General features: G+C 58.1%; 49 protein-coding genes (2 of these 49 cut by a window edge). 14 read left to right on the forward strand and 35 right to left on the reverse strand.

The genetic code is table 11. The features are described from left to right. On the reverse strand, positions 1-1,028 hold the 5' portion of the coding sequence (gene argH / locus AC1DWM_RS03575; protein WP_477794632.1) for an argininosuccinate lyase. Its footprint begins 400 nt before the window's first position; 1,028 of the gene's 1,428 nt are visible here — the first part of the coding sequence; the start codon lies at positions 1,026-1,028; the stop codon falls past the left edge of the window. A 308-nt stretch (positions 1,029-1,336) separates the two neighbouring features. Between argH and AC1DWM_RS03580 the strand changes: the two genes are divergently transcribed. Continuing rightward, positions 1,337-2,302 carry a LysR family transcriptional regulator gene (locus tag AC1DWM_RS03580; protein WP_477794633.1) on the forward strand — a complete coding sequence of 322 codons (966 nt, stop codon included), beginning with the start codon at positions 1,337-1,339 and terminating at the stop codon, positions 2,300-2,302. Between the two features lie 350 nt (positions 2,303-2,652). On the opposite strand, the gene AC1DWM_RS03585 is transcribed toward AC1DWM_RS03580, so the two are convergent. The 11 genes from AC1DWM_RS03585 to arnB all read right to left on the reverse strand — a co-directional run bounded on the left by AC1DWM_RS03585 (position 2,653) and on the right by arnB (position 14,366). Continuing rightward, positions 2,653-3,384: a DUF4225 domain-containing protein gene (locus AC1DWM_RS03585; RefSeq protein ID WP_477794634.1), complete on the reverse strand. Its 732-nt coding sequence runs from the start codon at positions 3,382-3,384 to the stop codon at positions 2,653-2,655. Next, a complete protein-coding gene (locus tag AC1DWM_RS03590) occupies positions 3,372-3,866 on the reverse strand; it encodes an Hcp family type VI secretion system effector (protein ID WP_223513655.1) in 495 nt (164 codons plus the stop codon). The genes AC1DWM_RS03585 and AC1DWM_RS03590 overlap by 13 nt, the downstream gene beginning before the upstream one ends. Before the next feature lie 116 nt (positions 3,867-3,982). Then, positions 3,983-5,518 carry an ArnT family glycosyltransferase gene (locus AC1DWM_RS03595; protein ID WP_477794653.1) on the reverse strand — a complete coding sequence of 512 codons (1,536 nt, stop codon included), beginning with the start codon at positions 5,516-5,518 and terminating at the stop codon, positions 3,983-3,985. A 53-nt stretch (positions 5,519-5,571) separates the two neighbouring features. Then, entirely contained in the window at positions 5,572-6,951 is a 1,380-nt protein-coding gene (locus AC1DWM_RS03600; protein WP_411741837.1) for a UDP-glucose dehydrogenase family protein, read from the reverse strand. Next, positions 6,948-7,349, reverse strand: coding sequence for a 4-amino-4-deoxy-L-arabinose-phosphoundecaprenol flippase subunit ArnF (arnF, locus tag AC1DWM_RS03605; RefSeq protein WP_223513658.1), 402 nt, complete (start codon positions 7,347-7,349; stop codon positions 6,948-6,950). Before arnF ends, AC1DWM_RS03600 begins: the two co-directional genes overlap by 4 nt. Further along, the gene (gene arnE / locus AC1DWM_RS03610) at positions 7,346-7,690 is read right to left on the reverse strand and encodes a 4-amino-4-deoxy-L-arabinose-phosphoundecaprenol flippase subunit ArnE (RefSeq protein ID WP_223513661.1); all 345 of its coding nucleotides are present in this window, start codon (positions 7,688-7,690) and stop codon (positions 7,346-7,348) included. Before arnE ends, arnF begins: the two co-directional genes overlap by 4 nt. After that, a complete protein-coding gene (arnT, locus tag AC1DWM_RS03615; RefSeq protein ID WP_223513664.1) occupies positions 7,687-9,333 on the reverse strand; it encodes a lipid IV(A) 4-amino-4-deoxy-L-arabinosyltransferase in 1,647 nt (548 codons plus the stop codon). The genes arnE and arnT (AC1DWM_RS03615) overlap by 4 nt, the downstream gene beginning before the upstream one ends. Beyond that, complete coding sequence (arnD, locus tag AC1DWM_RS03620) at positions 9,330-10,214, reverse strand: 4-deoxy-4-formamido-L-arabinose-phosphoundecaprenol deformylase (RefSeq protein ID WP_223513667.1); 885 nt, start codon at positions 10,212-10,214, stop codon at positions 9,330-9,332. The genes arnT (AC1DWM_RS03615) and arnD overlap by 4 nt, the downstream gene beginning before the upstream one ends. Next, on the reverse strand, positions 10,214-12,205 hold the full coding sequence (arnA, locus tag AC1DWM_RS03625; RefSeq protein WP_477794635.1) for a bifunctional UDP-4-amino-4-deoxy-L-arabinose formyltransferase/UDP-glucuronic acid oxidase ArnA: 1,992 nt from the start codon (positions 12,203-12,205) through the stop codon (positions 10,214-10,216). The genes arnD and arnA overlap by 1 nt, the downstream gene beginning before the upstream one ends. Further along, a complete protein-coding gene (arnC, locus tag AC1DWM_RS03630; protein WP_477794636.1) occupies positions 12,202-13,221 on the reverse strand; it encodes an undecaprenyl-phosphate 4-deoxy-4-formamido-L-arabinose transferase in 1,020 nt (339 codons plus the stop codon). Before arnC ends, arnA begins: the two co-directional genes overlap by 4 nt. Continuing rightward, complete coding sequence (gene arnB, locus AC1DWM_RS03635) at positions 13,218-14,366, reverse strand: UDP-4-amino-4-deoxy-L-arabinose aminotransferase (RefSeq protein WP_477794637.1); 1,149 nt, start codon at positions 14,364-14,366, stop codon at positions 13,218-13,220. Before arnB ends, arnC begins: the two co-directional genes overlap by 4 nt. Positions 14,367-14,751: 385 nt before the next feature. Here arnB and AC1DWM_RS03640 point away from each other — a divergent pair, with 385 nt between their 5' ends. Then, a complete protein-coding gene (locus AC1DWM_RS03640; RefSeq protein WP_317849360.1) occupies positions 14,752-15,690 on the forward strand; it encodes a site-specific integrase in 939 nt (312 codons plus the stop codon). Between the two features lie 2 nt (positions 15,691-15,692). Here AC1DWM_RS03640 and AC1DWM_RS03645 read toward each other — a convergent pair whose 3' ends face one another. From AC1DWM_RS03645 to AC1DWM_RS03690, 10 genes are all read right to left on the reverse strand, one after another. Beyond that, positions 15,693-16,763: an ABC transporter ATP-binding protein gene (locus AC1DWM_RS03645; protein ID WP_223513675.1), complete on the reverse strand. Its 1,071-nt coding sequence runs from the start codon at positions 16,761-16,763 to the stop codon at positions 15,693-15,695. Then, positions 16,760-18,358, reverse strand: coding sequence for an ABC transporter permease (locus AC1DWM_RS03650; RefSeq protein WP_223513677.1), 1,599 nt, complete (start codon positions 18,356-18,358; stop codon positions 16,760-16,762). The genes AC1DWM_RS03645 and AC1DWM_RS03650 overlap by 4 nt, the downstream gene beginning before the upstream one ends. A 3-nt stretch (positions 18,359-18,361) precedes the next feature. Continuing rightward, positions 18,362-19,375 (reverse strand): iron ABC transporter substrate-binding protein, encoded by a 1,014-nt coding sequence (locus tag AC1DWM_RS03655; protein ID WP_477794638.1) that lies wholly within the window; start codon positions 19,373-19,375, stop codon positions 18,362-18,364. A 385-nt stretch (positions 19,376-19,760) separates the two neighbouring features. Then, positions 19,761-21,302, reverse strand: a complete 1,542-nt coding sequence (locus AC1DWM_RS03660) for an ArnT family glycosyltransferase (RefSeq protein ID WP_477794639.1) — start codon at positions 21,300-21,302, stop codon at positions 19,761-19,763. Beyond that, positions 21,299-23,047: a lipid IV(A) 4-amino-4-deoxy-L-arabinosyltransferase gene (gene arnT, locus AC1DWM_RS03665; RefSeq protein WP_477794640.1), complete on the reverse strand. Its 1,749-nt coding sequence runs from the start codon at positions 23,045-23,047 to the stop codon at positions 21,299-21,301. The genes AC1DWM_RS03660 and arnT (AC1DWM_RS03665) overlap by 4 nt, the downstream gene beginning before the upstream one ends. A 117-nt stretch (positions 23,048-23,164) precedes the next feature. After that, positions 23,165-23,788 carry a lipopolysaccharide core heptose(II)-phosphate phosphatase PmrG gene (pmrG, locus tag AC1DWM_RS03670; protein WP_223513902.1) on the reverse strand — a complete coding sequence of 208 codons (624 nt, stop codon included), beginning with the start codon at positions 23,786-23,788 and terminating at the stop codon, positions 23,165-23,167. A gap of 247 nt (positions 23,789-24,035) precedes the next feature. Next, positions 24,036-24,596 carry a PqiC family protein gene (locus AC1DWM_RS03675; protein WP_477794654.1) on the reverse strand — a complete coding sequence of 187 codons (561 nt, stop codon included), beginning with the start codon at positions 24,594-24,596 and terminating at the stop codon, positions 24,036-24,038. 29 nt (positions 24,597-24,625) lie between these two features. Further along, a complete protein-coding gene (locus AC1DWM_RS03680; protein WP_223513686.1) occupies positions 24,626-26,287 on the reverse strand; it encodes a PqiB family protein in 1,662 nt (553 codons plus the stop codon). Beyond that, positions 26,268-26,924: a paraquat-inducible protein A gene (locus AC1DWM_RS03685; protein WP_223513689.1), complete on the reverse strand. Its 657-nt coding sequence runs from the start codon at positions 26,922-26,924 to the stop codon at positions 26,268-26,270. The genes AC1DWM_RS03680 and AC1DWM_RS03685 overlap by 20 nt, the downstream gene beginning before the upstream one ends. Continuing rightward, positions 26,921-27,517, reverse strand: coding sequence for a paraquat-inducible protein A (locus AC1DWM_RS03690; RefSeq protein ID WP_223513692.1), 597 nt, complete (start codon positions 27,515-27,517; stop codon positions 26,921-26,923). Before AC1DWM_RS03690 ends, AC1DWM_RS03685 begins: the two co-directional genes overlap by 4 nt. A 243-nt stretch (positions 27,518-27,760) precedes the next feature. Between AC1DWM_RS03690 and AC1DWM_RS03695 the strand changes: the two genes are divergently transcribed. The 5 genes from AC1DWM_RS03695 (at position 27,761) to AC1DWM_RS03715 (ending at position 33,379) form a co-directional block, all read left to right on the forward strand. After that, a complete protein-coding gene (locus tag AC1DWM_RS03695) occupies positions 27,761-28,042 on the forward strand; it encodes a YtcA family lipoprotein (RefSeq protein ID WP_223513694.1) in 282 nt (93 codons plus the stop codon). A 16-nt stretch (positions 28,043-28,058) separates the two neighbouring features. Then, positions 28,059-29,111 (forward strand): multidrug transporter subunit MdtN, encoded by a 1,053-nt coding sequence (gene mdtN, locus AC1DWM_RS03700; RefSeq protein WP_223513697.1) that lies wholly within the window; start codon positions 28,059-28,061, stop codon positions 29,109-29,111. Continuing rightward, positions 29,108-31,153, forward strand: coding sequence for an FUSC family protein (locus tag AC1DWM_RS03705; RefSeq protein WP_477794641.1), 2,046 nt, complete (start codon positions 29,108-29,110; stop codon positions 31,151-31,153). Before mdtN ends, AC1DWM_RS03705 begins: the two co-directional genes overlap by 4 nt. Beyond that, positions 31,150-32,619, forward strand: a complete 1,470-nt coding sequence (locus AC1DWM_RS03710; protein ID WP_477794642.1) for an efflux transporter outer membrane subunit — start codon at positions 31,150-31,152, stop codon at positions 32,617-32,619. The genes AC1DWM_RS03705 and AC1DWM_RS03710 overlap by 4 nt, the downstream gene beginning before the upstream one ends. Before the next feature lie 142 nt (positions 32,620-32,761). After that, positions 32,762-33,379 (forward strand): dihydrofolate reductase family protein, encoded by a 618-nt coding sequence (locus AC1DWM_RS03715; RefSeq protein WP_477794643.1) that lies wholly within the window; start codon positions 32,762-32,764, stop codon positions 33,377-33,379. 3 nt (positions 33,380-33,382) lie between these two features. On the opposite strand, the gene AC1DWM_RS03720 is transcribed toward AC1DWM_RS03715, so the two are convergent. From AC1DWM_RS03720 to AC1DWM_RS03735, 4 genes are all read right to left on the reverse strand, one after another. Next, on the reverse strand, positions 33,383-34,738 hold the full coding sequence (locus AC1DWM_RS03720) for an ATP-binding protein (RefSeq protein WP_477794644.1): 1,356 nt from the start codon (positions 34,736-34,738) through the stop codon (positions 33,383-33,385). Further along, positions 34,714-35,379, reverse strand: a complete 666-nt coding sequence (locus AC1DWM_RS03725; RefSeq protein WP_223513709.1) for a response regulator — start codon at positions 35,377-35,379, stop codon at positions 34,714-34,716. Before AC1DWM_RS03725 ends, AC1DWM_RS03720 begins: the two co-directional genes overlap by 25 nt. 107 nt (positions 35,380-35,486) lie before the next feature. After that, positions 35,487-35,924 (reverse strand): hypothetical protein, encoded by a 438-nt coding sequence (locus tag AC1DWM_RS03730; RefSeq protein ID WP_223513711.1) that lies wholly within the window; start codon positions 35,922-35,924, stop codon positions 35,487-35,489. 27 nt (positions 35,925-35,951) lie between these two features. Then, positions 35,952-36,716, reverse strand: coding sequence for a COG4705 family protein (locus tag AC1DWM_RS03735; protein WP_223513714.1), 765 nt, complete (start codon positions 36,714-36,716; stop codon positions 35,952-35,954). Between the two features lie 336 nt (positions 36,717-37,052). On the opposite strand from AC1DWM_RS03735, the gene AC1DWM_RS03740 reads away from it, so the two are divergent. Next, entirely contained in the window at positions 37,053-38,606 is a 1,554-nt protein-coding gene (locus tag AC1DWM_RS03740) for a phospholipase D-like domain-containing protein (protein ID WP_411741838.1), read from the forward strand. Positions 38,607-38,621: 15 nt separating this feature from the next. Here AC1DWM_RS03740 and AC1DWM_RS03745 read toward each other — a convergent pair whose 3' ends face one another. Both AC1DWM_RS03745 and AC1DWM_RS03750 read right to left on the reverse strand, forming a co-directional pair. After that, complete coding sequence (locus AC1DWM_RS03745) at positions 38,622-39,293, reverse strand: class I SAM-dependent methyltransferase (RefSeq protein WP_223513912.1); 672 nt, start codon at positions 39,291-39,293, stop codon at positions 38,622-38,624. A gap of 35 nt (positions 39,294-39,328) precedes the next feature. Beyond that, positions 39,329-40,501: a DUF2252 domain-containing protein gene (locus AC1DWM_RS03750; RefSeq protein WP_317849367.1), complete on the reverse strand. Its 1,173-nt coding sequence runs from the start codon at positions 40,499-40,501 to the stop codon at positions 39,329-39,331. A 736-nt stretch (positions 40,502-41,237) separates the two neighbouring features. On the opposite strand from AC1DWM_RS03750, the gene AC1DWM_RS03755 reads away from it, so the two are divergent. Both AC1DWM_RS03755 and AC1DWM_RS03760 read left to right on the forward strand, forming a co-directional pair. Next, entirely contained in the window at positions 41,238-41,627 is a 390-nt protein-coding gene (locus tag AC1DWM_RS03755; RefSeq protein WP_411741839.1) for a hypothetical protein, read from the forward strand. 652 nt (positions 41,628-42,279) lie between these two features. Next, entirely contained in the window at positions 42,280-43,671 is a 1,392-nt protein-coding gene (locus AC1DWM_RS03760; protein ID WP_223513723.1) for an MFS transporter, read from the forward strand. Positions 43,672-43,825: 154 nt separating this feature from the next. On the opposite strand, the gene AC1DWM_RS03765 is transcribed toward AC1DWM_RS03760, so the two are convergent. Further along, on the reverse strand, positions 43,826-44,260 hold the full coding sequence (locus tag AC1DWM_RS03765) for a VOC family protein (protein WP_223513726.1): 435 nt from the start codon (positions 44,258-44,260) through the stop codon (positions 43,826-43,828). Positions 44,261-44,309: 49 nt separating this feature from the next. Next, a complete protein-coding gene (locus AC1DWM_RS03770) occupies positions 44,310-45,125 on the reverse strand; it encodes a helix-turn-helix transcriptional regulator (RefSeq protein WP_477794655.1) in 816 nt (271 codons plus the stop codon). Positions 45,126-45,221: 96 nt separating this feature from the next. Here AC1DWM_RS03770 and AC1DWM_RS03775 point away from each other — a divergent pair, with 96 nt between their 5' ends. Then, positions 45,222-46,178 (forward strand): threonine dehydratase, encoded by a 957-nt coding sequence (locus AC1DWM_RS03775; protein ID WP_223513729.1) that lies wholly within the window; start codon positions 45,222-45,224, stop codon positions 46,176-46,178. 17 nt (positions 46,179-46,195) lie between these two features. Here AC1DWM_RS03775 and AC1DWM_RS03780 read toward each other — a convergent pair whose 3' ends face one another. Together AC1DWM_RS03780 and gltS are read right to left on the reverse strand one after the other, a co-directional pair. Then, entirely contained in the window at positions 46,196-46,654 is a 459-nt protein-coding gene (locus AC1DWM_RS03780) for a response regulator (protein ID WP_477794645.1), read from the reverse strand. A 194-nt stretch (positions 46,655-46,848) separates the two neighbouring features. Beyond that, positions 46,849-48,063 (reverse strand): sodium/glutamate symporter, encoded by a 1,215-nt coding sequence (gene gltS / locus AC1DWM_RS03785; protein ID WP_477794646.1) that lies wholly within the window; start codon positions 48,061-48,063, stop codon positions 46,849-46,851. A gap of 265 nt (positions 48,064-48,328) precedes the next feature. Here gltS and nspC point away from each other — a divergent pair, with 265 nt between their 5' ends. The 3 genes from nspC (at position 48,329) to AC1DWM_RS03800 (ending at position 53,804) form a co-directional block, all read left to right on the forward strand. Next, positions 48,329-49,426, forward strand: a complete 1,098-nt coding sequence (nspC, locus tag AC1DWM_RS03790) for a carboxynorspermidine decarboxylase (protein ID WP_223513738.1) — start codon at positions 48,329-48,331, stop codon at positions 49,424-49,426. A gap of 26 nt (positions 49,427-49,452) precedes the next feature. Then, entirely contained in the window at positions 49,453-50,697 is a 1,245-nt protein-coding gene (locus tag AC1DWM_RS03795) for a saccharopine dehydrogenase family protein (protein WP_223513740.1), read from the forward strand. A gap of 200 nt (positions 50,698-50,897) precedes the next feature. Continuing rightward, positions 50,898-53,804 (forward strand): sensor domain-containing phosphodiesterase, encoded by a 2,907-nt coding sequence (locus AC1DWM_RS03800; RefSeq protein ID WP_477794647.1) that lies wholly within the window; start codon positions 50,898-50,900, stop codon positions 53,802-53,804. 36 nt (positions 53,805-53,840) lie between these two features. Here AC1DWM_RS03800 and AC1DWM_RS03805 read toward each other — a convergent pair whose 3' ends face one another. From AC1DWM_RS03805 to AC1DWM_RS03815, 3 genes are all read right to left on the reverse strand, one after another. After that, on the reverse strand, positions 53,841-55,406 hold the full coding sequence (locus AC1DWM_RS03805; RefSeq protein WP_223513746.1) for a methyl-accepting chemotaxis protein: 1,566 nt from the start codon (positions 55,404-55,406) through the stop codon (positions 53,841-53,843). Between the two features lie 370 nt (positions 55,407-55,776). Further along, positions 55,777-57,078, reverse strand: coding sequence for an NAD(P)/FAD-dependent oxidoreductase (locus tag AC1DWM_RS03810; RefSeq protein ID WP_223513748.1), 1,302 nt, complete (start codon positions 57,076-57,078; stop codon positions 55,777-55,779). Beyond that, on the reverse strand, positions 57,075-57,671 hold the 3' portion of the coding sequence (locus AC1DWM_RS03815) for a polyamine ABC transporter substrate-binding protein (RefSeq protein WP_223513750.1). Its footprint extends 492 nt past the window's final position; 597 of the gene's 1,089 nt are visible here — the last part of the coding sequence; the start codon falls outside the window, past its right edge; it ends in the stop codon at positions 57,075-57,077. Before AC1DWM_RS03815 ends, AC1DWM_RS03810 begins: the two co-directional genes overlap by 4 nt.

Genomic DNA, 57,671 nt, shown 5'->3' on the forward strand with positions numbered 1-57,671 from the left:
AATACCAGCAACAATGTGTCGACGCTGTCGAGCACGCCGTTTTTGTCTTCGCTCAAGTCGCGGTTGTATGACAGCGGCAACGATTTCAGCGTGGAGAGCAGGCCGGTCAGGTTACCGATCAAACGCCCTGCCTTGCCCCGGGCCAGTTCGGCGATGTCCGGGTTTTTCTTCTGCGGCATGATCGAACTGCCGGTGGCATAGGCATCGTCCAGGGCGACCCAGCGGAATTGCCGCGATGACCACAGGCAGAATTCTTCGGCGAGGCGGGAAATGTTGATCCCGAGCATGCTCGCAATAAACAGGAACTCGGCAACGTGATCGCGGCTGGCGACGGCGTCGATGGAGTTTTCGCAGACGCCGCTGTAGCCCATTTCCCTGGCCGACTGCTGCGGCAGCCGAGCGATGGCGGAACCGGCCATGGCGGCGGCGCCGAGTGGCGACAGTGAGGTGCGCACGTCCCAATCCACCAGGCGTTGCACGTCACGCAGCATCGATTGGGCGTGGGCCAGCAAGTGGTGAGCGAAGACGATCGGCTGCGCTTGTTGCAGGTGAGTGAAACCAGGGCAGATGCTTTCAATGTGTTGCTCGGCCTGATCGACCAGTGCCTGTTGCAGGGCCAGCACTTCAACGGCCAGGGTGCGGACGTGATCACGCAGGAACAGGCGCAGGTCGTTGGCGGTCTGGTCGTTGCGCGAGCGGCCGGCGCGCAGCTTGCCACCCAAGGCACCGAGGCGTTCGGTCAGCAGACGCTCGATGAAGGTGTGGACGTCTTCATCGTCTAGCGTCGGTGCAATGCGGCCGGCGCGGAAGTCATCACCGATGCGCTCCAGCGCTTCGAGCATGGTGAGGGTTTCTTGCTCGTCCAGCAGCCCGGCACGTTGCAGTTCACGGGCATGCGCCTTGGAACCGGCGAGGTCGTAAGGGGTGAGGCGAAAGTAGCGCTCAGGGCAACGGGACAGGGCCGCGAGGGCTTCGGACGGGCCGCTTTTGAAGCGAGCACCCCAGAGACGGTCGGTGGTTTGGGACATTGTTGTTTTCCTCGTCGGTAAAGCGAACTGAAATCGGTATGCCGGGCCCGGAACACGCGTCGAAAATCATTCGGGCGAGGTTCGGCCTAATCAATAATTCAAGGGCAGGGGATAAGCGCAGTTGCGAAGTCACGAGAGCTGATCGAAGTGTCAGCTTTTAGTCGTTGGACATCAGTGCGTTGGCACTGAAGTACGGAATTTATTGGCGGTTGCCAAGCCTGGTTTTCTGTGGTCATTATTATTTACCGGCACTATTTTTGTTGTTGGACACAGATTGTTGAATACGGCGCCAGAGGTAAATAAGCATTATGGAAACCCCACTTTCCAATTCCGGAAACCCGCCGCCAAAACCGCTGCAACGGGCGCCGCTGGCCCTAAGTGGGCTGGATTTCAAACTGCTTAAAGTATTCAAGGCGGTGGTCGAGGCCGGGGGCTTTAGTGCGGCGCAAAACGAGCTGAATGTGGGGCTGGCGGCCATCAGCAAACAGATCTCCGACCTGGAAATCCGTATCGGCATGCGCCTGTGTACCCGGGGTCGAGAAGGCTTTCATCTGACCGAAGAAGGCAGTTTGGTGTATCAGGCGTCGATCGACTTGTTTGCCTCGGTCGACAACTTTCGAGATCGCCTTAGTTCAGCACAAAACGAACTAATCGGCGATCTGGGTGTGGGGGTTATTGATAATACGATTTCCGATGCTAATTCACCGTTAGTTGCAGCGCTTAGACGAATTAACGAAGAGTCACCGAAAGTAAGGTTTCAACTTCAGGCTTCTCAACTGGATGAGGTGGAAAGGGGTGTAGTAGAGGGGCGATTAGTGGCGGGCATCGTGCCGGTGTATCAAAAAAGAGAGGAATTTGATTACTACGCGCTGTATGAAGAACGCTCGGAAGTTTATTGCGCCGTCGGTCACCCGTTGTTTTCGACACCGGAGGCCGAAATGGGCAACGATGTGCTCAGGCACCATGAGTGCATAAACCATCGTTACGCGATTCATCGGGACAAGCTGAACTTCGCTCACTACGACAGTTTCTCGGCGTCCGCCACCCAGGTGGAGGCCGTGGCGCTGTTGATCAAGACGGGGCGGTTCGTAGGTTTCCTTCCGCAGCATTTCGCCGCAGACATGGTCGCTAAAGGGCAATTTCGCGCCGTACGCCCGGACCTGATCAACATCGTTACGCCGTTCAATTTGATCCTGCGTCACAACACGGTACGTAGTCCGTTAGTTAAGGCGTTTGCGCAGGCGTTGGGTGTGGATTTGAAAGCGGCGGTTTGAAAGTCAAATATATCTAACGTGTAAATCAGGACAATTGTAGACAGCGCATCGGGGGCTGGAATGCCCAAGTAAGTTAAGTTTTCTTCGTTGAGTTAAGGCGGAGTGCCAACTGATTTTTTATTGTTATCATTTTCCTTGTAATGCTTCCCGAAGTTTTTTAGGGAAGGCTACTAAAAAATAAACTGATAAGCCGGAAAAACAAATGATGCCAGCCAGTCTGGAAATCATATAATTCATCTCTATAAAGTAAGTAATTATGGATAAAATAACCATGGTGTGGAAGCCGGCACAAGCAATGACCAATAGATAAATTCGAACGGAAAATATTATGCTTTGTATTTTTGCAATAATCATTGGTTAGCCCTGTCTTTGTTTTTCCATTCTTTATATATTCCTTGTGTGGTTATTGTGTCGGCAGTGCGTTCCAATAAAAGCACAGGGGTAGGTGTGTTTTTATATGCGCGAACATAATCTGTTCGTGCGTATCTAAATAGTCGCCATGCGTCAGGCTTCAATACGAGTCTTCCAGCGCCATATATAGACATCCCGACGTCGAGGGAGCCATAGGCGATGTTTCCTTCACGCTCCGTATATTTAAATGACTTGGCCACTGCTTGATATCCTTTTCTAATCGGTCCTTCAGTGTCGCCGCGGTTCTCTAGGAGATTTCTTCCGTTTTCATAAACATTGTTCGCGCCATGGACCATCATGGGCGTCCCAATAAAAAGACACAGTGTTCCCGCCGACCCATAACAAATTCCGGCACCCGTTGCGAATTGAAGTGTGCCTGCAATCACTCCGACCCCTTTCTGTGCAATCTCCGACGCCTGACTAAGCAAACTACTCTGTTCGCTCTTTATCTCCTCCAATCCCTGATCAGCGCTCTTCCGCCCCTGCGCCACATCATTAACAATTTCCCTCGCGTAGTAAGACACCTCGCGATTGAATTGCAGGCGCAGCGTCCCGTCATTTATATGACGGGCGCCCAGTGTGCATGCTTGTTGAGTCAAGTTTGCTGCGGCCTTACTGACTGCCCAGTAATCGCAACTACTTTCTTCGCAGCGCTCCCTCAACTGTCCCATTCACTGTTCCCCCACGACCCGTGCCCGCTGGTGCCCGCGAGATGGTGTCTCCAGGTAATTTCGCGGTAACGAATAGCCACGTGCTCTTGGGGCTCGACGTCGTTTTGTAAAACAACATGGGGCATATCGAGTGTCAGGTTGGCAATAATGCCGCCTTCGATTTCAATGCTGAAGAATTTCTCCTGAAGACCAAACGAAGAAATTCGATAGAAGTTTATTGCGCAGCTTATTTCTTCTCTGGTTGATAGCGCTTGAGCGAGTAGCGGAGAGGACTTGTCGACGTTCTTTGTGATGACGAGGGGGCTGTGTGTAGGCTTATTGATGTTGCCTATATTGGCCATGTTGTGGCTATAGGACAGCACCATGATTTCGTCTGTATGTCCTGTCTGACATTTATTGCCAATGGATGCTTGAGTGGAACAGCCCGCCGAGATCAGTCCTTGGGTATTGCCTGTGATGGTCATGTAGCCGTGATTGGCCATAGGGGTGCCGCTCCTTTTCGTCGGAGGGGCCCCTTATTGAAAATGTCTCGGGGGGGATGTAGGAGGTTTCCGAGTTTTCGGTGGGACGAGAGTGTTTTACGTAGGGCGTTGCCGCGTTACTGCACTAAGTGCAGCAACACGAAATCGTTCTTGTCGAAACGCCCGCTCAACACCGRCTGCAAGTTACCCAAGGGAGTACCCTGCAAGGCGTTGTAAGCGTTCAGGTCCATCATCAACCACGCAGGTCCGGAGAGACTTTGCAGTTCCGCAATTGAGTCGGTAAACAGCGGCTGCAAGTCATGCGGGATGTTGATCATGAACTTGATGGCCTTGGCGTCTTTGCCCATCCCGTGCAACACCAGCGGCGCCGGCGCTTCCTGAACCTGCTCATAGACGGCAAGGCTGAATGTGCGGGTGTCATAGAGCCGACGCTCAACCGGTTCGAACACGCTCATGTACACAGACCACACCGCCAGCACCGCGCAAAAAGCCAAGGTCTGTGCGCGCCAACGGGGCTTGAACAGCGTGGCAAGAGCGATGACTTGCAACGCACCGAGCAGGATCACGATCGAGCGGATCGACGTCAGTTGCTCGGGAAACCGGCGCTGAGCGACCACCAATCCAACGATCATGAGTATCGGGATCAGCAGCCATAACCCCTGCATCAACCCGCGTAACGCGGCAAACAACCGACCTTGCGCCACCTGGAACGGATACGCCGCGATGATTGCTGCCATCGGCAACATCGGCAGTAGATAGCGGGCCTTTTTCGCCTGTGGAATCGACAACCCGATCATCACAATCAACCCGGCCGCCACGCAGTACTGCAACAGGCGCCATGCCGGACCTGCCTGCCGCGGCTTTGTCAACGCGACCGCCGCCAACACCAGCAAGGCCAGCGGATAGGCGAGCGCATAGTTGCCCATCGAGCTGGTGAAGTAATACAGCACGTCACTGGCGCCTTCGCTACCGTCCATGCGGCCCATGAACTGCATGCGCACCACGTCCTGCATGAAGGCCGGGCCGCCATCGGTATCGGCCAGCCATAACAGTGCGCCGACACACAGCGCCAACAGCGCCGCTGCTGCCAGGCCGAAGCCGAACACGTGGCGCCATTGGCGATTAAGCAAGAAGTAGCTGCACAGGATGCCCGTGGGTACCACCAGCCCAATCGGTCCGCGAACCCCGAAGCCAAGGATCAACAGTGCAAAGATCAGCCACCAACGGCGTCGTGCCGCAAAATGGTCGGCGGCGTAACCCAGGTAAAACACCGAAAACGCGACCGCCGCGAGTATCAGGTCCTGGGACACGGCGCGGGCTTCGGTGATGAACGTGTTCGTCATCAGCATCAAGGCGATGCTGAGCAGCGCCCAGCGTTGCGAGTAGGGCGCCAGCAAGCGGTACATCAACGTGACAATCACCGCACCGGCCAGCGCGCTCGGCAACCAGGCACTGAGGGTGTTGACCTGCCCGAATGGCAGGGACAGCACCCAGATGAACAGTGTCGAGACCGCCGAATAGTCGGCGTAGGGCTGGCCATAGGTGGTTGGAAACACCGATGGCCCGTTACGCAGCATTTCCTGGGCGAACATCACGAATCGCGAGTCGAAACCGATGGCCGCCTGCTGGTAAACCCCGGCACTGAACAGAATCAGTGCCAGTAACCCGACGCCCAGGGAGTGCTGTCGGGTCGATGATGATGGGATCAAGCGACGACCGAATCAGCGGGCCATTGCTGATGCGGAATCGGCAGGTTGCGCGACTCACCACGGCCCATCGGGAAGTACTTGAAACCGCTGCGTTCAAGGCGTTCGGCGTCGTACAGGTTACGCCCGTCGAAAATCACCGGCGCGTTCAGACGCTGCTGGATCAGGTCGAAATCCGGCGCTTTGAACTGCTGCCACTCGGTGCAGACGATCAAGGCGTCGGCGCCCGACAAGACGGATTCCGGTGTGCCCATCAGCATCAGTTTCGACTCGTCAGGGTACAGGCGCTGGGTTTCCTGCATGGCTTCCGGATCGTACGCTCGCACGTTGGCCCCGGCAGCCCACAGCGACTCCAGCAGGACCCTGCTCGGCGCATCGCGCATGTCATCGGTATTGGGTTTGAACGCCAGGCCCCAGACGGCAAAGGTCTTGCCGCGCAGGTCGCCACGGTAGAACGCTTTGATCCGCTCGAACAGCTTGTGTTTCTGGCGCTCGTTGATTGCTTCCACTGCTTGCAGCAGGTCGCTGGAGCAGTGCGCTTCCTGGGCGCTGTGAATCAGTGCGCGCATGTCTTTGGGGAAACACGAGCCGCCATAACCGCAGCCGGGGTAGATGAAGTGGTAACCGATACGGGAGTCGGCGCCGATGCCCAGGCGTACCGATTCGATGTCGGCGCCCAAGTGCTCGGCCAGCTCGGCGATCTGGTTTATGAAGCTGATCTTGGTGGCCAGCATGCAGTTGGCGGCGTATTTGGTCAGCTCGGCGCTGCGCAGGTCCATGAACATCACGCGGTCGTGGTTGCGGTTGAACGGCGCATAGAGGTCGCGCATCACTTCGCGGACTTCGTCACGTTCACAGCCAATGATGATCCGGTCCGGGCGGCGGCAGTCGGCGACAGCCGAGCCTTCTTTCAGAAACTCGGGGTTGGAGACGATATCGAACTGCAGCACGCGGCCGGCCTTCGTCAGGCATTTGTCGATATGGGCGCGCAACGCGTCACCCGTACCCACCGGCACCGTGGATTTCTCCACCAGAATGACCGGTTGTTCACGATGGCGTGCCACGGCATCGCCGACCGACATCACGTAGCTCAGGTCCGCCGAGCCGTCGTCTCGGGAGGGGGTGCCCACTGCAATAAACAGGACCTGGCCATGCTGCACGGCCATTTTTTCGTCGCTGGTGAATTGCAGTCGTTTGGCTTCCAGGCTTTCGCGCACCAGGCTGGCAAGCCCCGGCTCGAAAATGCTGACGTGGCCTTGTTGCAGCAATTCGACTTTCTTCTCGTCAATATCCATGCAGATCACATCGTGACCGACTTCAGCCAGGACAGCTGCCTGGACCAGGCCCACATAACCGCTACCAAATACACTGATTTTCATGACGCATCCCTGAGTTCGGTCGCACGAACTGAACGAGAGTTGATGATGATGACCCCGAGCATGACCAACGCCACCCCGAGGGTTTTTGAAAGACTGAACGTTTCGTTAAACAGTGGCAGGCTGGCGGCCAGCAGGTACACCAGCGCGTAGCTGATGCTCAACAGCGAATAGGCCCGCCCCAGCGGCAGGTCGCGAAGGGCGGCCAGCCAGCAAAGCATCGAAAGGGCGTAGGCGATAATGGCGCTGAGCACGACCACTATCGCGACCGGGTCGATGCTGGCTGTTAACCAGTGGTCCGGTGAGGGCAGGCGCGTCATGCTCCAGCGCATGCCCAACTGTGCGGCGCTGACCAGCAGCACACTGCCCATGGCGAAGGTAATTCCGCGACGCAGGCTCATGCGTGTTGCCCCAGCAGAACCACGCCACCGATCACCAGTGCCACACCCAACCAGTGTTGGCGGTCGATCGTTTCATGGAAGACAAAACGGGCGACCAGTGTGACCAGCACAAAATTCAGACTCAGCATCGGGTAGGCAATGCCGACTTCAAGTCGCTGCAAGACCAGCAGCCAGACCAGCAAACCCGTTCCCAGCGCCGCAAGCGCCAGCCACAGCCAGGGCGAGCGCAGTTTTTCGGACCATCCCGAAGCCTGGTCGCGCCAGCTCTCTACGGCGAATTTCTGAGCGATCTGACCCAGGCACGTCAACAGACACGCGACCAGAACCAGTAGCAGGCTCATGGCGCCACCTGAGGGAAAATCAGAATCACCAGATTGCCCTGTTCATAGCGTTTACCGTCCTTGGGCAACCGATCGAGTTCCTGCAACTCTTGCTCACCCTTGACCCGCATGACCACACCGACGGAGCCATTGCGGCGGGCGTTTTGCATCCACAGCTCAACCTGGCCGACGGTGACTAGCTGCTGAGCCGAATCAGGATAGGCAAGACCGTATTTCAATTCGCCTACCGAGCTGTAAAGGAACACATCCGGGTGCTTCATGCGCCAGGCCAGAGCCGACGCGGCGCCGAGATCGTTGCTCAGCAGTTTGCCGGTTTGCGACAACTCATCCATGTGATGGAGGATGAATTGGTCGGGTGTCTTGTTGGCGACCACCGAATTGGGCAGGCCGGCGGGAATCAAACCGATCAGCAGCAGACTGCCGAACGCCGGGGCGGCCCAGCATTGCAACGGCCTGAAGGCTTGCAGCAGGTTGGCCATGATCCAGCCGATCAAGCCAATGAACACCAGCACCAGGTTGTGCAGTTCATGGTCGTACAGCGGTTTTTTCAGTTGCAGGTAGACCAGGGCAATCAGGACAACCAGGCCCAGCACCAGGTTGAGCAAACCGTTGATCCCCAGTACCCGGCCCTGTTCCAGCTTCAGTCGATCAGCCAGTGCATGACCCAAGAGCAAGGCCAATGGCAGCAGGCACGGCAGGATGTAACTCGGTAATTTGCCTTTGCTGATGCTGAAAAATACCAGTGGCATCACCATCCACAGCAGCAGGAAGCCGATACTGGCCTGGCGTCGGGTTTGCCAGGCTTGTTTCAGTGCCGACGGCAACAACGCCACCCACGGCATACTGAAAGCGACTAGCAGCGGCAGGTAGTACCACCACGGCTCTTCATGCTGAGCGTCGTCACCGGCAAAGCGGCGAATGTGCTCGTGCCAGAAGAAGAACCGCCAGTAATCGGGCTCTTGCGAGTGAACCGCCAACACCCACGGCAGGCTCACCGCGATGGCCACGACAATTGCCACGGGGCCGTAGATCAGCAGTTCTTTCCAGCGTTTTTGCCAGATCATGTAGGGCAGGGCGACCAGTACCGGCAGCAACCAGGCGAGAAAACCCTTGGTCATGAAGCCCATGCCGCAGGCCAGTCCCAGTACTGCCCAGCCGAAAAGGCGCTGACGACCGACGCTGTCCAGGGCAAACCACAAACCGACCACGCTCAGGTTGACCCAAAAGGTGAACTGCGGATCAAGGTTGGCATAACCGGCCTGTGCGGCGATGACGCTGAAACTCATGTAGAGCAGCGCGCAGGCAAAACTCTTGCGCGGGTCGTTCCACAACCGGCGGGCGATCAGGAAGCACAGCAATACACTCAGGCCCAGGCTCAGGGCCGAGGCAAACCGCACCCCAAACAAGTTCTGACCGAACACGGCCTGGCTTGCAGCGATCATCCAGTAACCTGCCGCCGGTTTTTCAAAGTAGCGCACGCTCATGAAGTGCGGCGACACCCAGTTGCCGCTCAGGAGCATGTGCTGACTGATCTGGGCGTAGCGGGTTTCGTCCGGAATCCACAAACCATGGGTGCCCAGCGGCAGCAGATAGGCGAGGACGAACAAGACCAGCAGGAGGGGTAGTGCCCAGCGTTTGCTCATGCTCCTTGCACTCCCAACCAGCCTTCGCGGCCTTCAAGCGCGCCGCGTACGACACGTCCTGAGGGCAAGGTGTTGGGGGCGTCGGGCAGCAGATCGCCCAAGGGCTGGAAATGAATGTCACGCTGGCGTGCATCGGCCAGCAGCTGACGGAAATCGTTGGCCATCAGAATCCCTTCTACTTCAGCATGAATGGTGTAGACGTTGAGTTTTTCGGGGGAAAAGCGCTCAAGAATGAACGCGTTGAAGTCCTCGGCTGCGACAGTTGGACCGACCACCTCATCGAAGGTCGGCAGATCCACCGGTATTTGTGGTGCACCTAAACCACCGCCTGCCAGAGTCGGTTGAAACAGGCTGCGCCCACGGCAATCGCTGTTGTAGCGAAAGCCGAACGCTTCTTTGGCTTCGATCACACGTTCGTCCGCGCGCCAACCGGCAGCGGCCGAACAGTCGACCTTTTGCCCGAGGATGTCGCTGAGCGTGTCGACGCCCTGGCGGATCTGCTCGATCAGCTGTGCGTCGCTCCAGCGTCCGGCGTTGGCCTGCCAGCCATGGTGATCCCAGGCGTGCAGACCGACCTCATGCCCCGCGGCCTGAGCCTGGCGCATCAAATGCCCCAGGTCCCGGCCAATCGGTTTGCCTGGCCAGGCGGTGCCGGCCAGCAAAATGTCCCAGCCGTACAGCCCGGCAGCGTTGGAACGGAGCATTTTCCAGAGAAACTGCGGGCGGATCAGGCGCCACAAGTGGCGCCCCATGTTGTCCGGCCCGACGCTGAAGAAGAACGTCGCCTTGACCTGCGCCTCGTCGAGGATTTCCAGCAGCCGAGGCACCCCCTCACGGGTGCCTCGGTAGGTGTCGACATCGATTCGAAGGCCTGCCTGCATCAACGCTTATCCGCGATTTCGAGCATGGCCTCGCGCAAGAAGAAATCCAGCGTGTTGCCAATGGTCTCGCTCATCTCCACGGTTGGCGTCCAGTCCAGCAGACGCTTGGCGTTGGCGATGCTTGGTTTGCGGTGGGACACGTCCTGGTAGCCGGTGCCGTAGAACGCTTTGCTTTCTACGTCGCGGAAACCGGCGAACGGTGGGAAGTTGTCGCGCAGCGGGTGAGCTTCGAACTGACGCAGCAGTTCTTCGCCCAACTGACGAATGCTCGCTTCGTTCTCCGGGTTGCCGATGTTGATAATCTGACCGTTGCAGGCGTCATTTTCGTTGTCGATGATTCGCGCCAGGGCTTCTACGCCGTCAGCAATGTCGGTAAAGCAGCGCTTTTGCTCGCCGCCATCGAACAGGCGAATCGGTGTGCCTTCCACCAGGTTCAGGATCAACTGGGTGATAGCCCGGGAGCTGCCGATACGCGCCGAGTCCAGACGGTCCAGGCGTGGGCCCATCCAGTTGAAAGGGCGGAACAGGGTGAAGTTCAGGCCTTTCTGGCCGTAGGCCCAGATGACCCGGTCGAGCAATTGCTTGGAGATCGAGTAGATCCAGCGTTGCTTGTTGATCGGGCCGACGACGAGGTTGGAGGTGTCTTCGTCGAAGTTCTGGTCCTGGCACATGCCATAGACTTCCGAGGTCGACGGGAAGATCACGCGCTTGTTGTATTTGACGCAGTAGCGAACCAGTTTCAGGTTTTCTTCGAAATCCAGCTCGAACACGCGCAGCGGGTTGCGCGTGTATTCAATCGGCGTGGCAATTGCCACCAGCGGCAGGACTACGTCGCACTTCTTGATGTGATATTCGATCCACTCGGAGTGAATGCTGATATCGCCTTCGACGAAATGGAAGTTCGGATGGCTGCGCAGGCGGTCGATGGCGTCCGAACCGATGTCCAGGCCGTAAACCTCATACTGGTCGTCGCGCAGCAGGCGCTCGGACAAGTGATTGCCGATGAAGCCGTTGACGCCGAGGATCAGTACACGGGTGCGGCGTGGCTTACGCCCGGATTCGGCGCCGCGCAGGACGGAACCGTCGACCAGGCCCAACTCGTTGGCCAGTTGCGGGCCGCTCAGGTACAGACCGTTGTCGTTACGCTGACCGGCGGTGATCACCAGCGAGTCTTCGCCGCAAGCGATGCGCAGTGGGTCGACGCTGATCACTCGGCCTGGTGCCAAGCCTTCATTGCCCTTGGCAACTTCGGCGCTCCAGACAATCAGCTTGTGCTCGCCCACATCGCAGAACGCGCCCGGATACGGCTGGGTCACGGCGCGGACCAGGTTGAACAGTTCTTCCGCTGACTTCTTCCAGAGCAGTTTGCCGTCGGCCGCAGTGCGGCGACCAAACACCGTGGCTTTGGATTCGTCCTGAGCCGTTTCGGTGACTTTGCCTTGCAGCAAGGCGGGCAGGGTGTCGCGCAACAGGTCGGAGGCGGCCACGCGCAGTTTGCCATGCAGGGTCACCGCGGTGTCGCTGCGCTCGATGGCAACCGCTTGCTGGGCGATGATCGCACCGGCGTCGGCACGCTTGACCATACGGTGCAGGGTCACGCCGCTTTCAGTTTCACCGTTCACCAGCACCCAATTGGCTGGCGCGCGGCCACGGTAGCGTGGCAGCAACGAGCCGTGCAGGTTGAACGCGCCGTTGCGGGCGGTGGCCAGCAGCGGTTCACTCAACAGGTGGCGGTAGTAGAACGAGAACAGGTAATCGGGGTTGAGTTTGGCGATGCGCTCGATCCACAGCGGATGGTTGGCATCTTCAGGAGCATGCACCGGGATGCCTTTTTGGGCACACAACTGCGCAACGGAACCGTAAAAGGTGTTTTCTTTCGGATCATCGGCATGCGTAAACACGGCGGCAATTTCAAAGCCGGACGCGAGCAGGGATTCGATACCGGCACAACCAATATCGTGGTAGGCGAAGACAACAGCTTTTACGCTCATGAGAGAACCTGATCGGAAGAAGTGGAAGTAAGGCCGTCAACGGTGACAACGGGAGCGGGCGCGGCGGGTTGGCTACGCAAAACTTTTTCGACAAAGAAGCGGGGACGGGCGCGGACGTCGCTGTACATGCGCCCCAGGTACTCGCCCAACAGACCCATGCCGATGAATTGCCCTCCGGTGAAGACGAACAGCACGGCGAACAGCACGAACGAACCGTCGCCGGCCCACTCAGCGCCGAACGCCAGGCGCAAGATAATCAACGCGAACGCGAACAGCACGCCCAGACCGGCCATGGCGAAACCGACGATGCTCAGCAGCCGCAAAGGCGTGGTGGTCATGCAGGTGATCAGGTCGAACATCAGGTTGACCAGGCGCATGGGGCTGTACTTGGATTCACCGTGTTCACGCTCGGCATGCAATACCGGGATTTCGGTGGTGTGCCGGGCAAAACTGTTGGCCAGGATCGGGATGAAGGTGCTGCGTTCGCGGCAGGCCAGCATCGCGTCGACGATGGTGCGGCGGTAAGCGCGCAACATGCAGCCGTAATCGCTCATGGCAACGCCCGTCGAGCGCTGAACGGCCAGGTTGATCAGCTTCGACGGCCAGCGACGCAGCGCGGAGTCCTGACGGTTGTTGCGCACCGTGGCGACCACGTCATAACCGAGTTCTGCCTGGGCAACCAGTCGCGGAATTTCTTCGGGCGGGTTTTGCAGGTCGGCATCGAGGGTGATGACGACATCACCTTTGCAGTGTTCGAAACCGGCCATGATTGCCGCGTGTTGGCCATAGTTGCGGTTGAGTATTACCGCGACCACCGGGCTGCCCTCGCGACTGGCGGCCTCTTCGAGGATTTGCGCCGAATTGTCTCGGCTGCCGTCGTCCACCAGGACGATTTCGTATTCATGGTGCAACTGCTGGCACGCCGCTTCGGTACGCCGAAGCAACTCGGGCAGGCTGTCTTGTTCGTTGTAGACCGGGATAACAACCGATACGCAACGGATTGGGTAAGGTTTCACTGAGATCTGTCCATAACATTTTCAATGGCATCGACCACACGATTGACATCATCGGTGGTCATGTCCGGGAACAAGGGAATCGAACACAGCCGTGCCGAATTCCATTCGGTGTTGGGCAGGTAAATGTTCGGGAAACGCTGACGATAATACGTGTGCAGGTGCGTGGCTATAAAGTGGATGCCGGTGCCGATGTTCTGTTCTTGCAAGCCCCTCATGAAGGCTTCACGGTCCAAGCCGCAGCGCTCGGCGTCGATGCGCAGGATGAACAGGTGCCAGGCGTGTTGTTGCGGATAGGTTGGCACCGCCAGCGGTTGCACGGCAGAGCCTTCCAGGCGTTGCAGGTACGTTCGCGCCAGCTCGGTGCGTTTGGCGTTGATGTCGTCCAGACGCTCCAGTTGCACCAGGGCGATGGCGGCATTGACGTCGGCCAGGTTGTATTTGAAACCCGGTTCCATCACTTGCGCCTGAGGCTTGCGGCCGTGGGTCATGCGGTCGTAGGCGTCGACGCCGAGGCCGTGAAACTTGAGCATGCGCACCCGGCTGGCCAGCGCTTCATCGTCGCTGACGAACATCGCGCCTTCGGCGCAGGTCATGTTTTTGATGGCGTGGAACGAGAAGATCGCCGTGCCTTTGTTGCCGACGTGACGACCTTTGTAGAAGGTGCCGGCGGCGTGGGCAGCGTCTTCGATCACAGGAATGCCGTGTTTGTCGGCGAGCGCATACAGCGGGTCGAGGTCGAAGGCGGCGCCGGCGTAGTGCACTGGAATGATGGCTTTGGTACGCGGGGTGATGGCCGCCTCGATGCTTGCGAGATCGCTCATCAGTGTGTCGCGGTCAACGTCGACGAACACCGGGGTGGCGCCCAGCAGGCAGATCATGTTGGCCGTGGACACCCACGTCTGCGAAGGGGTAATGACTTCGTCGCCCGGGCCAATGCCCAATGCCAGCAACGTAATATGCATACCACCGGTGGCCGAAGAAAGTGCAACGGCGTGCCGACACCCGACATAGTTGGCGAACTGCTCTTCCAGTTGCTGGTTTTTTGGCCCGGTGGTGATCCAGCCGGAGCGCAATACTTGCTCTACCGCTGCAATTTCTTCATCGCCGATACTGGGACGGGAGAAGGGGAGAAACGCCTGACTCATGGGCACCTCGGGCTGGAATTGAACGTACATTGTTACCGGATGTATTGGATCCAAGGCAAGCGTAGTCGATAAAAAATAAGCTGCTTCAATCGGTTACACAAAAAGTGTGACAAATCGCATCAATTGACTTTTTCTGTTCCGGTCGGCACGTTGGAGGCTTGTGAGGGACCGTCGCGGCTCATTGAGGGTAAGCTCTATTTCGTGAAAGGAACATGAAAAACCGGTCGGCAAATCGTTTATCCGAGGGTTATACAGGCGCTGTTCAGACTCTTGCCGCTCATCGCGACTTTATAAGAAAAGTCCTTCAGAAGTCTTCGCTTTACATGAGGGATGTTTTCAATCCTTAGTTGTATTACTGCAATGTTTTTACTCAAGGCCGTCTCGTTTGATTGACTTACCTGTTACCCATCCCGTTGCTTCAACGACCAATCCGTTGACTTTGTACCTGGCCCGGCTCGCACCTTCCAGTCAGCTGACCATGCGTTATGTTTTGCAGGATGCCGCGGACCGTTTGGGCTTCGACGACATGAATGTCGAGGAAATCCCTTGGCATCAACTTCAGCCAGAAAATGTCATTGCGCTGGTCGCAGCGTTACGCGAAGACGGCTACGCGCCCAACACCTCTTCGCTGTACGTGAATGCGGTACGCGGGGTGATGAATGAGGCGTGGCGCATGAGCTTGATCAGTCAGGATCATCTGCTGAAAATGCGCTCGGTCAAAGGGATTGCCGGCACCCGTTTGTCCCAGGGGCGTAACTTGCGGCGCACGCTAATTCAGGAGTTGATGGCGGTGTGTGCCGCCGATCCACGACCACAAGGATTACGCGACGCGGCGATCATCGGGATTTTGTACGGTTCGGGGATGCGCAAGTCCGAGTCGGTGAACCTGGACCTGTCACAGGTCGATTTTGCCGAGCGCAGTCTGCGGGTCACGGCCAAGGGCAACAAGCAATTGATCAAGTACGCGCCGGCCTGGGCCTTGGCCAAACTGGAGGCCTGGCTGGCGTTTCGTCGATCACAGCTCAAGGAAGGCGAGGTGGACGACCCGTTTCTGTTCAACCGCATCCGTCGTGGCAGCCATATCACCCGCGATCGAGTGACCAAACATGCGATCTATTACATTGCGCGCCAGCGCGGTGCCGAAGTCGGGGTGAAGATCATGCCGCACGATTTTCGCCGTTCGTTCATCACCCGCGTCATCGAAGAGCACGATTTGTCGATCGCGCAGAAACTGGCGCATCACAGCAATATTCAGACAACCGCCAATTACGATGTGCGCGATGACAATGAGCGGCGCCGCGCAGTGGACCGCTTTGACCTTTAACGTTATGACCCGCTGAACACGTGAGCATGGCCGATGGTTGAGACGTGGACCGCGCTGCCGGCAGGGGGCGCATACATGCCCGAACTGCGTACCGTTAATGACCGGCCGGACTGTTCGCCGCGAGTGGGTGCCTGTAATTCCACGGTCAATGTGCAGGTGTTGCCGCTGAAGTCGCGTTCAGTCACTACAGCGCGGCACCCGGACATTTCGGTGGGGCTCGGCTGGATGCTGACGAGTTGTAATTGCTCGGGGCGCAGCATGATCTGCGCCGAATGGTTGTTGCGGTGGTTGTTCACCGGTATCCGGCCGAGGTCGCAATGCGCCCAGCCAGCTTCGATTTTGGCGGGCATGACCACGGCATCCCCGAGAAACAGCGCGGTTTGTTCGTCGTCGGGGTAGCGGTACAGATCCAGTGGATGGCCTGACTGCACGAGCCGACCGCCGCGCATCACTGCCAGTTGATCGGCAAACGACAGGGCTTCGCTCTGATCATGGGTGACCAGGATGGTGGTGACACCCGCATCGGACAGCAGTCGGGCGACCATTTTGCGCATGGCGCCTCGAAGGCCGGTATCAAGGGCGGAAAACGGCTCGTCCAGCAGCATCAAGCGCGGCTGTTGCGCCAACGCCCGCGCCAGCGCCACCCGCTGTTGCTGGCCGCCGGAGAGTTCATGGGGCCAACGGTGGGCCATGCTTGCATCCAGGGCCACGCTGTCCATCAGCTCAGCGACACGATGGTTTTTTTCGCCGCCCTTGACCGAAAGTCCGAAACCGATATTGGCAGCCACGGTCATGTGCGGGAACAGGGCGCCGTCCTGGGGAACGTAGCCAATCAGGCGCTGATGCGCAGGCACCTCGTGAGTGGCGTCGACGAGCGTCTGGCCATTGAGTGAAAGACGGCCGGAGTCCGGGAATTCGAAGCCGGCGATCATCCGTAATAACGTCGTTTTACCCGAGCCGGATGGGCCGACAATCACCGTCCGGCTACCAGCGGGCACCGACAGGTTGATGCTCTCCAGCGCCTTTTGGTCGCCGTAAGACTTGGATATGGCATGCAGTTCGAGAGCGTTCATCGGCCAGCCGTTCGTTTGGATTGGTGATAAAGAAGTCCGGTTAACGGAAGCGACAGCAGGATCATCAACAGGGCATAGGGGGCGGCAGCGGCATAGTCGATTTCGCTGGTCATGGCCCAGAAACCGGTGGCCAGGGTGCGCGTACCATTGGGCGCGAGCAACAGTGTGGCGGTGAGCTCGTTGGTGATCGCCAGAAACACCAGCGCAGCCCCGGCGGCAGCCCCCGGCGCGGCCAGGCGCAGAGTAATCAGCCACAAGGCCCGCCCCGGCGAGCGGCCGAGACTGCGTGCGATATTTTCCAGTTCCACCGGTGCCTGGGCAATTCCCGCCCGTAAACTCACCAGGGCACGGGGCAAGAACATCAGCAGATACGCCAGCAGCACGGTGATCGTGGTCTGGTAAATCGGTCGGGCAAAATGGATGGTGAACGTTACCAGGGCCAGGGCGACGACAATCCCAGGCAACGAACTGGTGATGTAGTTGCAGCTTTCCAGTACCCGCTGTAACCGGCCGGGAGAGCGAATCGATAGCCAGGCAATCGGGATCGCGGCGCAGGTGGTCAGGACTGCACCTGCCGCGCCGAGCTGCAGTGTCTGTTGCAGCGCCGGCATCAGTTCGTCCAGTTGCCAGACCTGTGTGCCGCCCGCGATCAGCCACTTGCCCAAGGTGATCAACGGCACACCCAGCGCCAATGCGCAGGTGAAGGCTTGCAGCAGCAGGCCGAGCATTTTTGCCTGCCAGTCCAGGCGCACAACCCGTTGCGTGCGAGCGCTTCCCGACCCGACCCTGGCGTAACGCGCCGTGCCGCGAGCGGCGGACTCGGTGGTCAGCATCGCCAGGCAACACAGGGCCAACACACTGGCCAGCATATTGGCGGCAGGGCCGTTGAAGGTGGATTTGAACTGGTCGAAGATCGCCGTGGTAAAGGTGTCGAAACGGATCATCGCGTACAGGCCATATTCAGCCAGCAAATGCAGGCCCACCAACAACGCTCCGCCGCAAATGGCCAGGCGCAGTTGCGGCAGTACCACACGGAAAAAAACCGCCCACGGCTTGAGCCCCATTGATTCGCCAACGTCTTCAATAGCCGGGTCAAGCCGGCGCAGAGTGGCCGCAATCGGAAGGTACAGGAACGGGAAATAGGCAATGACCGAGACCAGGACGCCAGCAGGCAACCCGTGAATCGATGGCACCAGGCTCACCCACGCATAGCTGTGAACAAAGGCCGGCACGGCCAGTGGCGCCGTCGCCAACAGTGACCACCAGCGTCGGCCTGGAAGGTTGGTGCGCTCTGTCAGCCAGGCCAGCGCCAGGCCGAGCATGACGCACAACGGAATGGTGATCAGCACCAGCAACACGGTGTTGATCAGTAATTCAGCGACACGAGGTCGAAAGACCAGCGGCACAATGGCCGCCCAGCCTGTCTGGATCGACACGCCGATCACGAAGGCAATCGGCAACAGCGACAGGAGCGAGACCAGTACGGACAGACCGATCACCCACACGCCGCCGCGACCTGCGAAAACACCCCGGGAGCGTCGTCGCAAGTTTGCGGGTATCGCCGTGGCGACACCCCCTGGCAAGGTTTCAGGCATCAATTAGAGCAGTCCCGCCTGAGTCATCAGCTCCACGGCTTTTTTACTGTCGAGTTTTGAGGCATCGACTGTCGGCGAGTCGAGCTGCTGCAAAGGCACCAGTTTAGGGTTGGAGGGTGCGTTCTTGCCCACGGCGTATTCAAACGATTTGCCGGTTTCCAGGACTTTCTGGCCTTCCTTGCTGGTGATCCACTTCAGTAGCGCCTGAGCGTCTTCCTTGTGTTTGCTGGAGGCCAGAACGCCGCCACCGGAAACGCTGACAAAAGCGCCCGGGTCTTTGTGTTTGAAGTAGTACAGGGCGGTGTTTTTGCTGTTTTCACCGGTCTTGGCTTGGTCGCCGTAACTGTAATAGTGGTAAATCACGCCGCTGTCGACCTGGCCCGCGTTGACTGCTTTAAGGACGGCGCTGTTGCCACGGTAGGCCGTGTAGTTGGCTTTCATCCCTTTGAGCCATTCGAGGGTCGCTGCTTCGCCCTTGAGTTCGAGCACGGCGGCGACGATGGCCTGGAAGTCGGCACCGGCGGGCGATGCGCCCCAACGGCCTTTCCAGTTTGGCCCGGCCAGGTCCATCAACGATTTTGGCAGATCAGCTTCAGGCAGTTTGCTCGGGTTGTAGACGAACACGGTGGAGCGCGCAGCGATCCCGACCCATTTGCCATGCGCCGGACGATAAGCCGCGTCCACTTGCTCCAGGGTAGTCGGCGCTACGGGTGCAAGCAGGCCCGCGTTGTCCACCAGCACCATGGCCGGGGAGTTTTCGGTCAGAAATACGTCGGCCGGGGAGGCGGCGCCTTCCTGCACGATCTGATTGCCCATCTCGGTGTCGTCGCCGTTACGCAGGGTGACTTTGATCCCGGTTTCCTTGGTGAACCCCTCGACCCAGGCCTTGGTCAGGCTCTCGTGTTGGGCGTTGTAGACCACGATACCGTCGGTATCAGCGGCATAGACATGTCCGGCGGCCAGCAGTGCAGTGGTCAGCAATGCTGTTTTGAGGAACGAAGGGATGGAGGGCGTCATTAGGGGGGGCAGCTCCTGTTCTTTTTAGTAGTCATGCACACCGATTCGCTAGCAAATCAATGCGAATCATTTGCATGTTTTGAGTCGCAGGGAATGTAGAACGTAAAATGAGAAAAAAACGTCAAAGAAACCGTTAATACATGTCATTTTCATTCAGATTAGCAGTCCCTCAGCTACTTGCCCGACGGATCTGATGTTAACGGAAGTCATCGATCAGCGCAGGCATTCGAGCACAACGTCGGGTTTGTCTACCAGCAGGATTTTTTTCCGTGTACCAAGGTTTGAGCAACCGACCCCCATTGTTGCGGGCGGTTGCTCAAATCTGAATAGTGGCGAAAGGATAGTGCCGTGATCCAGGGGGCGTCTGGAAATTTGGCCATCCGATTCAATTCTGCGTTGGGGACGATTGCGGAATAAACGCCACGCTTTGGTTTTCACGGGAGTGAAACATCCGTTCACCGTTGGTGGGCGTAGTGGTGATGACCTGATGGTCGGCACTCAGGTAGTTCAGCGGCAGCGCATCGCCCTTGTGGTATTGCGCGATAACGATAGTGCGTTTCGGATCCCAGTGTTGACCGCTGGTGTGGTCCAGCCAGTTCATCAGCGCTGTGGTGTTGCCGGTGCGAGGAAAATCGTCGGATTGCTGCACGTAATAGAACGGTGCGCCCCCGGTTTGCAGGTACATCGGCACTTTGTTGTCGACGTCGATCATGACCAAGCGCCAGTGACTCAAAGGTGCGCGTTTGATGGCCTCAAGCTTGACCGTTTCACCAAAATGCACCACGCCGCCACCAATGTTGGTCCAGGGGTACAGCACGCCGAGCACGGCCATCAGTACGGCTGCACTCACCCCGAAACCAATCTTCAACCCGCGACCGCCAAACGTGCTGACCTTGTTGCCTTCGGCCATGCGCCGGGTGATCCACCAAGCCCCCAGTAACTGGGCGAAGGGCACGAGGGGCAATACGTAGTAGCTGCGCCGGCTGCCGCTGGAGGTGAAAAACAGCATCAGCAGCCCCAGCCCCCAGATCAGCCAACGTGTATTGGGTTCGACACTGCGCCAGTTGCGCGCAGCGACCCACAACGCCAACAACCAGCAAGGTGCCCACGGCAAGGTGTAGACGGGGAGGTAAACCAGATAGGTGTAAATCGGCCCGATGTTATCGAACGGCTGGAAGAACCGGACGACATTCTCGCGCAACACCAAACCCAAACCACTTTCGCCATAGGTCGGTGTGCCATACACATGCGACAACATGAACGGTGTCATGTAGAAAACACCGGCAACCGACAGGGCTGCACACAGCCGCCAATTGAGGTGGCGTTTCCAGCGCCCCTCCTGCACCAGATGAGGCAACAGCAATAACCCCGGCAATATCAAGCCGATCAAACCTTTGAACAGTGAGGTCAGGGACAGCAGCAGGCAAAACACCAGGTAGCGGCTGAACCGTGTGTCTTCGGGCCCGCGCCAGTACCACCACACCGCTGCCAGTACGCCACACACCGTGAGAATGTCAGCCGTGGCAACTCGTGCCCAGAAGACAAAATAGAAGGTGGTCGCCAGCATCCAGCCGGCAATCAAACCGGTGCCTTTGCGATACAGTCGTACGCCGATCAAGTACACCAGCCACACGCTCAGCCACGCCGCAATCACCGACGAGAGACGCAATGACCAGTGGTCCAGACCGCCTGTCAACCAGGCCGAGGCGGTGATCAACCAATAGGAGGGCAGGGGTTTGTCATAGTAGGCCGCGCCCTTGAGGTAGGGATCAAAATAGTCACCGCTTTGCAGCATTTGTAAGGCGATGTTGGCCCAGCGTGTTTCCGCTCCCCATAATTCCCGGGTGCCCAGCCCCAACAACAGCATCAGCGCTGCCGTGGCCAGCAAGAGCGTTAACCTGCCCCTGTCACTGGCCCAGAATTTCATGACGGGTTTCCAGTCGGTACTTTTGGCGAAACACTGTCAGGGCCGGTTTGCGGAAAAATCAGGATCTGCAGATTGCCGCGCTGATAGCGTTTGCCATCGAGAGGCAACCGCTCGACCTCCTCGGTTTCCGCGACATTGTTGACCCGCATCACCACACCGACCGCGCCTTTTTTACGCGCCTCTGTCATCCACTCCCCGACGTTGTCCATGGTCACTTTGCGCGAGGCCATGGCGGGGTCGCCGAGACCGTATTTCAGCTCGCCGATGGTATTGAACAGATCGACTTGCGGGCGCTTCAAACGCCATGACAACGCGGAGGCTGCACCGAGATCGTTGCTGAGCAATGAGCTGGTTTCGCCCAATGCATCAAGGTGCTCGGCAATGAACTGGTCCGGCATTTTGCTGTTGACAATCTGTGCCGGCATGGCGGCCGGCAACAACGCAACCAGTATCCATATGCCAAGGGCCGGCATCGCCCAAAAAATCAATGGGCGCAGGACTTGTAATGAGTTGGTAATGATCCAGCCGAGCAACACGATAAACACCAGGGACAAGCTCAACATCTCGGTGTTTTCGTAGATTTTCCTGGAGATCTGCAGATAGAGCAGGGCGATCAGGGCAATCGCGCCCACGGTGGTGTTGATCGCGGCATTGATGCGAAGCGACCGGGTTCGCCCTTGACTCAAGAGCTCCATGACCGTGTGCCCCATCAACAGGGCCAGCGGCAACAGGCACGGCATGATGTAGGTCGGTAATTTGCCACTGCTCAAACTGAAGAAGGCCAGTGGCAACAGCAGCCAAAGCAGCAGGAAACCGATGACAGGCTGGCGTTTATGCTTCCAGGCGTCGATGAACGTGGCCGGTAGCAACGCAGCCCATGGCAGGCTCGACACAACCAGCAAGGGCAGATAGAACCACCATGGCCGCGCATGCTGTGCATCATCGGCGGCGAACCGGCGGACGTGTTCGTTCCAGAAGAAAAAGCGCCAGAAGTCCGGTTCCCGGTGGTGAATGGCGAGCACCCATGGCAAGCACACCACCACCGCAACCAGCACGGCCAATGCACCATAACGCACCAGTTCACCCATTCGCCGTTGCCAAAACATATAGGGCAGGGCGATCAATACCGGCAACAACCAGGCCAGAAAGCCTTTGGTCATAAAACCCATGCCACAGGCAAAACCCAGCAGCACCCAGGCGCCTGCTTTGCTTCGAGGGGTATGACTGTCGATGGCAAACCAGAGCGCGACCAGGCTCAGGTTCACCCAGAGGGTGAATTGCGGATCGAGGTTGGCGTAACCGGCTTGACCGGCAATCAGCCCGAAACTCATGTACAGCAACGCGCAGGCAGCGCTTTTGCGCGGGTCGTTCCAAAGCCTGCGGGCGATCAGGTAGGTCAACCAGACACTCAGCCCGGTACTCAGCGCCGAGGCAATCCGCACACCAAACAGGTTATCGCCAAAGACAGCCTGACCGATGGCGATCATCCAGTAGCCGGCAATAGGCTTTTCGAAGTAACGAATGCCCATGAAGTGCGGCGCGACCCAGTTGCCGCTCAGAAGCATTTCCTGGCTGATCTGGCCATAGCGGGTTTCATCGGGGATCCACAACCCGTGTGTCATCAGCGGCAGGAGGTAGAAGACAACAAACGCCAACAGCAGGCCGGGCACGATCCAGCGTTTGACAGGCGCAGGAGTGCGAGATAACTGACCCGCAGAAAAGGGCAATGGCTGATGTAAAGTCATGACTCGTCCTTGGCGAAATACCGCGAGAGGGTAGCGTGGGTGGCGAAGTTCAATGGGCAATGCGCCAACTCAAATTGAGTCGACGGCTACTGTTTACGGTTGGCAAGTAGCGGTTGTTTATTTTCCCTGCAAAGCGTTCCAGTCTTCGGGATTAACAATGCCCAGCACCTGGAGTTGCCCGTTAGTGTCAATGCGCAAGAACAGTGAACTGCCATATTCACTCTTTGCCGCGTGCGGGAAACCGGTATCGGCTAAAAAGTCGCCAATGCAGCCACTGTGAGAGACCAGTACCAGATTACGATGGGCTTGTTTGTGCGCCACCACATCGTTGCGCAGTGTTTTGCCACAAGTGACCAGCCATTCCTGACTCACCGGGTCTGTGCCGAACATGGCGTGCGACGTTTGTACTGTCCGCGTTGCCGGGCTGCTCAACACGTCGGTCTGCGCCATGCCCAGGCGCATAAAGTGCTGGCCTACCGCAGTGGAAGACTCGTTGCCGAACCGGGTAATACCATCGGCCGGCCCCAGGCAAGGGTTACTGGATTGGTCGCACCGCTCGGCGTGACGAACCAGCGCTACCACTTCGCCAGCCTGCCAGTCTTTCAACAGTTCTGCCTTGGCGGAGGGATTTGCGTTGGCCAGGTGGGTGGGCGATTTGGTCCACAAGACAAAGCCTGTGACCACTATGACAGCCACCACGGTTGCGATCAGCGATGCCAGTTTTACTCTGCGCGAAGTCATGTTTCGTTCGTTATCTATTGTGGGAAAGATGCGGGCAACACTAGAGATGTACAGGTAGCGGAGGAGTGAAACGAATGTGAAAAAATTGCGCAGCAGGATGGCAGGCATACTTACCTGGTTATTGAAAACCCTTGCCTTTTACCAAGTTCTTTGAAACGCAGGGCTGTCGAAATAAAAACACCACACGATATTGTTCAGTGGTCGCAGTGGCACCGCTGAACAATACCGGGGCGCGCAAGAAGTGGCGTCAGGCAGGGGGCGGGCAACTTTGTTGTGTCCCCTTGGCCGCCTGGCCGATCAGCGCAGCCAGGCGCTTGACGTTATTTTGCTGGGCCAGGGCCAGATCTTCGATGCTCCCCCCCGAAGGCGTTTGCAGGATGCTACGACAGGTGATAGACGCGCCATTGACTTCATTGGCGGCGCGCAAGCGCCAAGTCACATCAATCAGCCCGTATTGCCCGGGAAAGGAATCAAAACGCAGTACATCGATGCGCAGCGACAGCTTGCGCTGGGGGTTGAGGTTGGCCAATTGATCCACCAGGGCACTGCGGAACTCCTCTCCCAGCGATGCCCCCCACCATTCGGATTCAAGCAGCACCAGGCCGCTGTTGCCTTGGCGAATAACCACCTGTGGCCGGTCGACTTGCGCCGGTACACTGAGGCTCTCAATCTCGATGACCACAACGTTACTGTGCGTTGCACCACCTGTGTGTGGTGGCATCAGGGTGTGGTAGTGAACAGGTTCACTGCGGCAGGCCGCGAGCAGCAGGAGCGCAGCGACCAAGGTGAGCTTCGGCGAAAAAGCCATACATGTTGCTCCTTTCTTCTGCTGCGCGGTCATTGATTCAGGTCCTGTGCCGAGGCGTTTTTCGGTCGACCACGAATCAGTGACTCCGGATGCCGGATCAGGTAATCCGCCAGTCCGCGCAATGATCGCGCCGCGCTTTCCAGCTCTTCCAGAGTCTGCCCGAGCTTCTCCCGTGATGGCGAACCCTCGGTAATGGTGGCGTTGGCCGATTGCAGGGTCGAGTTGGCCGACAGCAAGGTCTTGCTGACGTCCGACAGGGCAGTATCGACGCCGGGCAGTGTCTTGCTGTTGAATTTGACCAGCCCTTTGCGCACTTCCACCAGGTTGCTGTCGAGGTTGCCGGCAATGCGCTCGATCGGCAGTTTGTTGACCTTGTCGACCATGGATTCGAGTTTTTCCTGCAATTGTTCGAGGCTGCCCGGAACCGTTGGGATCATGACCGGGCGCGCGGTCGCATCGAAGGCCACTTTGTCTGCTTTAGGGTAGAAGTCCAGGGCGATGTACAACTGACCGGTCAACAGGTTGCCAGTGCGGGCCTGAGCACGCAGGCCGTTTTCGATGAAGGAGCCAATCATCCGAACGCCAGCGGCTTCGTCATTGGGGTCATGATTGAGCGCCTTGATCATCTTGGTGTGGGCCTGACCTAGACGCTGCGGGTAGATCACGATGCCGACATTGACCGGAAAACTGCGTTTTTTCTCGTCGAAATCCAGATTGACCGACACTACCTTGCCGATTTCGATGCCCAGGAATTCCACCGGCGCATCGACCTTCAACCCACGCATGGCCTGATCGAAACGCAAGGCCAGGAATTGCGCCTTGCCATTGGGCGGGGCGAGGGCGCTTTGCTGATCCTCAAACAGCTCGTAGGCATACTCTTCGGGGGCAGGTTTGTCGTTGGGGTTGTATTCCGGTGCACGGAAGGCAATACCGCCCACCAGCAAGGAGGACAACGATTCAGTTTTGACATCAACACCGTTGGCATCGATGCTCACGTCCACACCGCTGGCATTCCAGAATCGGGTGTTTTCAGTGACGTATTGGTCATTGGGCGCATGGATGAACAGGTCGATGTTCACCCCTTTGCCATCCGGGTCCAGCGCATAGGCCACCACCTGACCGACCGGAATCTTGCGGTAATACACCGGCGAACCGACGTCCAGCGACCCCAGGTCCTCTGTGTGCAAGGTGAAACGCTTGCCCGGTTCGCCATAAGTGATGGCCGGCGGGATTTCCAGGCCCTTGAAGTTTTTCGCGCGGTCATTGGCCTGACCGATATCAGCGCCGATGTAATCCCCGGACAGCAACGTATCAATCCCCGAAACCCCACCGGCACCGATGCGCGGACGCACGACCCAGAACTGCGAGTCTGAACGGGTGAAACCTTCGGCCTGTTTGGTCAGTTTGATCGTGGCGTTGACACTCTTCTGGTCGCTGCTCAACTCCACGTCCGAAACCTGGCCGATAACTACACTGCGGTATTTGACCTCGGTCTTGTTGGCTGTCAGGCCATCACCGGTCTTGAACATGACGGTGATGGTCGGGCCTTCCTGCAAAATGCTGTGGACCACCAGTGATATACCCACCAATACCGCAACAATTGGGACGATCCAGACCAGCGAGACGCTACGACCAGTCTTGACTGGGGCCTGGCCGGGGGCTTGTGGACCTTCAGTGGCTTGCGACTTCATCCATGACCTCCTCGTTTTGTGGGTTTCCCCGTGTTTTATCCCAAATCAGGCGCGGGTCGAAACTCATCGCCGACAGCATGGTGAACACCACCACCAAACCAAAAAACAGAATACCCGCGCGCGGTTCGATGTCGGCCAGGGCTTTGAACTTCACCAGTGAGGCCACCAGTGCCACCACGATCACGTCGAGCATTGACCAGTAACCGATGACCTCGACGACGCGGTACAACTGCGACCGCTCCTTGCGCGCCCAGAGGCTGTCGCGATGCACGGACACCAGTAAAAACGTAAGGGCTACGAACTTGATACCCGGCACCGCGATGCTGGCGATAAAAATGATCAGCGCGATGTCCCAGGCGCCGGCCGCCCAGAATTCCAGTACACCGCTCATGATCGTGCTGTCGGCGCCGTTGCCGAGCATCTGGGTGTTCATGACCGGCAACAGATTGGCCGGGACGTAAAACGCCAGGGCCGTGAACATAAAGGCCCACGTGCGGGCCAGCGAATTGGTTTTACGCCGATGCAAAGGAGCGCCACAGCGCTCGCATTCGTGCGGATTATCGGTCATGTCGCAAGTCATGCCGCAGGTATGACACAGGCACAGGTTGAGATCGCTGGCGACCGGGGGCATGTTCATAAAATGTCCCATAATTCACGGATATCGCGCCCGGCGATGCGGATCATCATCAGGCTGAGCACGGCCAGGGCAAACAGGCCGATGCCCGGCAGCACGTCGAGAAATCCGGCGAGTTTGATGACCGCGACCATCGCCGCCAGAAAGCAGACTTCCAGCATGCTCCAGGGCCGAAGGGCTTCCAGCCAGCGCATGCAGAATTTAAACCCGGGCGAACGTCGGTGCGTGAGGGCGAAACCCAGGACCCAGATCAGCAGCAAGAGTTGGAAAATCGGCGCGAGGATCATCGCGATCGCAGCGACCAACGCGATGAAGGTGATCGGCCCAAGGCTCAAGGCCAATACCGAATCCCACAGTGTTGCGCTGTTTCTAACGCCTTTCAGGCTGATGGTCATGACGGGATACAGGTTGGCGAAAATCCATAGCATCAAGGCCGCGAAGGTCAACGCAAGTCGTTGCTCCACCGTCATGCGGTTATAGCGCTGCAGCACGGCGCCGCAGCACGTACACAGGGTTTTCTGGTGTTCAACGAGCGTGACTTTTTCATACACACAGTCGCAGTGCTCGCAGATGATCAATTGATCAGTATTTGCCATGGGCCAAGGCTCAACAAGAGGCAGGAAGTTCAGAGCACCCCCTCAATATAGAAGTGCCTTGCAATTGAGCAAATCGAAAGTCGAAACGGTGGCGCAGTGTAGCAATGAAACTCCCATCTTTGTGAGCTATAAAGAACGCTCGCGCCCAAGACACGACCATGAAATGACCAAGCGACGTACACTACTGAGGCCGTTGTTCGTCGTCTGTTAATACTCGTGTTTTCCTGCGGTGGAGAAGCCTCGATGAGCCATAAGGGAAAGAAGACGAGTCGCTGGCACGGCGGCATTGTTCTGCTGTCGCTGGCGCTATCCGCCTGTTCCAATGCGTCTTCGGTGCCCGTGCTGGGAGCGTTTTTCCCTGACTGGTTGTTCTGCATTCTCGGCGCTACGCTGCTTGTCCTGATTATCAATAAATTGCTGGCTCGGCTCGGCTACAGTGCCTGGCTGGCGCCCCCAGCGCTGTTTTATCCCATGCTGACTGCGCTCTTCGCCTTGAGCGCCTGGCTGCTGTTCTTCCAGTCCTGACCGGGAGTCGCCGACCATGAGCGAAAAAGCTGTAAAGCCGCTGCCCCGGCGCGTTCTGGTACTGGTGCTGCTGGGGCTGACGTTGGTCCTGCTGATAGGGGTGGTCTGGCGGCTCGACAATGCGCCACGCACCGATGACGCCTATGCCTACGCCGATACCATCAGCGTCACCCCCGAGGTGAGCGGCAGCATCGTCGAGCTACCGGTGCACGAAAACCAGCAGGTGAAGCAAGGGGATGTACTCCTGCGCATTGATGCACGTCCCTATCAGGACGTCCTCGACCAGACTCAAGCGTCGATGCAAGCGCTGAACCAGGAAATCATCCTCAGCCAGCGCCAGGTCGATGCCCAGCAATTCAACTCTGATGCCGTACAAGCCAGCATCGAACGGGCCAGAGCGACGGCGGCCCAGACCGCGGACACCCTGCGCCGGATCGAACCGCTGCTATCACGCGGCTACGTGTCTGAGGAGCAGGTGGACCAGGCGCGCACCGCCGCCAAGAGCGCCCGAGCCGAATTAAACGCCGCCCAGCTACAGGTCAAACAAGCCGCCTCTGCCGTCAGTGGGGTTGATGCGTTAGTGGCCAAACGCGCAGTGATCCAGGCGCAAATAGCCCGCGCCGAGCTGGATCTGGAACACAGTGTCATGCGCGCGCCCTTCGACGGCCGAATCGTCGGTCTGACGACCTCCGACGGCCAGTTTGCAGCCGCCGGGCATCCGTTGTTCAGTCTGATCGATACGCGGCACTGGTACGTAGTAGCGAACTTTCGCGAGACCGAACTGCACAACATCCATACCGGCAACCGCAGTACGCTCTATCTGATGAGCGACAGCGGGCGTGCATTCAGCGGTACCGTCGACTCCATAGGCTTTGGCGTTTTTCCTGACGATGGCGGCGCTCAAGTCAGTGGACTGCCCAAAGTCGCGCGAACCATCAACTGGGTGCGGGTGGCCCAACGTTTTCCGGTGCGCATTCGAGTCGATCAGCCCGACCCGGAGTTGTTCCGTATCGGTGCATCGGCGGTGGCCGTGATCCACACCGATAACAGCGAAGGTAAGCGGCAATGACTATTGTAGATGGCCGGTTTGAGCGGCTCTGGCGCTTTCTGGTCGTGGAGTTGGCGGCCTTTCCCGGGCGCAGCAACGCATTACTGCGCAATCTGCTGGCGTGTACGCTGGTCATCATTCTTTCGATGAGTCTTGAAGTGCCGCTGCTGGCACTGTCACTGATCATGGTGTTCTTCGTCAGCCAGACCAACGTGGTACTGACAAGGATGGCCGGCATCCTGTTCATCGTCAGCGCGACGCTTGCCATCGGTATTGCAATCCTTCTGCTCAAGTTCACTTATGGCTATCCGCTGCTGCGCATCCTTTGTGCCAGTGCGGTCTTTCTTGTCAGCCTGTTCGGCATGCGCGCCACGCGCCTTGGCCCGCTGTTTTTCGTGGTCGCTATCGTCACTATTTACGTCCAGAGCCTGGTGGATCTCGTTGCGCAGCCCGAGTTGCTGTTACGGGGTTGTCTGTGGGTATGGATGGCCGTGGTTTATCCGACGCTGGTCACCCTGCTGGTCAATACGTTGCTGTTGCCACAAGAACCGCAGCAGCTATTGCGCGAGGCAATGCGGCGGCAGTTGGCGAAGGTCGAGGCGTGTCTGTTCGCGTTGGAGGAGGGGCGGGCGAAGATTCCTGTGATCAGCGCGACTGACGTGCAGCAGGGCGTGCTCGGCCTGCACAAACTGCTGAAGTTTGCGAGCATGCGTGATGCTGGCTATCGCGCGCATGAGGTGCAGCATTTGGCGGTGATCATCTGTGTAAGCCGGTTGCATGCCGCTGCCGCGTCCTTGAACGGCGCCGTCTCTGATATCGAGGCGCTGGCGGCGTTACGCCAGGATTGCGCGGCGCTGGCCAAGGCCATCGAGGTTGACCCCATTGCGGCGCTGTTGTTGCGCAGCACGGCATTGGCGCGACCGCTGATGCCTCCAGCGCTGGAGGAGATGCGCGACGCATTGCGCACCCTGGCCGTGAGCGAGCGTGAGATCCCGGCCAGCAACACGCCGGTGAAGGAACCGCTATTGGCAAGCGATGCCTTCAGTAATCCCAATTACCTGTTTTTTGCCTTAAAAACCTGGCTGGCTACGCTGTTTTGCTATGTGTTCTACAACGCGGTGGACTGGCCGGGTATCCACACCGTGATGCTGACCTGCGTGATCATCGCCTTGCCCAGCCTCGGCGCCTCGACCCAAAAAGGCGTGTTGCGCATTGGCGGTTGTCTGCTGGGGAGTGCGTTGGCACTGCTGTGCATGGTCTTTGTCATTCCGGGCATCGATAGTTTGGTCGGCTTATTGATCATGAGCCTGCCGGTGATCGGTCTCGGCGCCTGGGTTGCGGCAGGTTCTGAGCGCATCAGCTATGCGGGTTTGCAGATCATGTTTTGTTTCGCACTGGCCTTGCTCGAACAGTTCGGACCGACGACCGATCTCACCGAGATCCGTGACCGTCTGGTGGGTATTATTCTCGGTGTTCTGGTCAGCACACTGGTGCATGCTCTGCTGTGGCCGGAAAGTGAGGGTGACAGTTTGCGTCGGCGCCTGAGCGCAATCCTGCAGAGCCACGCCGGATTATTGCGAGCACTCGCGTCCAGTGCATCGACGCAAACTTTGCACGAATCGAGTTTGCGCAGTTGGGGTCAACTGGCTGAATGCGAGGCTATGCTCGCCCGGGTCGCGCTGGAGCCTGGTTGGCAACAGGGTGAGCACGAAGAACTGACCCTGTTCACGCAGACGCTGCTGGCCAAGGCACGGCAGACCCTTTTGTTGACTGGCCAGTTACAGCGCAACCGTGCGGCACTCAACGCCGAACTGCCGATGTCGCTGCGGGCCTGGCTGGACCAGCATCAGGCGCAATTGGGGGCATGGCTGGTCAGCTACGCGGCACACATGCTGGATCCGGCGGTTGCGCTGGATGCCTTGCCGCCATTCGATCCGCCAATTGAAGAGGAACCGGACGGTGACGCGGTGTTACTCGAGCTGCAGGAGCTGCGTCGTCAGTTTGATTCCCTACCGGATTGGCAGTCATTCGAAACGAGGACCCTGGCGGAGCAGCGCTCATGAACGCCGGTGCTCGTTTGTGCGCGTTGCTCGGCATCAGCCTGATATTCGGCGGATGCGCACTGATTCGCGAAGAGGGCGAGCTGGTGCCGCAGCGCAACCCGGCCAGTATTCGGCTTTCGGATGACCTGCACCTGGCCCGCGAAGGTTGGCCCGAGGCGCGTTGGTGGGCACGCTATCAGGACCCGCAGCTCAACCAGTTGATCGACATGGCCTTCGATCAGGCTCCGGGCATCGCCATTGCTCGCAGTCATATTGATCAGGCCCGCGCCCAGGCAGCCTCGGTGAAATCCCTGACCGGCGTGCAAGTCGAGCTGGTCGGGCTGGTCAACCGCCAGCACGTCTCCGCCAACGGCTTTCTCGGTCCCTTTGCGCGAAACGAACCGCAACTCGGCCTCACTGGCCCCTGGTACACCGAGGGCATAGTGGGACTCGGCGGCACGTACCAACTCGATCTCTGGGGGCGCCAGCGTGCGCAAGTAGACGCGGCTTTGGGTGTGCGTAACGCGCGGCAGGCTGAAGCGGCCTGGGTCGAACTGGAAGTGTCCAGCGGCGTTAGCCTACTGTATTTCCAGATCCAGACGGCTCAGCAACTGCTGGCCAACCTTGAACAAATGTCGACCATTGCCGCCGAAGTGGTGGCCGCGCATCAAGCGCTCATTGAGCGTGGTCTGGAGGCGCAGCCGCAGAAGCAACTGGCACTGAGCAACCAGGCATTGATCGATCGTCAGATTGCCTCTTTGCGCAGCCAGACGCAGCAACTGCGCGAGGCCATGCGAGCATTGCTCGGCGTCGGCGCTGAGGTCTCGCTGCCATTGAAGCCGAGAACACTGCCGGAACATGCCTATGGCGTGCCGCAAAGCCTGGGTTACGAATTGCTGGCGCGACGTCCGGATTTGCAGGCCATGCGCTGGCTGGTGCAGTCGTCTTATTCAAATATCGATGCGGCCAAGGCAGCCTTTTATCCGAGTTTTGACATCAAGGCGTTCTTCGGTGCCGACGCCTTGCACATGGGGGACCTGTGGGACCACGACAGTCGACAAATCAATCTGATCCCGGGCGTGACCCTGCCAATCTTTGATGGCGGTCGCCTGAATGCCGAACTGGCAAACACCCAAAGCCTGAGCAACACCCTCGTGCAGCAGTACAACCAAGCGGTGCTTGACGCCGTTCGTGACGTCGCCGTAGCCGGAAGCAAGTTGCAAGGGTTGGACGCAGAGGAGAGGTTACAGCAAGCTCGAATCGGTAATTTTCTGTTCAACCGTGACAGTGCCGAGGCGCATTATCAACGCGGCCTGTTAGGTCGGGTCGTGGCATTGGAAGCGAACCTGCCGCTGTTGGCCGAGCAGAGCAGCCTGGCCTTGTTGCAGGGGCAGCGCCTGGAAAGCGAGGTGGCGCTGATCAAGGCGTTAGGCGGTGGTTATCACTCCAATCCTTCCACATCCATGAGTGAAGCGAGCCGAATGTAGTGTTCGGATAGTCAGGTGTGATCCGTGCATCGCGCTGTCGATTTCGCATCGGCTTGTTCGACTATCCATCATGGAATGAGGCTGTCGGGTTACTGTGACCCCAGGCTTTCCCTGTACGAGTACTCACTGGGAGAAGAAGACTATGCGCAAGCTCATCGTTGCGGCATTCATGAGTCTGGATGGTGTTATGCAAGCGCCCGGCGGGACTGATGAAGACACCAGCGGCGGATTCCGCTTGGGTGGCTGGATCGTGCCCTACGCCGACAACGTCTCCGGCCAGGCCATACAGGACCTGTTCGCGAAGCCGTTCGAGTTGCTGCTGGGGCGGCGTACCTACGACATCTTTGCCGCTTACTGGCCGCACAGACAGGCCGATTCAAAAAGCCACGCCATTGCTGATCTGTTCAACAACGTGCCCAAGCACGTCGCTACGCATCACCCCGATACGCTCGATTGGCACAACAGTCATGCTTTGCAGGGAAATCTGGCCGATGCGATACGCGCGCTCAAGCACGAGGACGGCGATGATCTCTTGACGCAGGGCAGTGGCGATCTGGTGCGCCAACTGCTTGCCGCCGGGTTGGTGGACGAGCTCAGGCTTATGATTTTTCCCGTGGTGCTGGGCCGCGGCAAGCGCTTGTTCGACGACACTGCACAAGCGTTGGCGTTCACGCTGGCGCATTCGATCAGCACGCCAGGTGGTGTGCTGATCGCCCGCTATGTCAGCCAGGGCGAGGTGCGCACAGGGGCGTTTGAATAAGCCTCATGGTTTAGCTCTTTTTAAGCAGACCGAAACACATAACCCGCTCTGGTTCAGCTCATCTGAAAAACTCAATCGGATGTGCGCCCCCGTGCGATCGGCTATCGCCTTGACGATGGATAAACCCAGCCCGGAGCCTGTTTCATCGGTTCCCAAACTGCGGTAGAACGGATTGAATACCAATATCTGTTCTTCTGCGCTGATACCTGGGCCAGAGTCCTTGACTTGAAGAATCACTGTTTCTGGCGCCAACTCGATTGTCAGGTCGACTCGTCCGTCAACGGGGGTATAACGGATAGCGTTATCCACCAGATTCTTGACCAGGATTAACAGATCCATTTCGTTGATGTTGACCTGTACATCTTCGATTCCTTCAACACCGATATCGATGCGCTTGCGCTCTGCCAGCGGCAGTAGGTCTTCTAGTACCTGTCGATAAACTTCATGGACTGAAACTGATGCCTGTGATTGATCCGGGCTCGATTGTGCGGCTGCCAAGGCCAGCAGTTGATCAATCAGTTTTCTGCTGCGTTCTATTCCCCGGGACAATGGCAACAAACGTTCATAGGCCGGCGCCGGCATTTCTGTGGCGGACAGTCGCTCGGCTTGTAGTGATAGGGCTGTCATTGGGGAGCGCAGTTCGTGGGCTGCGTCGGCGATGAAGCGACGTTGGGTGTCCATGGACTGCGCGACGCGCGCCAGTAAACGATTGATCGCCACGACGAAAGGACGGATCTCGGTCGGCAGGTGGGTTTCATCTATTGGGTGCATTACCTGTTTATCGCGCTGATCGATTTCGTCCGAGAGGGTCGCGATGGGGCGGAAAAGTTTGCGCACCAGATCCCCCACCACCAGCAACAGCACCGGAAACAAAATGAGAAACGGCAACAGACTGCGCCAGGCGCTCTCGCGTGCCTCTTTGTCGCGCACGTCGGCCTCTTGGGCGATTACGATGCGTTCACCACGTAACGTGGTTCGGATCAGCACGCGAAAGTTTTCGCCAGCGATGTTTATGGTCGACAAGCCATCAGCCAGCGTTGTGGGGAACGGTAGCGGTATTGTTGCGTCGTCGGAGCCAGTCGCTTTGCTGCTGTCGGTCAGGTATTGCACGATGACCCTGGATTCTTCGTCGTCGCCAACGATCTGCTCACCCGCGGGGTAACGCAGGGTCATCTGCTGCCGCTCAAAAAGAACGGCCACTTGACGCAGGGTCTCATCCTGCATTTCGTGTGCCTCGTTCAGCGCGGAGACGAACGCGAAAATACCGGCGAGCGCCGCCACGATCAGGATGGCCAGCGACAGCGTTATAGAAAGCCGTACCTGTATCGATTCGCTCAAGTGCTTTTTGAAACCATCCATCCCATTCCCCTGACGTTTTTGATGACATGGCTCCCCAATTTGCGCCGCAGTGCGTGAATCAAAAATTCCACCGCGTTGCTTTCCACTTCATTGCCCCAACCGTAAATTCGGTCCTCAAGTTCGCTGCGAGAAAGTATGGCGCCAGGCCGGATCAACAGGGCCTGCAACAGGGCGAATTCACGGCTGGAAAGCTGAACATCGGGGGTGTCGGCGGTGGTGGCTTGTTTGGAGACCAGATCCAGTGACACCACGCCGTTATCCAGCAGTGATTGGGCGCTGCCGCCTTTACGGCGTAGCACGGCGCGCATGCGGGCCAGCAGTTCTGCCATGGCGAAGGGCTTTAGCAGGAAATCGTCAGCACCGCCGTCGAGGCCGCGCAGGCGATCATCGAGACCCTCCCTTGCAGTGATGATCAGCAGCGGTACGGGGTTGTTACGGCCGCGTATGACATCAAGCACATCGAGCCCGTCTTTGCCGGGCAATCCGAGATCCAGCAGTACCAAGTCATAAGCATGAGTTTCCAGTGCCGCAAGGGCGGTGAGTCCGTTTTTCACCCAGTCAGTGGCGTAGCTCGCATCGTTCAGCGCACCCTGGATGGCATCACCAATCATCGGGTCATCTTCGACCAGCAATATCCGCATGTACGGCTCCAAAAAAAAAGCGCGGCGGGCATGACCGTCGCGCCTGTATTGAAGCACCTGAGCCGGTGTTTGTCCGCCGCCGGATCAGCGCAATGTACGGCTGTTGGTCACTGCTGGCCCTTCATGGAATCGAAGGTTTTCAACAGATCATCCATCGCTGCCTTGCAATCGGCCTGCTTCGGCGTGCTCGCGCGCAGGGCATCGAGTGCCCGGTCAATCGCTTTGTCCAGAACATGCCAGTCACTGGCAGCGCGGGGTTTGATGCCTGCTTCGGCAGAGTCCCAAGACGTTTCCAGATCCTTGATGCGGGTTTTCGCCGCGGAAAGATCGTTTTTATCGACGAGCGCGGCGACATCGGTGGCAATAGCGCGGAACTCGGACAGATCGCCCAGTTTTGAACCGGACTGGGCGGACGCGCTCACCGAAGTCGTCGGCGCGCCAGCGCCGGGTTTGTCGGCAGGTTTCGAGCATCCGGCGGCGACGCTGAGTAAAAAAATCGACGAGACGATAGCAATGTGGCGAATGGCTTTTTGAAGTGGACGCATGACTAATCCTTGATGGCCTTTGAAAGGTTACTGAGAGACGGTTTTACGGTTGCCAACGCTGATTTGCGCGGCCGCGACCAAAAGCACAATGACGCACAGGAAGATAGCGCTGGTCCAGGCTGCGCCCATGCCGAGGCCGCCGTAGGTTTTGGCCTGGGTCAGCAAGTCGCCGAGGGATGCACCAAACGGGCGGGTAAGGATGTAGGCGATCCAGAAGGTCCACACCACATTGCCGCCCATGCGCCAGACCACCAGAGTCGTGGCGATCAGCGCACCGAAAATTACGGCGCCGAGAGTGAAACCCAGGCCCAGAGCTTCGGTGGCCAGGTCGCCCGCGGCAGTGCCGAGGGCAAAGGTGAAAAGCACGGTCGTCCAGTAAAAAAGCTCCCGTCGCGGGGTGATGATTTCGCGGATCGACAGGTTGTGCTCCGCCCGGTACCAGACCATGAAGTTGATCGCCAGCAGAACGAAAAAGACCGCCGTGCTGGTGTACAGGCTGATGTCGAGCATGTCGGTCATGATGTCGGTGATCTGTGTCCCGACGATGCTCACCAACACGACGGTCAACCAGTAGATCCAGGGCGAGTAAGCCTTGGTGCGCAGTTGAAAGCACAATGCGAGCGCCAGCAAGACGGCCATGCCGATGCTGGTCCAGCCGGCACCGAAACCGGCATCTACCGCCAGAAAGTCTGCTCCAGTTTCACCCACGGTCGTGGACAAAATCTTGATCACCCAAAATGACAGTGTCACCTCGGGTACTTTGTTGAGCCATCCGGCTTTTTCGGGATTCATCTGCGGGTAGCCTCTCCTGAGCGGCGCTGAACTTGCGCAGGGGAGAAGATACGTAGCGAAACTTAGCTGAGACTGAGGGAAGGCAATGCGATTGCCGCACTTCTTTTGCCGGGTAGCTCGTTGAAGGCATTACAGCGGATTTTGGGACGCTTCCTATTACTTGCGCAGCCTGGTCCGGAGGCTGGTACTGCCGGTAAATTTCGACAGACTGCTTGAACCGGGCTTTACTGGAGTAGGTTGTGCAGATTGCCGTGGGTTACATGTTCTCTTCAGTCGGCAAGTACCGGCTGGCTTCCGAGGTCGAAAATACACCCGTTAAGGTTGAGGACGAGCCCCTTGTCCATCTCCTGGTTCTTCCCCGCACTGTTGCTCACACTGCTGGTTGCCGGCTGCGTCACTACGCCCTTACCCCACGACTTCAGCGAGACATTACCCGCCAGCGATTCGTCATTCGGGCGCTCCATTCAGGCGCAGGCCGCGCCGCATGAGGGGCGTTCGGGTTTTCGCCTGTTGCCTAACAGCAGTGAAGCGTTCCGGGCGCGCGCCGAGTTGATCCGCAACGCGCAGAAAAGCGTCGATCTGCAGTACTACATCGTACATAACGGTCTCAGCACCCGAGCACTGGTGCGTGAATTGTTGTTGGCAGCCGATCGCGGCGTACGGATACGCATCTTGCTCGATGACACGGCCAGCGACGGCCAGGAAGAAGTCATCGCTACCCTGGCCGTGCATCCGAACATCTATATCCGCGTCTTCAACCCTCTGCATCTGGGGCGCAGCACCCTGGTGACCCGAACCATGGGCCGTCTGCTTAATCTTTCCCAACAGCACCGGCGCATGCACAACAAACTGTGGGTGGCCGACAACAGTGCGGCCATCGTCGGCGGACGCAACCTGGGGGATGAATATTTCGACGCCAAGCCCGATCTCAATTTCACCGACATGGACCTGCTGTGCATCGGCCCGGTCGCCGAGCAGTTGGGCCACAGCTTCGATCAGTACTGGAATAGTTCCCTGAGCCAGCCAATCAGTGACTTGGTGCTCAACAAGCCAACCGCTGAAGACTTGCTAAAGAGTCGCCAACGCCTCGAACAATCGCTCCAGATTGCAAGTACCGAGAACAAGGCCTTGTACGACCACCTCATGACCTACCGGGCTCAACCACAACTCAATTTATGGCGCAAACAGCTGATCTGGGCCCATAGCCAGGCGATGTGGGACGCCCCGAGCAAGGTACTGGCTGACGACGAACCGGCCCGCTCTCTATTGATGGCCACACAACTGCGACCTGCGCTCGACGGCGTCAGTAAGGAGTTCATCCTGATCTCGGCCTATTTCGTCCCGCAAAAGCCGGGAATGAGCTATCTCATCGGTCGTGCCGATGCCGGTGTTGATGTGCGCCTGTTGACCAACTCACTGGAAGCCACCGATGTACCGGCGGTGCATGGCGGCTATGCGCCTTACCGCAAGACCCTGCTCGAACATGGGGTGAAGCTCTATGAACTGCGGCGCCAGCAGGACGATCCCAGTGGCGGTTCTTTCCGTGGCTTCAGTGGTGGCTCGGACTCCAGCTTGCACACCAAGGCCATGATCCTGGACAAGCAGAAGGTGTTCATCGGCTCCTTCAATTTCGACCCGCGTTCAGTGTTTTGGAACACTGAAGTCGGGGTGCTGGTCGACAGCCCTGAATTGGCCGGCTACATGCGCGACCTGGCGCTTGAGGGCATGGCACCAGCCGTGAGTTACCAGGCCCGGCTGGAAAACGGCGAAATTGTCTGGATCGCCGAAGACGACGGCCGCCGGTATACCTTGCATGAGGAACCCGGTGGCAAATGGCGCAGCTTCAAGGCCTGGCTCAGTGACAAGATCGGCCTGGAGAAAATGCTCTAGATTGAAGCCCGGCTCTCACCCCCGTTGCTCGGCCACCAGCAGCAGCGACTGCGGCACAGGACTTTGCGGATGCTGCGGCTCTTGCAAGCCGACCAGGCGAAAGCCGCCCATATCCAGCGCATTCAGCCAACTGGACAAGGTGCGAAAGTACCACGGCATGGGTTGCCACAGCCCCTCGAACCCGGCGAAGGTCTCTTCCCGCCAGCCATCCTGATAGTCGCCCGCCGCTGCGGTCCACGGATGCAGCGTCTGAATCACCAGCGTGCCGCCAGGGACGAGCAGCGCGTTCATGGCGGCGAGCAGGGGGATGATGTCCTGGTGCAACAGTGCGAAGTTGGCGCAGATCAGGTCGTAGTCGCAGCCGACGTTCACCTTCGCTTCCACCAACGCTTCATAGCTCGCCAGATGGACCGGTGAAGAACCCGCTGCCCGCGCCGCTTTTACCAGTGTCGGATCACCGTCCACACCGATCGCCGTGATGCCCCGTTCAGCCAGCGCTCGCAACAACCAGCCCTCGCCGCAGCCGAGGTCGAGCACGTTCTCGGGCTGGCGGCCTATAACTGCCAACAGGATGGCCTGGTCGGTGACTTTCAGACGGCTTTCGATGGCGCCGGTGCGGATGGCTTCGATCCAGGATTGGGCGTTGTGCTTCCAACTTTTGAGAAGAACGAATTCGGGGGTGGGCATATCGATGTCCGGAGGTGTCAGTTGGATCGGCTTCATCACTCTTCTTCTCTCAACGCATTGATTCGCCCTGATTTTTCGGCGGCCACCAGCGCGGCATGGTCCTGTGCATTCTGATCGGCATAAGCGATGGCAAATTTTCCGATAGCCTGGTCGAAGGAGTCTGTCTTGCCCAGGTAACCACTAATGAGCGCTGCATCTCCTGATTTGGCGTGGGCACGGGCCAAGGTAAGACCGCAACACTCGGCGTACATCTTCATGCGTGCAGCAGATACGCCTTCGATGGGCGCCGACATTTTCATGTCTCGCAACTGACGTACAAAGTAGTACCGGCCGTTTTGGCCGCGTGTCCAGCCCAAGAAGATGTCGCTGGACGACTGCATCAGACGTTGCCCCGTGACCACACGCTGCCCCTGGTTCTCGTAGTCGCTCTTGCCTGCATAGGGTGCCAGTACCGAAGGACAGGCTTCCTTGAATTGCAGGAGCAAAGGGTGGTTTTCCGCGGAAAAGAACAGGCCGACGAAACAATAGGTACCGACACTGCCGATGCCCACCGCTTTGACGGCAATGTCTTCGAGACGGTAGCGATCGAAGAGCACGCGCCGTTCATGGGGCAGCGACAATCGATAATCTTGCAGCGCCAAATGGACGCTCCGTGCAAAGCCCTTCTCATACACATGAAAAAGTATGGGGGGTTGATCGATCAGACGCCGTCGCCCTCCGACTTCGCCGCTGATCTTGGGATAGAGGTAATCACCAACGCGCATCTTGGCCTTTGCGACCAATTGTTCGCGGATTTTCTTGATTTCAGCATTGGGCGACATATCAATGATCGCTTGCGCATCCAGGCGGTCATACCAGACATCCATCGGGTTCATCTTCGAAAATTTGCGCAGGTACACGCGGTAAGCACGCACGCATTCGACGGCTATGCCCTGTGCACTTTTATCGTTGAGGCGGTTATCGCGCGCGGCCACGGCAAAACTGATCGCCAGGCGTTTTACATCCCATTCCCAGGGGGCGGGGAGTGTTTCGTCGAAATCGTTAATGTCAAAAATCAGATTGCGCTCAGGTGTCGCAAACAACCCGAAGTTCATCAGGTGACAATCTCCACAGGCCTGCACCTGAATGCCGGTGGTCGGGAGAGTGGCCAGGTCATGCGCCATCAAACCCGCAGAACCGCGTAAAAAGGTGAATGGACTGCGCAACATGCGACCGAAGCGCACAGGTACCAGATCAGGCAGTCGATAGCGGTTGGACTCTTCGAGGAGTTTGATCGGGTCACGGTGTTTGCGTGCGGGTTTCCATTGGGCGTGAACTGCATGCGGCAGACGCTCGCGTAATAGCTCACCTTCGTACAGACGCTCCTTGCGCGAGTGAAAGACTCGCTCGTCCCCGTTGTCTTCCGATTGCCCTGCCTTGCTGTTGGCAAACCTGTTTTTGCGGGGGGCCATGTCCACTCCTTTGCTCAACGAAATTTGACTCGCTTGGGCACAGGATCGGGTAATTCGACTGTTCCATCAGTCACAGAGAACACGTGCGCCAGTAGGCTAAAAAGCGCCAAAGCTGATGATTCAAGCGTAGCAGTTCTGATCTTGGGTGCTGCATTGAGCGTGTGATTACGTTGAACTTGAGCGGACAGCACTTATCTATAAAAAATGAGGGAATACTTTCCCACTCATCGATGCTAACTGGCTCTGAAGGAACGTGCGGAACCGCAGTTGCTCGTTAATGCTGCAGATTTATGACCGCGCCGGTTAGCTGGCCGCTCCAATGGGTGGCCGGGAACTCACTGGTGATTGCGTTCGATACGGAGATGACAACGCAACGCCAAGCGGAGGTGCATCATGCTGCTCAAAAAATGTTTATTGGCGCTCGCAATTGGCGGTGTCCTGTCGGCATCGACTGTCCTGGTACCCGATTACATCGGTAGTTTCTCCAGCGTATATGCCAAAGATGGCAGCAGCGGCGGAGGTGGAGGCAGTGGTGGTCACGGTGGTGGCTCCGGCAGTGGAGGTTCCGGAGGCAGTGGTCACGGTGGCGACGGCGGAGGCTCAGGAGGCGGTCACGGTAGCAGCGGCCATGGAGAAGGTGGTGATCATGCTGCTGGTCATGACGCTGACCATGACGCTGACCATGGCGGTATTGCCGGGAACAGAGGCCCAGGCAATGCGCATGACAACGACGCTGACGATGCCGCAGATGCAGCCAGGGACGCTGCCAGAAACGATGCAGACGCAGCCCGAGATAATGCCAAAGCTGCTGCAGATGCAGCTAGAGATGCGGCCCGAGCTGATGCGGATGCAGCCAGGGATGCTGCAAAAGCTGCAGGTGTAGCGGGCGCAGATGCAACCAGAGATGCTGCGAGGGCTGCCGCAGATGCGGCCAGGGACGCCGCCAAGGCAAACGCAAATGCCACCAGAGATGCGGCGAGGGCTGCTGCGGATGCGAACAGAGACGCTGCCAAAGGTCAGGCGCGCGCAGCTAGAGGGGCTATGGAGGACGCCCCAGACGCTCCAGACGCCCCAGACGCGCCGGACAGGGACGTGGCTGAGGTACAAAAATAAGCCTGCAAGTTCCGCCATGAACACGGCAGGTATACCAGTAGAAAGCGTCCCTCAAGCTTGAGGGACGTATCGGCAAAGAGTCGCAAGCCTTGGAGAATCACCGGGTTTGCGACTTTTTTTTCAAAATCGACCCGAACGGTCCGAAACACCGACGAGGATGGCGGCAGCACGCGATACGTAGCAGCTGGCGAAGCCTGCGTCCGGCTGCGCAGCAGTCGTGATATCAGACGAAACGGTGTGTCAGGAAGACAGCAAACTCAGGTTTTACGACTGCTGCGCAGCCGGACGCAGGCTTCGCCAGCTGCTACAGGTCGCATTACGGCTTAACTGATCGGCATTAGCTAAACGCTGTACGTCTGGTGTTGTACCCCTCATTCGATAGTAAAGTATCGAGCATTGTCGTAGCTAAACAGGGATGACCGATGTCTCAACGCCGCTCAACATTGATTGCCCTGTTGGTAGCGGTCACCTTCTTTATGGAGAACCTCGACGCTACGGTGATCGCCACTGCGCTGCCGGTCATGGCCAGGACGTTTGGTGTGCCAGCGGTGGATGTGAGCATTGGTATGAGCGTCTACATGCTCTCGGTTGCGGTGTTCATCCCCATCAGCGGCTGGTTGGCTGATCGCTTCGGCTCACGTCTTATATTCAGTTCGGCGATTGTGCTGTTCAGCCTGTCTTCGTTGATGTGTGGGTTGAGTGATAGCCTGGAAACCTTTGTTGTCGCGCGCGTGCTGCAGGGCATCAGCGGAGCGATGATGGTACCGGTAGGGCGCTTGGCAGTACTTCGCACCACCGAGAAGAAAGACCTCGTGCGGGCGATCTCTTTTATTACCTGGCCCGGTCTGGTCGCACCGATACTCGGGCCTCCCTTGGGCGGTTTCATCGTCACCCACGCGTCCTGGCCGTGGATTTTCTACCTCAATCTTCCGCTAGGCGTGCTGGCCTTGATTGCCGCGCTGGTATTGATTCCCAGGCAAGACCACATTGTTGCCCGGCGATTCGATTTCAGTGGTTTTCTGCTCGCAGGCGGCGCCAGCGCTGCGCTGCTGTTCGGCGTAGAGATGCTGGGGCAAAGTCATGCCAATCTGTTGCCAGCACTGTCACTCAGTGGTGCAGGTGTGATACTCGGTGTTATTGCCTGGCGACATCTGCGTCGGCATGCGCAACCGTTACTGGCGCTGGGTGTTTTGGGAATCCGTACCTTCAGTGTCTGCCTATTGGGTGGCTCGATTTTTCGGATCGCCATCAGCACCTTGCCGTTTCTCCTGCCGCTGATGTTTCAACTCGCCTTCGGGCTTTCTGCATTGGATGCGGGGCTACTGGTGTTGGCCGTCTTTGCCGGCAATCTGGCCATGAAGCCGTTCACCACGCGGGTGATGCAACGTTGGGGGTTTCGCCCGGTGCTAATGTTCAACGGCATCCTCGGCGTACTGGCGATCGCGGCCTGTGCGTTACTGGATGAGCACATGAGCCGAGTGCTGATTTTGTTCATTCTGTTTGTCGGTGGCTTGTCACGATCCATGCAGTTCACCGCGTTCAACACGCTGGGTTTTGCCGATGTCCCCAAGGAGCAGATGAGCGATGCTTCAACCTTGTTCAGTATGTTCTTCCAACTGAGCATGGCGATGGGGGTTGCCACGGGCGCGTTGCTGCTACGTTTCTCCATGAGCATCCATGGCAACACTGAGCTCGCCAATACAGCCGACTTTCAGCTGACGTTCCTTTGTGTTGCCTTGATTGCGGGGATCGCATTGCTGGACAACTTGAGACTGCCACCGAAGGCAGGTGAGTCGGTATTGCAGCGAGCATAAGAAAAAGACAGGCCTTCAGGTGTTGAGCGCTTGCGCCTCAACACCGTGTCAGCGTCGAATCCTTTTTACCCCGTTCAAACTTCGTGATAGGGAATCCATTGATGTTGGATCTGAAGCGATTGTGTGGAGGTTATCGTGCGCGAGCGAGCCGCCCTTAGCCAAGTTGCTCGGCAAGTCCGACGATGATGCCCTCAGGCCCACGAATATAGGCGAGCCGGTACGATTTCTCGTACTGCGTCTGGCCAATGAGTTCTGCGCCATGGGCCTGCATCCGCGCAACGACAGCATCGATGTCATCAACGGCAAACATGATGCGACGAAGACCCAAAGCGTTCACTGGCGCTTCCACGGGCCCAAATCTGACTGCATTTGGCGTGTGGAATTTGTCCAGTTCAATTCCCTGCCCATCGGGAGTCCGCAGCATCGCGAGGGTGGCTCGGACGTCTCCAAGCCCTATGAGGCTCCCGACAGAAGGCCCTTCAACCGTTGTTTGGCCCTCAAGCTCAAGGCCCAATTCGATAAAGAACGCTTTCACCGCTTCGAGATCGTCGACAACTATCAGGACGTTGTCCATTCGCTTGACTGTCATGTCCTTCGGTCCCTCTTTCAACGGTGTCGCGCATTTGGGGATTTGTGTTTTATCTGATGGGTATTCGCAGCTGTGCCGGACTCACGCCAAGACGTTGCCTGAACGTGGTCGCCATGTGCGCCTGGGAGTTAAAGCCGCAGGTCTGGGCGATTTCCGCCAGCCTGGCTGTCGAATCACGCATCAGTGCGCGGGCCTTGGCGAGGCGTCGGTCGATCAGGTAACTGTGCGGGCTTTTGCCCGTCGCGTTCTTGAATGCTCGAATGAAATAGCCTTCGGACAATCCAAGTAACCCTGCCATCGCCTGTATTCCCAACTGGCCGTCGAGGCCTGCATCGATGAATTCGTCGAGTAGACGCATCCTGCTACCGGTTATAGAGCCTAGGGGTGGCGCCGATAACGCTTCGTTGTCCTGCGCCCGTTCCGCCAATGCGAGTGCCCAGGCCTCCCAATCGTCTTCCACTGAGGCGTGTAACAGCGCGGCGCGCATGCGCAGCGCCAGGGTAATGGCCTGTTGATCAATGCGATTGTTGAATGCACGGTCGCCTGCCAACGCAACGCCGTCGGTGCGCATGACCCGCAGGTATTCACCGCCCTTGGGTGACTCGGACAACACGTCACAACCGGCGGGGACGAATGCCAAGCCGTTGGGCGTGGCGTCGAAGGGATGCAYTCGGTCACTGCCGATGGCGTGCAGACCTCGCTGGCTATCGAAGGCAAAGCCAATCGTCGCCTGGCTTGCTACATATCGGGTCGCGTAAGCGGCGCCGGGTAGCAACTCGATCGCCCATGGCCCGGCCTCGACCCGACGGATCGGTTCAGGCAGGAGCGGGGGCAGGAGGCGGTTTCGATGGCTCATAAACACCATAGTAATAAAGAGGGGGCGCAAAAGTCAGGTCAGTTTTCTGAAAGCCCGCGTGATGCGCTCGTGTCTAGACTGGGCAAAACCTCAGGGAGACGACTCATGCACCGACTGACCCGCGACGATATCGAACAAGCGGCTCGCCACGTTTACCAAGTAATGCCTGCCACCGCCCAGTACGCGTGGCCGCTGCTGGCCGAGCGGTTGGGTTGCACTGTGTGGGTCAAGCACGAAAACCATACACCTACCGGTGCTTTCAAGGTTCGCGGCGGCATTACTTTCATGCACTGGCTCAAACGCGCGCACCCAGACGTCAAGGGTATTGTCACCGCTACCCGCGGCAACCATGGTCAGAGCCTGGCGCTGGCAGCCGGCGCGCTGGGTCTGAAGGCGTTGATTGTAGTGCCGGAAGGTAATTCGGTTGAAAAGAACAATGCCATGCGTGGCTTTGGTGGCGAAGTAGTCGAGTTTGGCCGCGATTTTGATGAGGCCCGTGAAGAGGCCGTTCGTCTGGCGCAAGTGCATGGCCTCTATTTGGTTCCGCCGTTCCATGTCGAGTTGGTCAAAGGCGTGGCCACTTATGCGCTGGAGCTGTTCAAGGCCGCGCCGGATCTGGATACCGTCTATGTGCCGATTGGCTGTGGATCGGGGATTTGTGGGGTGATCGCCGCCCGGGACGCGCTGGGCCTGAAAACCCACGTGGTGGGCGTGGTGTCCAGTGAGGCAGCGGCAGCCAAGATATCGTTTGAAGCGGGAGAAATCCTTGAAACCGCTACGGCGGATACCTTCGCTGACGGCCTTGCCGTGCGTAAACCGGTTCCCGCCGCCTTTGCCATCTACGGCGCGGCTGCCGCACGAATCGTCTCCGTCAGCGAGGAGCAGATTGCCCAGGCAATGCGTGTGTTTTACACCGACACCCACAACCTCGCTGAAGGGGCCGGTGCGGCGGCCTTGGCAGCGCTTATTCAGGAGCGTGAAACAATGGCGGGAAGACGGGTAGGTGTGATTCTATCCGGCGGGAATGTTGATCAATCGGTGTATGCAAGAGTAATTGAGTGAGTGACCGCCAATGCTGGCTAAGGACATTCGTCTCGCCTGAGTCCCAGTTGAAGTTGAACCAGGGTGATCAGTTCATCCGGATCGATCGGCTTTAGTAGAAAGTCCACGACACTCAAGCGCATTGCCTCGATGGCATCTCGAACTCCAGCATCTCCAGAAATGATCACAATGGGCAGGTCGGCCCACTCCGACTCGCGGATTTTTGAAATCAACTCCAGGCCATTGAGCGGGTGCATACGCAAATCAGTAATGACCAATCCGATTGAACTGTCGATGCTCAACGAACGCATGGCATCAGCTGCACTTCTAGCCTCAAGGCAGAAGATGCCATTGATTTGAAGAATTTCGGCCAACATCTCGCGAGTGCAAGGGTCATCCTCGACGATCAAGACTTTTTGAGCCAATAGCCCTGGCTCCTGCATTGCGGCATTGATTGCCTCGCGCTCAGCGGCAGTCAAAAGATCGTGATCGAACATCATTTCCAACCATTTATGAGCCAATGAAACCCTGTATGCCGGCAGTCTAAACAGGCTTGGGGGCAGGTCTGTCTCCTCCAACCTGCGCCCCCAGTAACGCATTGCGTCAACAAAATTGCTCTGAAATGGCCTGATTTGTACCCCTCAGAACGCTGAAAAACGCTGAAATCCGTGATCAACGTGGGAGGCAGTCGCTAGATTCCACTGAACATACCGATGATCACGGCATTGACCAGGTCGATGAAAAAGCCACACACCAGCGGCACGATCAGGAACGCCTGGTGAGCGGCACCGTACTTTTGGGTCACGGTCGTCATGTTGACGATGGCCGTCGCAGTGGAGCCGAGGGCAATCCCGCCGAACCCGGAAGCAATCACGCTGGCTTCGTAATCGCGCCCCATAAAGCGGAAGACCACAAAATACGTATAGAGCACCGTCAGCAGGATTTGCAGGGTCAAGGCGCACACAATGAACAGCAACACGCCACTCAGCTGCCATAACTGAAGCCCCATCAGGGCCATGGTCAAAAACATGCCCAGACAAATATCGGAGATCAGCGACAGACCCAGGCTGGCGCCGCTCCAGGATTTCAGCCGCTGATCACCCACCAATGCGAGAACGATGTGGTGAATGACGATGCCCGCAAACAGGCAACTGACGAATTTTGGCAGGGTGATGCCAGCATCGACCAACAGCAGGTTGAGCCCATAGCCGACCATCAGGGTCAGGTTGAGCCACATCCACGCCCAGAGCACGTCGTAGTAGTCCAGTGGCTTGCTCGGTTGATCCTCGAAAATGCCGACTTCCAGCGCCGCATCCCCGGAAGTCTTTAGTCGATAGCGACGTATCAGTTGGTTGGCGATTGGACCACCGATCACGCAAGCGGCAATCAGGCCGACGGTGTTGCTGGCCATGCCCAGTTCATGCGCGTTATTGATGCCCAGCTTTTCGATGAACAGCGGTGCCCAGGCCAGGGTGGTGCCCGCCCCACCCGTGAGGGAAATGGAGCCCACCATCAAACCGGCCTTGGGATCGAGTCCGAATGCTTCGGCCACACCCATGCCCAGCGCGTTTTGCAGGATAATGAACACCCCGGCGAGTACCAGCAGGATCAGCAGCGGGCGCCCACCCTTGAGCAGTTGGCGCATATCCGATTTCAAGCCAATGCCGGCAAAGAAATAGAGCAGCAGGGTGTCGCGAATTTGCAGATCGAATTCGACCTGGATATTAAGACCGAAGTAAAGCAGGGACGTCACTGCCGCACAGACGAAGCCGCCGACGACCGATTCGGGAATACAGTATTGACGGAGTAGGGCGTTGCGATGAACAAGGGTTTTGCCGAGGAAAAGCAGGAGGATGGCAAGGGTAAAACTCACGAGACCGTGAACCGAAAAGAGCTGGGGCGTCATTCAAAGCCTACCTGAAATCTGAAAAATTCATTATCACGAGTTGGCCGTTCAGTGTTTTGACCTGTGTCAATAAACGGTGGATGGAGCATAGCAGGAAGGTTAAAACCTACCTCCAGCCCCCATTCACTCGATAAATATCTGATATTTACGGGTTTCAAGTGAGCCGTGCTTCGCGTCGCGAGCACTTTCTGTACTTTCGATATATCGCCAGTGAAGGCACAATGCGCATCCTTTTTTTGGCTGGCCTTGCCGGAGGCGCCTCGAAATGATCAAAACGCCGTACTACCTTATCGATAAACAAAAGCTGCTGGCGAACATGCAGAAGATTGCCTATGTGCGCGAACAGTCCGGGGCCAAAGCGCTTCTGGCACTCAAGTGCTTCGCCACGTGGTCGGTGTTCGACCTGATGCAGCAATATATGGACGGCACCACGTCGTCGTCGCTTTACGAGCTCAAGCTCGGTCGACAGAAGTTCGCGGGCGAGACCCACGCCTACAGCGTGGCCTGGGCCGACGACGAAATCGAAGAGATGCTCGAGAACTGCGACAAGATCATCTTCAACTCCATCAGCCAATTGCAGCGCTACACTGAAGCTTCAGCAGGCAAGGTGCGCGGTCTGCGGGTCAATCCGCAGGTGAGCAGCTCGGATTACCTGCTGGCCGACCCGGCGCGGCCGTTCAGCCGTCTGGGCGAGTGGGACCCGTTGAAGATCGAGCAGGTCATCGAACAGATCTCTGGTTTCATGTTCCACAACAACTGCGAGAACGCTGACTTCGACCTGTTCGACCAGATGCTGTGCACCATTGAAGAGCGATTCGGTCATTTGCTGCACAAGGTCGAGTGGGTCAGCCTCGGCGGCGGCATCCACTTCACCGGTGACGACTACGAGCTGGATTCGTTCTGCGCTCGCCTCAAGGCCTTCTCGCAAAAATACGGCGTGCAGGTCTACCTGGAACCGGGTGAAGCGGCCATCACTCAGAGCGCTTCGCTGGAAGTCACTGTGCTCGACACCCTCTACAACGGCAAGCACCTGGCGGTCGTTGACAGCTCCATCGAAGCCCACATGCTCGATCTGCTGATCTATCGCCTGAATGCCAAGCTGGCGCCGAGCGAAGGCGAACACACCTACATGGTGTGCGGAAAATCCTGCCTGGCCGGAGATATTTTCGGTGAATATCAATTCGATCGTCCGTTGGCCATCGGGGATCGGCTGTCGTTCATCGACGCAGCGGGTTACACCATGGTCAAGAAGAACTGGTTCAACGGCCTGAAAATGCCGTCCATCGTAGTGAAACAACTCGACGGTAGTGTCGAGGTGGTTCGTGAGTTTGGTTTCAACGACTACCTGTCCAGCCTCTCGTAAGCTGGCAGAAAGGAGATATAAAAAAATTGAAGAAAAACGTACTTATCATTGGTGCAGGAGGTGTCGCCAAGGTGGTGGCCCACAAGTGCGCGCAGCACAACGACGAACTCGGTCGTATTGCTATCGCGTCGCGCAACATCTCCAAATGTCAGGCCATCATCGACAGCGTCAAGTCCAAGGGCAGCCTCAAGCAGCCCGCCGAAATCAAGGCGTTCTCGCTGAACGCTATGGATATTGAGGCGACCAAGGCGCTGATCCGCGAAACCGAATCGCAGATCGTCATCAACGTCGGTTCCGCTTTCCTCAACATGTCGGTGCTGCGAGCCTGCATCGATACCGGCGCGGCCTACCTGGACACCGCCATTCACGAAGAACCGGGCAAAATCTGCGAGACGCCGCCCTGGTATGGCAACTACGAGTGGAACCACCTCGAAGAGTGCAAAGAGAAGAACATCACTGCCATTCTCGGTGTGGGTTTCGACCCGGGTGTGGTCAACGCCTATGCAGCACTGGCCCAACAACAGTATTTCGACCGCATTGATTCGATCGACATTCTCGACGTCAACGCCGGTTCCCATGGCAAATATTTCGCCACCAATTTCGACCCGGAAATCAATTTCCGCGAGTTCACCGGACAGGTGTGGAGCTGGCAGAACAGCCAGTGGACCAGCAACACCATGTTCGAAGTCAAACGCACTGACGACCTGCCGGTCGTCGGGGCGCAGAACCTGTACCTGACCGGCCACGATGAAGTGCACTCTCTGTCGAAGAACCTGGGCGTGCCCAACGTGCGTTTCTGGATGAGCTTCGGCGAGCACTACATCAATGTGTTCACTGTGCTGCGCAACCTCGGCCTGCTCTCCGAGCAACCGGTCAAGACGGCCGAAGGCCTGGAAGTCGTTCCGCTGAAAGTGGTCAAGGCCGTGCTCCCTGATCCGAGCTCGCTGGCGCCTGGCTACACCGGCAAGACCTGCATCGGCGATCTGGTCAAGGGCACCAAGGATGGCCAGCCGCGCGAGGTGTTCATCTACAACGTGGCCGACCATGAAGACGCCTACGCCGAAACTGACAGCCAGGGCATTTCCTATACCGCAGGCGTGCCACCCGTGGCTGCTGCTCTGCTGGTCGCCCGCGGCGAGTGGGATGTGCAACGTATGGCCAACGTCGAAGAGCTGCCGGCTGAACCGTTCCTCAAGGCGCTGGATGTGATGGGCCTGCCGACCCGCATCAAAGACGAGAATGGAGACCGTCCCTGGAACGGCAACGCCTGAGGCGCCAAATATCCAGGTGAATCTCGTTTGCCGCTCTAAACGCAAAAACGCCGCTCTTTGAGCGGCGTTTTTGTTTGTGCGATCTCGTAAAACGAATAAAACCATTGAAAAAAATTCGTATTCACTATAAACGGGAAGCACACCGGCACATTGCTAACAATACAGTAAGTATCGCCAGCTTTTTGGCTCAGGGAGCGCTGATGAGTGTTCGTCCATTGACCGACTCCCCGCGGCAATCGAACGATTGCGACGTTGTCGCAACTCAACTGAAAGGGAACTCGGATACTGTCGGCATGACTTACGCCGGCAACGAGGACACTATCGAACAATTGCTGGACTCAGCGCGCAGCTGGGCTCACACCACTGCGTGGGCGGTTTACCGCTCTGGTGAACAAATGCATTGGGTCGGGCAGGGCGACCCACAGGTGCAGTGGCCATCAAGCGTTGCGAATGAGCAGTTTGAAGCCTTTTGCCTGAGCTTGCGCTTGCACCGCTGGCCGACCGGCAGAGGCGAAAGTGAGCTGGGTTGGCTACTGGCGCCAGCCAACGATGCCGCGGAACCGGCGCTCGCCGAGTTTGCCCGGCACCTGGGCATTCAGCTACAGACCAATACCCTTGCCCGTGCGCAGATTACTCAGCGTGTGCTGTATGAAATTACCTACCTGGCCAGTTCGACCCGCGACCGGTCAGTGTTTCTGGTGGGGGTTCACCGGCTACTGGCCAGCCTGATCGACGCCGAGAACTTCTATCTCGCGCTGTATGACCCGCGCAGTGGCAAGATTGATTACCCGTATTACGTCGACATCATCGACGTTGATGCCGTGGAGTCCCAGCACTACGAATACCTTGACCCTTCGCACCTGTCCTTGACCGGCCAGGTATTGACCACCGGCCAACCGTTGCTGATCGACGCCGCCGGTATTCTCGCGGCTCAGGCCGAGAACCGTTTCTACTGCGTGGGTGATCGTCCAGAGTTCTGGATGGGCGCACCGTTGAAAAATGCCTCGGATGATGTGTTTGGCATGCTTGCCATGCAGGTCTACGACGTTTCTCGTACCTACAGCGCTGAAGACCGCGCGTTGTTTCTGGTGGTGGCGCGCCACGTGGCCATGGCGCTGGACCGGATTCTGCACCGCGAGGACCTGGAAGAGACGGTGATGCGTCGCACCCTGGAGCTTTCGGCACTCAACGACGCATTGCGCCAGGAAGTGGCAGACCGAGAGCGCGCCGAACATTTGCAGAGCGCGCTGTTCCAGATTGCTGAACTGTCGAGCCAGCCTGGCGACATGGCTGAGTTGTTTCAAACCTTGCATGGCATCGTCGGTGATCTGCTGTTCGCGAAGAACTTCTACATTGCGCTGTTCGACGATGCGATCAGTGAAGTGACCTTTCCGTATTATGTTGATGAGCGGCAGATCACCTGCCCGCCGGCACGGCGTGGATGCCGGGGCTTGACTGAGTACGTTATCCGTCAGCGTCGACCTTGCCTGATTGACGCCGGCGAGGCTGAACGACTGGCTGCGCACGGTGAAATCGAACTGGCCAATGAGTCTGTCCGATCCCACTCCTGGCTGGGCATTCCATTGTTCGATGGCGATGTGGTGCGTGGCGTGCTTGCGGTGCAAAGCTATACCTCACAGGTGCAGTACACCCTGCGAGACCAGGAACTGCTGACATTCGTGTCGCGGCACATCGACACCGCGCTGTCGCGACGCACGGCCGCCGAAGCGATCCATGCCGCCAACCTCAAGCTCGAAGCGCGGGTGCAGAACCGCACCCGCGAACTCGATCACGCCAATGCCAAGTTGCAACACGAAAACTCCCACGACTCGCTGACCGGGCTACCGAATCGTACCTATCTGCAACAACGCCTCAGCCAGGCCTGGTCGCGGTTCGGCAGCGAAGGCGGGCACCTGGCGGTGATGTTCATCGACCTCGACCGTTTCAAGATGGTCAACGACAGCCTCGGCCACCATTTTGGTGACCTGCTGCTGATGCAGGCCGCCCACCGGTTACGCGGTTGTCTGCGCGAGACCGACATGCTGGCGCGCCTGGGGGGCGATGAGTTTTCGGTGCTGGCGCCCGAAGCGCCGCTGGAAGTGCTGATCGAAATCGCCGAACGAATCCTGGTGGCGTTTGACCTGCCGTTTTTCATCAATGGCCATGAAGTTTTTTCGTCCTGCAGCATCGGTATTGTCAGTGCCGACAGTCAGTTCCATCACGAGCCAGCCGACTTGCTGCGCGATGCCGATGCAGCGATGTACCGGGTCAAGAGTGCCGGGCGCGACAGCTACGCGGTGTTCAACCAGGAAGTGCGCCGTGAAGTTTCGGACCAGGTGGAGCGAGAAGGGGCCTTGCGCAATGCGCTGAAACGCACTGACGAACTGCTGCCGTATTTCCAGCCGATTGTCAGCGTCGAAAGCGGCGAATTGTTGGCCCTTGAGGCGCTGATCCGTTGGCATCAGCCGGGCGGCCGGGTGATCGCGCCAGGCGAGTTTTTGCCGGATGTCGAGGGTTTGCGCCTGATCGGTCGACTGGACTTGTACATGCTCACCAGCGTTGCGGCGATCCTCGCGCAGCCCCAGCATGCCAATTGGCCTGCGGTGCACGTCAATTGCTCCAGCTACAGCATGACGCGCCCGGACTTCGCCAGTGATGTGCTTGCACTGTTGGAGCGGCACGGGGTCGCGCCGTCGCGAATCTGCCTGGAGTTGACCGAAGGCGCGCTGGTGGCGGAGCCAGCGATTGCCCGACTGACCATGCAGCAACTGGCCGATAACGGCATGTCGGTGGTGCTCGATGACTTCGGTGCAGGGTTTTCATCCCTGAGCTATGTGCATCAATACCGTTTCAGCGGCTTGAAAATCGACAAGTCGTTCATCCTCGAACTGACCACCAGCGCTCGCAGTCGCGCAATCGTCCGGGCAATTGTGCGGATGGCCGAATCGCTGGACCTGAGTGTGGTGGCTGAAGGCGTCGAGGATGAAGCGACACTGGACTTGCTGCGCGAAATGGGCGCTGGACAGGCCCAGGGTTACTATTTTGCCAAACCGATGGGGTTGGAGGCGTTGTTGGCGAGTTCGCTGATCGTCCCTGTAGGTGGCTGACCCACTTCCCTGTAGGTCTTCAACTGGAACTTACGGCTACCGGTTAAAACGCTCGGCCAGGCTGTGCAGATACTCGGCCATTTCTTCAAGGTCCTGGCTAATCGCGGCGCCTTGCTTAGCCTGTCCGGCACTGTGGTCACACAACTGGGCAATCCGCGTGATCTGTTGATTGATATCTTCAGTCACGTGACTTTGCTCTTCTGAAGCCGACGCCATTTGCTGGCTCATGTCGGTGATCCGGCTGACGGCTTCACTGATGCTGACCAGAGCCGACTGCACCGCCTCGACACGCTGCATGCTGTCGCGGGAAATCTGCTCACCCTTACTGGCGGTTGATACTGCGCGATCGGCACCGCTATTCAGCGAAGCGATGATGCCGTGGATCTGCTCGGTGGAGGTGCGGGTGCGTTGTGCCAGTGAGCGCACCTCGTCGGCCACCACTGCAAAACCTCGACCTTGCTCACCTGCCCGAGCCGCCTCGATTGCCGCATTGAGCGCCAGCAAGTTGGTCTGTTCGGCAATCGAGGTGATGACATCCACGACGCTGCCGATTGATTGCGTCTCGCTCGCCAGTGCGTTGACCGCTTGGCCGATTTCGTTGACGGCCTCATTCATGGCTTCCATGGCGTGCAGACTTTGCCGGGCCAGTTCACTTCCTTCCCTGGTCAACTGGTCGGCTTCGGACGCAGCATGCGCAGTAGTGATTACGTTTTGAGTCACTTCCTGATTCGTTGCCGCCATCTGTGCGATGGCAGCGGCAGACTGGTCCGTTTCACTGCGCTGGCGGTCAAGTGACTGGGCTTGCGAACCGGAAAGTTCGGAGGACTGTGCCGCCTTGGCCTTTACATTGACCCCGGCATCGACAAGCCTGCTCAAGGCTGTCTGCAAGCGAGATTCCTCACTGAGCATGGCCATATCCAGCCGGCCTTGGGGGCCGTAGTTGTCGCTAAACGTGAGCGCTACCAACGGATCGGAAAATGCTTTCGGATGCTCGGCCAGGGTGCGTTCGATGGCCCGGCGATGTCGGGACTCGATCAGGTACCAGGCAATACTCAGGCTCGCCACCAAGGCTCCCTGTGCCGCTGTTTTTGGTAGCCACTGATAACCCAGCAGTGAAGCCCCGCCTGCCATCAGTAATGGCCAAGCGTGTTGCAGTGGCCGGAAAATCCGCGCGCTCAACGCAACGATCGGCTTGCCGGCCCGCATCCTTGCATAGAGTGCAGTTGCCCGACGGACCTGGTCGCGGCTGGGCACCGAGCGAACCGACTCGTAACCACTCATGCGTCCGTTTTCATAGATGGGCGTGACGTAGGCACTGACCCAATAGAAATCACCGTTTTTCGAGCGATTTTTCACAATACCCATCCAGGGTTTGCCTTGCTTGATGGTGTGCCACATATGAATGAATACCCCAGGTGGCATATCGGGGTGCCGAACCATGTTATGCGGCTGGCCGATCAATTCGTCGTAAGTGAAACCACTGATGGCAACGAACGCGTCATTGCAGTAAGTGATTCGGCTATCCAGATCGGTGGTGGAGATCAATCGTTGTTCGGCGGGAAATACTCTTTCATGCTCGGTGACGGGCAAGTTCACACGCATAAAACGCGATCCTTATTCGGATTATTATTAGGATTTGAGGCATGTAAATCGGAGCTTTTAAATCGGAGCTATGGCGCAACGGCATCATCCAGCAGTACCTGCTGCTGACTTCTACGCCCATTTTTCGGAGGGGGACCATTCATTCGACGACAAACCCTTTTCATTCAATGACAAATTCGTTGCCACTCATGAATAAAGTTGAGGGTGATGGGGATGCCTTGACCAGGCTTGAACGGGGGGAGGGGCGACGTTATCGGGTATTGCCTGATGCCGGGGCGACACCTGCCAACCGAAACTGGCAGGAGGCGACTCGGCAGATTGATCGGGGCGAGAGGCAAGCCCCCTCGCAGAAGCGTTCAGATAAACGCCATCAACCCAATATTTCGCGCATCCGGTACCAGAGCATACCCAGCGCAAGCAGTGGCGAACGCAGGGCCCGGCCGCCGGGGAAAGTCATGTGCGGCACGGCGCTGAACATGTCGAAGCCTTGGCTGTGCCCGGCGTGAATGGCTTCGCCCAACAGTTTGGCGCACCAATGGGTGACGTTCAGGCCGTGGCCGGAGTAGCCCTGGGCGTAGAACACGTTCGGGTGCTGGCTCAAGCGACCGACCTGGGGGAAGCGATTGGCGGAGATGCCGATCATGCCGCCCCATTGGTAGTCGATCCGCACATTGGACAATTGCGGGAACACCTTGAGCATCTGCGGACGCATATAGGCGGCGATGTCAGCCGGATCGCGCCCGGAGTAATGGCAGGCACCGCCAAACAGCAAGCGGCGGTCCGCCGAGAGCCGGTAGTAATCCAGGCCGACTTTCTGATCGCACAGCGCGACATTATGCGGGATCAGTTGCGAGGCAGCGTCCTCCGACAAGGGCTCGGTGGCGATGATGTAGCTGCCCGCCGGGAGCACCTTGCCGCTTAGCTTGGGTTCGAGTTCCTCCAGATGCGCGTTGCAGGCCAGCACCAGACTGCCGGCGCGCACCGTGCCGCCGGCACACCGTACCTGCACGGTGCTGCCATGGATCAACTCCAGCACCGGGCTCTGCTCAAAGATCTGCACCCCCAGGGATTGCGCGACGTTCGCTTCGCCGAGGACCAGGTTTAGCGGATGCAAATGCCCCGAGCCCATGTCCACCAAGCCACCGGCATACACACCGGAGTTCACCACGTGCTCGCGGATCTCCCCGGGTTCGAACAGGCGCGTTTCATGGGCGTAACCCGACTCGATCAGTTCAGCGTGCTCAGCCTTCAGCCCGGCGAACTGCGCCGGGGTGTTGGCCAGTTCGCAGAAGCCCCAGCGCAGGTCGCAATCGATGCCGTGTTCGCGGATCCGGTTGCCCACCACTTGCACCGATTCGATTCCGGCACGTTCCAGATAGCGCACACCTTCGGCACCGACATGTTTGGCAAACCCGCTGACGTCGTGGCCGATGCCGCGAATCAATTGGCCCCCGTTGCGTCCGCTGGCGCCCCAGCCAATCCGCCGTGCCTCCAGCACAATCACCGAGAGCCCGCGCTGCGCCAGTTCGATGGCGGTGTTGATCCCGGTGAAGCCGCCGCCGATCACGCAGACATCGGCCACCAGGTCCGCGCTCAACGTGGGGCGCGGCTTCAGTCCGTTAGCCGACGCGGCATAGTAGGACTGCGTGTGTTCGTTGGTGTATTGATTCATTTGTTGGACTTCACTTTGCTCCAGGAACGGGTCATCAAACGCATGATCGCCTGGGGCGGGGTGGTCGAAATGTAGAGTTTGTCGAGGACGGCCTGCGATGGGTACACCTCAGGATTGTTCACCAGTTCCGCGTCCATGAATTCCTTGGCGGGCGGGTTCGGGTTGGCGTAACCAACCGAAGCGCTGACCTTGGCAATCACTTGCGGGTCCAGCAGGTAGTTGATGAAGGCGTAGGCTTCTTTGGGATTGCTCGCGTCTGCGGGAACGGCCAGCAAGTCGAACCACAGGTTGCTGCCTTCCTTGGGAATGGCATAGGCGATGTTCACGCCGTTCTTGGCTTCCTTGGCCCGGTTGGCGGCCTGGAACACGTCACCCGAGTAGCCGAAGGCCACGCAAATATCGCCATTGGCCAGGTCCGAAACGTATTTGGAGGAGTGGAAGTAGGTGATGTAAGGGCGGATGGCCAGCAGCTTGGCTTCGGCCTTTTTGAAGTCTTCGGGGTTTTCGCTGCGCGGGTCCATGCCCATGTAATTGAGCATCGCCGGAAATACTTCATCCGCCGAGTCCATCATCGACACGCCGCACTGGCTGAG

This window comes from Pseudomonas sp. P4_C8 (assembly GCF_056401975.1).

What these genes read in the sequence shown, in the direction of transcription:
- AC1DWM_RS03580 (WP_477794633.1), top strand. Translation starts at nt 1,337, where the DNA reads ATGGAAACCCCACTTTCCAATTCCGGAAACCCGCCGCCAAAACCGCTG.
- AC1DWM_RS03585 (WP_477794634.1), bottom strand. Translation starts at nt 3,384, where the DNA reads ATGGGACAGTTGAGGGAGCGCTGCGAAGAAAGTAGTTGCGATTACTGG.
- AC1DWM_RS03590 (WP_223513655.1), bottom strand. Translation starts at nt 3,866, where the DNA reads ATGGCCAATCACGGCTACATGACCATCACAGGCAATACCCAAGGACTG.
- AC1DWM_RS03600 (WP_411741837.1), bottom strand. Translation starts at nt 6,951, where the DNA reads ATGAAAATCAGTGTATTTGGTAGCGGTTATGTGGGCCTGGTCCAGGCA.
- arnF (WP_223513658.1), bottom strand. Translation starts at nt 7,349, where the DNA reads ATGAGCCTGCGTCGCGGAATTACCTTCGCCATGGGCAGTGTGCTGCTG.
- arnE (WP_223513661.1), bottom strand. Translation starts at nt 7,690, where the DNA reads ATGAGCCTGCTACTGGTTCTGGTCGCGTGTCTGTTGACGTGCCTGGGT.
- arnT (WP_223513664.1), bottom strand. Translation starts at nt 9,333, where the DNA reads ATGAGCAAACGCTGGGCACTACCCCTCCTGCTGGTCTTGTTCGTCCTC.
- arnD (WP_223513667.1), bottom strand. Translation starts at nt 10,214, where the DNA reads ATGCAGGCAGGCCTTCGAATCGATGTCGACACCTACCGAGGCACCCGT.
- arnA (WP_477794635.1), bottom strand. Translation starts at nt 12,205, where the DNA reads ATGAGCGTAAAAGCTGTTGTCTTCGCCTACCACGATATTGGTTGTGCC.
- arnB (WP_477794637.1), bottom strand. Translation starts at nt 14,366, where the DNA reads ATGAGTCAGGCGTTTCTCCCCTTCTCCCGTCCCAGTATCGGCGATGAA.
- AC1DWM_RS03645 (WP_223513675.1), bottom strand. Translation starts at nt 16,763, where the DNA reads ATGAACGCTCTCGAACTGCATGCCATATCCAAGTCTTACGGCGACCAA.
- AC1DWM_RS03650 (WP_223513677.1), bottom strand. Translation starts at nt 18,358, where the DNA reads ATGCCTGAAACCTTGCCAGGGGGTGTCGCCACGGCGATACCCGCAAAC.
- AC1DWM_RS03655 (WP_477794638.1), bottom strand. Translation starts at nt 19,375, where the DNA reads ATGACGCCCTCCATCCCTTCGTTCCTCAAAACAGCATTGCTGACCACT.
- AC1DWM_RS03660 (WP_477794639.1), bottom strand. Translation starts at nt 21,302, where the DNA reads ATGAAATTCTGGGCCAGTGACAGGGGCAGGTTAACGCTCTTGCTGGCC.
- arnT (WP_477794640.1), bottom strand. Translation starts at nt 23,047, where the DNA reads ATGACTTTACATCAGCCATTGCCCTTTTCTGCGGGTCAGTTATCTCGC.
- pmrG (WP_223513902.1), bottom strand. Translation starts at nt 23,788, where the DNA reads ATGACTTCGCGCAGAGTAAAACTGGCATCGCTGATCGCAACCGTGGTG.
- AC1DWM_RS03675 (WP_477794654.1), bottom strand. Translation starts at nt 24,596, where the DNA reads ATGGCTTTTTCGCCGAAGCTCACCTTGGTCGCTGCGCTCCTGCTGCTC.
- AC1DWM_RS03680 (WP_223513686.1), bottom strand. Translation starts at nt 26,287, where the DNA reads ATGAAGTCGCAAGCCACTGAAGGTCCACAAGCCCCCGGCCAGGCCCCA.
- AC1DWM_RS03685 (WP_223513689.1), bottom strand. Translation starts at nt 26,924, where the DNA reads ATGAACATGCCCCCGGTCGCCAGCGATCTCAACCTGTGCCTGTGTCAT.
- AC1DWM_RS03690 (WP_223513692.1), bottom strand. Translation starts at nt 27,517, where the DNA reads ATGGCAAATACTGATCAATTGATCATCTGCGAGCACTGCGACTGTGTG.
- AC1DWM_RS03695 (WP_223513694.1), top strand. Translation starts at nt 27,761, where the DNA reads ATGAGCCATAAGGGAAAGAAGACGAGTCGCTGGCACGGCGGCATTGTT.
- mdtN (WP_223513697.1), top strand. Translation starts at nt 28,059, where the DNA reads ATGAGCGAAAAAGCTGTAAAGCCGCTGCCCCGGCGCGTTCTGGTACTG.
- AC1DWM_RS03705 (WP_477794641.1), top strand. Translation starts at nt 29,108, where the DNA reads ATGACTATTGTAGATGGCCGGTTTGAGCGGCTCTGGCGCTTTCTGGTC.
- AC1DWM_RS03710 (WP_477794642.1), top strand. Translation starts at nt 31,150, where the DNA reads ATGAACGCCGGTGCTCGTTTGTGCGCGTTGCTCGGCATCAGCCTGATA.
- AC1DWM_RS03715 (WP_477794643.1), top strand. Translation starts at nt 32,762, where the DNA reads ATGCGCAAGCTCATCGTTGCGGCATTCATGAGTCTGGATGGTGTTATG.
- AC1DWM_RS03720 (WP_477794644.1), bottom strand. Translation starts at nt 34,738, where the DNA reads ATGGATGGTTTCAAAAAGCACTTGAGCGAATCGATACAGGTACGGCTT.
- AC1DWM_RS03725 (WP_223513709.1), bottom strand. Translation starts at nt 35,379, where the DNA reads ATGCGGATATTGCTGGTCGAAGATGACCCGATGATTGGTGATGCCATC.
- AC1DWM_RS03730 (WP_223513711.1), bottom strand. Translation starts at nt 35,924, where the DNA reads ATGCGTCCACTTCAAAAAGCCATTCGCCACATTGCTATCGTCTCGTCG.
- AC1DWM_RS03735 (WP_223513714.1), bottom strand. Translation starts at nt 36,716, where the DNA reads ATGAATCCCGAAAAAGCCGGATGGCTCAACAAAGTACCCGAGGTGACA.
- AC1DWM_RS03745 (WP_223513912.1), bottom strand. Translation starts at nt 39,293, where the DNA reads ATGCCCACCCCCGAATTCGTTCTTCTCAAAAGTTGGAAGCACAACGCC.
- AC1DWM_RS03750 (WP_317849367.1), bottom strand. Translation starts at nt 40,501, where the DNA reads ATGTTGCGCAGTCCATTCACCTTTTTACGCGGTTCTGCGGGTTTGATG.
- AC1DWM_RS03755 (WP_411741839.1), top strand. Translation starts at nt 41,238, where the DNA reads ATGCCAAAGATGGCAGCAGCGGCGGAGGTGGAGGCAGTGGTGGTCACG.
- AC1DWM_RS03760 (WP_223513723.1), top strand. Translation starts at nt 42,280, where the DNA reads ATGTCTCAACGCCGCTCAACATTGATTGCCCTGTTGGTAGCGGTCACC.
- AC1DWM_RS03765 (WP_223513726.1), bottom strand. Translation starts at nt 44,260, where the DNA reads ATGACAGTCAAGCGAATGGACAACGTCCTGATAGTTGTCGACGATCTC.
- AC1DWM_RS03775 (WP_223513729.1), top strand. Translation starts at nt 45,222, where the DNA reads ATGCACCGACTGACCCGCGACGATATCGAACAAGCGGCTCGCCACGTT.
- AC1DWM_RS03780 (WP_477794645.1), bottom strand. Translation starts at nt 46,654, where the DNA reads ATGTTCGATCACGATCTTTTGACTGCCGCTGAGCGCGAGGCAATCAAT.
- gltS (WP_477794646.1), bottom strand. Translation starts at nt 48,063, where the DNA reads ATGACGCCCCAGCTCTTTTCGGTTCACGGTCTCGTGAGTTTTACCCTT.
- nspC (WP_223513738.1), top strand. Translation starts at nt 48,329, where the DNA reads ATGATCAAAACGCCGTACTACCTTATCGATAAACAAAAGCTGCTGGCG.
- AC1DWM_RS03800 (WP_477794647.1), top strand. Translation starts at nt 50,898, where the DNA reads ATGAGTGTTCGTCCATTGACCGACTCCCCGCGGCAATCGAACGATTGC.
- AC1DWM_RS03805 (WP_223513746.1), bottom strand. Translation starts at nt 55,406, where the DNA reads ATGCGTGTGAACTTGCCCGTCACCGAGCATGAAAGAGTATTTCCCGCC.
- AC1DWM_RS03810 (WP_223513748.1), bottom strand. Translation starts at nt 57,078, where the DNA reads ATGAATCAATACACCAACGAACACACGCAGTCCTACTATGCCGCGTCG.